Here is a 49443-nt window from a genome sequence, read left to right on the forward strand (position 1 = left end):
ACCACTCGGCACCTCGCTTAGGCTCGGTGTGCCCGTAATCCGCCAGCGTGGTTTAACGGGGCGCCTAAGATCAAAAGCAGATCAAGATCAAGAGCGGCTCGCGTCGCATCGTGGTTACCGTTGAGCTTACAGAGTTATGTAAATACCTATGCTGCGATGAGGCCCTGACAGACAACGAAGATTAAAGCCCCTCCAACTCCGCCATCAAATCGCTCAACCGATCCACCTTCTCGGCACTGATCTCATTGCCTGCCACCCCCTCGATATACTCGGCCAACTCCGCCACGGTGCTGCACTCGAACATCGCCCGCAACGGCACATCGCGTTGCAGTGTCTTCTGCACCCGCGAGGCAATCTGCGTGGCCAGCAGCGAATGCCCGCCCAGTTCGAAGAAGTTGTCCTGCACCCCGACCCGTTCGACCTTCAGCACCTCGGCCCAGATACCCGCCAACGTGGTTTCCAGCTCAGTGCGCGGCGCCACATAGTCCTGATTGTGCAACTGGCCGATCTCCAGGGCCGGCAGGGCCTTGCGGTCGAGCTTGCCGTTGGCATTCAGGGGCAGGCGCTCAAGCCATAGCCAATGCAGTGGCACCATGTATTCCGGCAGTTCGGTACGCAGGCGTTGCTTGACGCGCTCCAGCTGTTCACTCGGTTCCAGCGTGGCGTCGGCGGCCACCAGGTAGCCGACCAGATGTTTGCCATTGGCTCCCTCTTGCACACCCACCGCCGCGTCGCGCACCTGCGGTTGTTCATGCAGGCGCGCTTCGATTTCACCCAGTTCGATGCGGTAGCCGCGAATCTTCACCTGGTGGTCGATACGCCCGACATACTCCAACACCCCATCGCTGCGACGCCGTGCCAGGTCACCGGTACGGTAGAGGCGCTCACCAGGCGCGCCAAAGGGGTTGGGTACAAACACCTGGGCGGTGCGCAGCGGATCGCTGACATAGCCACGACCGACACCGGTGCCGGCGACGCACAACTCGCCCACCGCCCCTTGAGGCACCAGCTCTAAAGCGCCGTCCAGCAGGTACAAGCGGTTGTTGTCGGTCGGCGTACCAATCGGCAGGTAAGTGCCACGGGTCGACGCCAGATCGACGCGGAAGAACGCCACATCATCGGAGCATTCCGCCGGGCCGTAGGCATTCACCAGGCCAATCTGCGGATAACGCAGCAGCCACTGATGGGCCAGCTCAGGTGGCATCGCCTCCCCGGTAGGCAGCATCCAGCGCAGGCCCTCGAGGCTGATACGCTCCTGGGCTAGCATGCCCTGGATCAGCGACGGCACACTCTCCAGCACGGTGATGCCCTGTGCTTGAACGTGGGCCAGCAACCCTTGCGGATCATGGGCGATGGTATTGGGCACAATGTCCACCCGTGCGCCAAACAGCGGCGCGGCGAGGAACTGCCACACAGAAATATCGAAGCTTTGCGACGCGGTCTGGGCAATCACATCGGCATCGCTCAGGTTCAGGTACGGCACCTTGCTCAACTGGTTATTGAGCATGCCACGCTGTTCGACCATCACGCCCTTGGGCAAGCCGGTGGAACCCGAGGTGTAGATCACGTAGGCAAGGTTGTCCGGGCCGCTGTAGACACCGGGGTTTTCGCCACGGGCGGGCACTTCCTCCCACACCAGCAGTTGGCAATCAACCCCTTGCAGCAACTCGACGGCCTGCTCGCGGCACGCCTCGGTGCACACCAGCAGCGGCGTGCGGCTCATGTCGATGATGCGGCTCAGGCGCGGGCCGGGCAGCCCTGGGTCCAGCGGCAGGTAACCGGCACCGGCCTTGAAGCTGCCGATGATCATGCCGAGCAAGTCCAACCCACGTTCAGCCAGCAACGCCACCGGTTGGTCCAGGCCCACACCGGCCGCAAGCAACGCGTGGCCCAGGCCGTTACTGCGGCGGTTCAGTTCGTCGTAGCTCCATTGCTGGCTCAGGCAACTGGCGGCGATGCGCTGCGGATGCTCTGCCACCTGGGCCTCGAACAGCTCGATGTAGCTCGTCTCCAGCGGATAGGCTCGCTCACTCTGGTTACAGCCCGCCACCAGGAATTCACGTTCCTGCTCGCCAATCAGCGCCAGCTCGGCCATGTCGCCATGGAAGCCCTGCACCAGCGCCAGCAACAGGCGCTTGAACTCAGCGAGCATGCCTTGCACGGTGCTTTCGTCGAAGTAACGCTGGTCGTAGGACAGGTGCAAACCGAGGTCATCGCCGGGGTAGCACACCGCCGTCAGCGGGAAGTTGGTGTGGGTACGCCCGGAATCCGAGGTGGCGTTCAGGCTTTGCGCACGGTCCAGCACCGAGACTTCCACTGGCGCGTTCTCAAACACGAACAGGCTGTCGAACAGCGGCTGGCCCTTGGGCAATTCGCTGTGTTCCTGGATCGTCACCAACGGCAGGTATTCGTACTCGCGCAGTTGCATATTGCTGTCGAGCAAGGCGCTCAACCACTGGCGCACGCTGCAGCGCTCGCCGTCCTCGGGCAGTTTCACCCGAAGCGCAATGCTGTTGATAAACAGGCCGACGGTGCGTTGCATCTCGGGCATGTCCACCGGGCGCCCGGCCACGGTGACGCCGAACAGCACGTCGCGATCGCCACTCAAACGCCGCAGCACCAGGGCCCACGCCGCCTGGGCGAACGTGTTGACGGTAAGCTGATGCGCCTGGGCCAGTTCGCGCAGTTGCGCACCGTCGCGGGCATCCAGGCGGGTGTAGCAGTCGCCCACCACCATGCCGCCACTGCCACCGGCGTGTTCGCGCAGGAACGGGCGGTCACTCGGGATAGGCGTAGCGCGCTCGAAGCCTTGCAAGTTTTGCTGCCACCACTGGCGCGCCTCGTTGAGGTCCTGGCGTTGCAGCCAGGCAATGTAGTCGCGATAGCGCGGCGGCGTCGCCAGTTGCGCATCGCGGCCTTCGCCCAGGGCTGTGTAGATATCGAAGAAGTCATTCATCAGCAGCGAACGGCACCAGGCATCGATCAGGATGTGGTGGTTGCTCATCATGAACCAGTAGCGCGCCTCGCCCACGCGAATCAGGCGCAAGTGGAAAGGCGCCTGGTTGAGCAGGTCAAAACCGGCTTCGCGCTCGGCCTTGAGCAAGGCTTGCAGACGCGGCTCCTGCTGATCCTGCGGGTCGGCGCTCCAGTCCAGGTACTCGATCGGCGTACTGCCGGGCTTGTGGATCACTTGCAGCATGTCTTCGCCGACGTTCCAGCAGAACGAGGCACGCAAGGCTTCGTGGCGGGCGATCACCGCTTGCCAGGCCTGGGCAAAACGCTCCGGGTCCAGGGCGCTGTTGATGCGGTAGCGGTCCTGCATGTAATACAGGCCGGTGCCGGGCTCCAGCAGGGTGTGCAGCAGCAAGCCTTCCTGCATCGGGGTCAGCGGGTAGACGTCTTCGATGGCGCTGGCCGGTACCGGCAAGGCGTCCAGTTGCACCTGGGTCAGGCGCGCCAGGGGGAAGTCGGACGGCGTGAGGCCGCCGGCATCGTCCTGCAGGCAATGGGCGATCAGGCTGTGCAATTCACCCAGATAAGCTTCGGCCAGATCGCGAATCACCTGCTGATCATGCCGCTCACGACTGAACGTCCAGCGTAGCACCAGCTCGCCGCCGTAGACCTGGCTGTCGATGCTCAGTTCATTGGGCAACGGCGCATCCGGGTCATGGGCCAGGCCGGCGGATTCCTCCAGCGGGTGGAACAGCGCATCAGTGCCAAAGCTCTGGTCGAACTGACCCAGGTAGTTGAAGGTAATCTGCGCGCTCGGCAATGCGGCCATGCTCTGCTTGCACAGGTCATCGGCCAGGTAACGCAGCACGCCATACCCCAAACCTTTATGGGGCACGCCACGCAGTTGCTCCTTGATCGCCTTGATCGAGTCGCCGTGCTCGGCCAGCGGCGTCAGGCGCAACGGGTAAGCACTGGTGAACCAACCCACGCTGCGGGTCAGGTCGATGTCATCGAACAAGGTTTCGCGGCCATGGCCTTCCAGTTGGATCAGTGCCGAGGCCTGCCCGCTCCAGCGGCACAGCACGCGGGCCAGGGCGGTCAGCAACAGGTCGTTGACCTGGGTGCGATAGGCACTCGGCGCCTGTTGCAGCAACTGCCGGGTGCGCTCGGCATCCAGGCGCACGCTCACCGTTTCGGCATCGCTATTGCGCCGCGCACCTTGGGGACGCTGTACTGGCAAGGCCAAGGCGGGGCCAGCCAATTGCGCTTGCCACAGGCTCAACTCTTCGCGCAGGGATTCACTGTGGGCATAGGCTTGCAAGCGCGCAGCCCAATCACGCAGCGCGCTGGTTTTGGCCGGCAGGCTGACGGACTGGCCTTCACTGAGTTGGCGATAAACGTTTTGCAGGTCTTCCAGCAGGACGCGCCACGACACGCCGTCCACCACCAGGTGATGGATGGCGATCAGCAAGCGCTGCTGGCCTTGCGGCCCGTCCACCAGCAAGGCGCGCAGCAGCGGCCCCTGTGCCAGGTCGAGGCTGCGCTGAGTGTCGGTGAACAACGCCGTGCACGCCTGCATGTCGCGCACCTGCGCCTGCAGCAGCACGCCGCCTTCCGGCACGCCCAGGTGTTCGGCATGCCATTGCGCATCGCGCGGGGTAAAGCTCAAGCGCAGCGCGTCGTGGTGTTCCAGCACCGCCAGCAGCGCTTGCTCCAGGCGATGGGCATCGAGCAGTTGCAGTGGCTTGAGCACCAACGCCTGGTTCCAGTGCTGGCGCGCCGGGATATCGGTGTCGAAGAACCAGTGCTGAATCGGCGTGAGGCCCGAGGGACCGGTCAGCAGCCCTTGCTCGGCGATGACGCGCTCCGAGCGGGTGGCCACGGCAGCCAGGCTCTGAACCGTCTGGTGCTGGAACAGGTCACGGGGGCTGAAATGAATGCCGACCTGGCGCGCCCGGCTCACCACCTGGATCGACAGAATCGAGTCGCCGCCCAGTTCAAAGAAGTTATCGTCGAGGCCCACTTGCTCCACGTTCAGCACCGCGCACCAGATGGCGGCCAGGCTGTGTTCCAGCTCGCTGCGCGGCGCCACGTAGGCTTGGCGATTGGCCTCTGGGTCCGGCTCAGGCAAGGCGCGGCGGTCGAGCTTGCCGTTGGCGGTCAGCGGCATGCTCTGCAGCACGATCAGATGCGCGGGCACCATGTAGTCCGGTAGTTGCGCCTTGAGGTGCGCCTTCAACGCGTCGCGCAAGGCGGCGTGCTCGGCATCGCTGACCAGGTACGCCACCAATTGCTTGCCGCTCGGCGCATCCAGTGCCAGCACCACCGCTTCGCGCACAGCGTCATGTTCGAGCAAGCGCGTTTCGATTTCGCCCAGTTCGATGCGAAAACCGCGGATCTTCACCTGATGGTCGATGCGCCCCAGGTACTCCACCAGGCCATCGGCGCGTTGGCGTACCAGGTCGCCGGTGCGGTACAGGCGCCCGCCCTTGCCAGCAAACGGGTCTGCGACAAAGCGCTCCGCCGTCATCCCCGGCCGCTGGTGATAACCCTGGGCCAGGCCGGCGCCACCGATGTACAGCTCACCGCTGGCGCCCTGGGGCACCAGCGCCAGGTCGGCGTCGAGAATGTAAGCCACGCGCTCGCCGACGATGCTGCCGATCGGTACGCTGCCTGCGCCCTCCTCCAACTGCTCGGGCGCCAGGCTGGCCAGGGGCATCACCACGGTTTCGGTGGGGCCGTAGGCGTTGAAGAACAGCTGGGGCGTGAACGCTGCGCGGATGCGTTGCAGGTGTTCGCCGGTCAAGGCTTCGCCACCGGTGATGCACATGCGCACCGGCAGCGTCTGTTGCTGGGTCGCCAGCCACTGCGCCAACTGGCTGCCGTAGCTCGGGGTGAAACCGAGCACATTGATGCGATGGGTACGGATCAGCGCGCAGATTTCCTCCGCATCCCACTGGCCCTGGGCGCGCAACACCACCCGCGCCCCGCACAGCAGCGGCACCAGCAAACGCTCGGTGGCAGCGTCGAAGTTGATCGAGTAAAAGTGCAGCTCGCAGTCATCCGGGCGCATGTCAAACCGCTCGATCACCGCCTGGCAATGCATGGCGATCTCACCGTGGGACACCACCACGCCTTTGGGCTTGCCCGTGGAACCCGAGGTGTAGATGAGGTACGCCTGGTGTTGCGCCAGACTCACGAACGGCAGCGCTTCGGCGGGGTAATTGGCCAGCACCGGCGAGTCATCCTCCAGGCACCAGCACGCCACCGTCGCCGGCAACTCACCCAGAGCTTCGAACAGCGCCGCATCACTGAGCAGCAGACCGATGTCACTGTCTTCGATCATGTAATGCAGGCGGTCCAGCGGGTATTCCGGGTCCAGCGGCACATAGGCACCGCCGGCCTTGAGGATCGCCAGCAAACCGACGACCATTTCCAGCGAACGCGGCAGCGCCAGACCCACGCGCACCTGCGGGCCCACGCCACGCTCGCGCAGCATCCAGGCCAGGCGGTTGGCGCGCTCATCCAGTTGCGCATACGAGAGGGTCACACCGGCAAAGGTCAGCGCCGGGGCCTCCGGCCGCTGGCTGGCCTGCTGGCTGAACAGTTGATGGATGCACTGGTCGAGGCGATGCTCGCCCTTCTCCACCCCAAGGCTGTCTTGCAAGGCGCGTTGTTCATACGCGCTCAGCAACGGCAATTCGCTGAGGCGCTGGCCGGGATCGGCGACCAACGCTTCGAGCAGGTTGCGCCAATGCTCGGCCATGCGCGCAATACGCGGCTCGTCGAACAGGTCGGTGCTGTAGGTCAGGCAGCAACCCAGGCGATGGTCGAGGTCGGTGACTTCCAGGTTGAGGTCGAACTTGGTCGCCCGCGCATCGTTGGCCAGGTACTCCACGGTCATGCCAGCCAGTTGGCGGCTTTGCTGGAATTCCCAGCGCTGCACGTTGCACATCACCTGGAACAACGGGTTGTACGCCGCGCTGCGCGGCGGTTGCAGGGCTTCCACCAGATGGTCGAACGGCAGGTCCTGATGGGACTGGCCCTCGATCACGGTATGGCGCACCTGCTCGAACAGCTCGCTGACCCGCATCTGCCCGTTGAGCTGGCAACGCAGCACCTGGGTATTGAGGAACGCGCCAATCAAGCCTTCGCTTTCCGGACGGATACGGTTGGCCACTGGCGCGCCGATGCGCAGGTCGGTCTGGCCGCTGTAGCGGTAGAGCAACACTGCCAGGGTCGCGGTCATGGTCATGAACAGCGTGAGGCCGTGCTGGGCGTTGAAGGCACGCACGCGGGCGGCCAGCTCATCGCTCAAATCAAACCGGTACAGCTCGCCCCGATGGCTTTGCACCGGTGGCCGCGGACGGTCGCCGGGCAGTTCCAGCAACGGGTGTTCGTTGCCCAGTTGGGCGGTCCAGTAGTCCAGCTGACGCTGGCGCTCACCGGCTTCCATCCAATGGCGTTGCCACACGCTATAGTCGAGGTACTGCACCGGCAACGCTGGCAGCGGTGAGTCGCGCTCGTCGATAAAGGCTTCGTACAAGGCGCTGAGTTCACGGGCAAAGATGTCCATGGCCCAGCCCTCGGTGACGATATGGTGCAGGGTCAGCACCAGGTAATGTTCCTGCTCGCCGGCCTTGACCAGGCAGGCGCGCAACAGCGGCCCGGTTTCCAGGTTGAACGGCGTGTGCGCCTCGACATCGGCCAGTTGCTGTAAACGCTGCTGGCGCTGCGGCTCATTCAGCGCGGAGAAATCCTGCCAGTCCATGCGCACGCCGGTTTGCGCCGAGACCTTCTGACAGGCCACACCATCGACACTTGGGAAGGTGGTGCGCAGGGTTTCGTGACGCATGATCAAGGCCTGCAAGGCGGCCTCGAAACGCCCCACATCCAGGACCCCGCGCAGGCGCGCCATGCCGCCGACGTTGTAGGCCGGGCTGTCCGGTTCCATCTGCCAGAGGAACCACATGCGCTGCTGGGAATAGGACAAGGGGACCGGCTGGCTGCGGTCGACTTTGGCGATGGCAGTCTGTTGGTTGCGCTGGCCCGCCGCCTGGATCAGCCCGACCTGCTGGGCAAAATCGCCCAGCACGCTGGCTTCGAACAGGGTGCGCAGGGGCAGTTCGACGTCACAGGCCTGGCGGGTGCGGGAGATGATTTGCGTGGCCAGCAACGAGTGCCCGCCGAGTGCGAAAAAGTCATCGCGCAGGCCGATGCGTGGCAGGCCAAGCACCTCGCGCCAGATCGCGGCGATTTGCAGTTGCAAAGGTGTGTGCGGTTCGACGTGTTCGCGGGTTTGCCATACCGGCTCTGGCAAGGCACGCCGGTCGAGCTTGCCGCTGGGGCTCAGGGGCATGGCGTCCAGGCGCATCAGCAGCGCGGGCACCATGTACTCCGGCAACTCGGCGGCCAGGGCGGTTTTGACCCTTTGCTCATCCAGTTCGGTGTCGGCGGTGTAGTAGCCGATCAACTGTGCATCACGCACCAGCACCACGGCCTGGGCAATGCCTACCTGGGCCAGCAGGCGCGCTTCGATTTCTTCCGGCTCCACCCGGAACCCCCGCAGTTTGACCTGCTGATCGAGGCGTCCGAGGTATTCAAGCACGCCGTCGGCGTTCCAGCGCGCACGGTCACCGGTGCGATACAAGCGGGTGCCCGCCGCGCCCAGCGGGTCGGCGACAAAACGTTCGGCCGTCAGCCCGGCACGGCCCAGGTAACCCCGCGCCAGGCCGATACCGCCGATGCACAGTTCGCCCGGCACACCGGCCGGCAACGGGTTGAGCTGCTCGTCCAGTACGCGGCAGATCACATTGCCCAACGGCCGGCCAATCGGCGAGCGCTCGCCATCCGAGGCGGCGCACTGCCAGTGGGTGACGTTGATCGCGGTTTCGGTCGGGCCATAGCGGTTGTGCAATTGCACCGCTGGCAAGCGCGCCAGTACGCGGTTACGCAGTTCGGCGGGCAAGGCTTCGCCGCCGGAGAACAGGCGACGCAGGCTGGTGCATTCGGCCACCAGCGGCTCGTCGATAAACAGCTGCAACAGCGGCGGCACGAAGTGCAGCGTGGTCACCCCATGTTCCTGCACAAGCTGCGCGATGCGGTGCGGGTCGCGATGTTCGCCCGGCCCGGCCAATACCAGGCGGCAGCCGGCAATCAATGGCCAGAAGCATTCCCACACCGACACGTCGAAACTGATCGGCGCCTTTTGCATCAGCACATCGGTTTCGTTCAGTTGATAGGTGGCCTGCATCCACTGCAAACGCTCGGCCAGGGCGCCGTGGGTGTTGCCCACGCCTTTGGGTTGGCCGGTGGAACCGGAGGTGTAGATCACGTAGGCGAGGTTATCGCCGTGCAGGTGCAAGCCTGGCGCCTGGGTCGGCCAGCTGTCGAGGTGCAGGCTGTCCATGGCAATCACGCACACGCCTTCGGCGCTGGGCAGTTGGGGCAGCAACGCGGTCTGGGTGAGCAGCAGTTGCACGCTGCTGTCCTTGAGCATGTAGGCCAGGCGTTCGGCGGGGTAATCCGGGTCCAGCGGCACGTAGGCGCCACCGGCCTTGATGATGGCGAGCAGGCCGATCAGCAGTTGCGGCGAACGCTCGGCGGCGATGGCTACGCACACGTCCGGGCCGACGCCTTTGTCGCGCAGGTAATGGGCCAGGCGGTTGGCCTGGGTGTGCAATTGGGCGAAGGTCAGGCTGCCGTCCTGCCAGACCAGCGCGGTGGCGTCCGACGTTTGTTGGTTGAGCAGCTCGGGCAGCCAGTGCCGGGCCGGCGCGCAAGGGGCTTCGCTCCAGGGTTGCTGTTCGTCAGCCTGCATCAACGGCAGATCGCCGATGGCGTGTTGTGGTTGCGCGCACACAGCGTGAAGTAGATGGATGAAGTGCTCGGCCAGACGCTGGATGGTCGCGCAATCGAACAGCTCGTCGGCGTAGTCGAACGACAGGCTCAAGCGCCCATTGCGGTCTTCTTCGCTGTGCAGTTGCAGGTCGAACTTGGCTTCGCGGCTGTGCCAGGGCAACTCATCGGCCAGCAGGCCCGGCAGGCGGCGCAAGGCACTGAGGTCACGTTGCTGGTGGTTGAACATGACCTGGAACAGGCCCTGTTCGCGGGCCTGGGGGAAGGCTTCCAGCAGTTGTTCGAAGGGCAGGTCCTGATGGGCCTGGGCGGCCAATGTGGTCTCGCGGGTGGCGGCCAACAGCTGGTTGAACGGCAGGCGCCCGTCCAGCTCGGCGCGCAGCACCAGGGTGTTGATAAAGAAGCCGATCAGGCCCTGGGTTTCATGGCGTGGGCGGTTGGCATTGGGCACGCCGATACGGATATCGCGCTGGCCACTGTAGCGATAGAGCAAGGTCTGGAACGTCGCCAACAACAGCATGAACGGCGTTGAGTCATGGGCCTGGGCGGTCTGGCGGATCGCCGCACTGAGGCGCGCATCCAGGCGCTGGCTATGGCGCGAGGCGCTGTGCCGATGCTGGGCGGCGCGCGGGTGATCGGTGGCCAGGTTCAGGGCCGGATGCTCGTCACCCAACTGCGCTTTCCAGTACGTCAGCTGTCGCTGGCCCTCGCCTTCGGCCAGCCATTGGCGCTGCCAGCTGCCGTAGTCGGCGTATTGCAAGGCCAACGGCGGCAGCTCCAGGGACTGGCCTTGGGCGGCAGCGGCGTACAGGCGCGAGAACTCGTCGATCAGGATATTCAGCGACCAACCGTCAGCAATGATGTGGTGCAACGTCACCAATAGCTGGTGGTCTTCATCGCCCAGGCGCACCAGGGTAACCCGTAGCAACGGGCCTTTTTCCAGGTCGAACGGGCTGCGCGCCTGGTCTTCGCGGACCTGTTGCGCACGGGCTTCGCGTTCGGTGTTGGGCAGGTCACTGAGGTCGATGATCGGCAGTTCGAAATCCGCCGTAGCCTCGACACGCTGAAACGCCTGGCCGTCGCGCTCGTAGAAGCGCGTGCGCAGGGCTTCGTGACGCTGGATCAGTTGCTGGAAGCTGTGGCGCAGTGCGTCTTCATCCAGCTCGCCGCGCAAGTGCAAGGCGCCGGGAATGGTGTAGGCGATGCTGTGAGGGTCCAATTGCCAGGTGATCCACAGGCGGTTCTGTGCCAGGGATTGAGGCAGGTCTTCTTGACGTGACAGCACGTGGATTGCGCCTTGGGCCACGCCGCCATCCTGTTGCAGCTGCGCGACGGCCGTGGCGAAGGCGGCGAGGGTCGGCGCTTCGAACAGCAGGCGCAGGCTCAGTTCCAGCCCCAGGCTTTCGCGCAGGCGGGCGACCACTTGGGTCGCGGTGATGGAGTTGCCCCCCAGCAGGAAAAAGTGATCGTCGCCCGCCACATGAGCCAGTTGCAGTTGTTCGCACCAGATCGCCGCGATCTGCTGTTGCAAGTCCGATTCCAGTGCCACTTCGCTCGCCTGCCCCTGCTGCCCGGGGAACTGCGCATAGCTGTCGAGGCTGCCATCGGCATGCCGAATCGCGCAGGCAGCACGCTGCACTTTGCCGCTGGAGGTCTTCGGCAAGGCGCCGGGGTTGAGCAGCACCACCACGCTCGGGGCTTGCTGGCAGGCCTCGGCCACGGCTTGGCGGATCGCTTTGATCAGCGCTTCGGGCGGCAGGATTTTCTGCACGCTGCGGCTGATTTCCGCGGCGATGCCGATGCCTTCCAGGCCCTGGTCATTGACCGCAAACGCGGCGACCCGGCCCTTGCGCACCACTTCCACTTCGCGCTCGATGGTCTGTTCGATGTCCTGGGGGTAAAGGTTGTGGCCGCGCACGATCAGCAGGTCTTTCAGGCGCCCGGTGATGTACACCTCACCGTCGCGGATAAAACCCAGGTCACCGGTGCGCAACCAGGTGCGGCCAGCATGCTGGACGAAGGTCTTGGCGCTGGCTTGCGGGTTGCGCCAGTAGCCGTGGGCGATGCTCGGGCCCGTGGCCCAGAGTTCGCCGACGCACTGGTCGGGCAGCTCGGTGAGGGTGTGCGGGTCGGCGATCAGCACGGCGTGGTCCGGCTGGCTGGTGCCGCAACTCATGATCGCAGGGCCCTGCCCCGGTTCGGCACGGTTGGCGGCCAGCGCCTGTTCGTCCAGGCGCAGGGCGGGAATGCCATGGCCACGGGTGCCGCCGGCGACAAACAGGGTGGCTTCGGCCAGGCCGTAGGAGGCGAAGAAATTATTCGGGGTGAAACCACAGGCCGCGAATTTTTCCGCGAAGCGTTCCAGGGTGTCGAGGCGGATCGGCTCGGAACCCGAATAGGCGACGCGCCAGCGGCTCAAATCCAGGCGTTCCAGGGCCGACTCACTGACCCGTTCGCTGCACAGGCGGTAGGCGAAGTCCGGGCCACCGCTGATAGTGCCGCCGTATTCGCTGATCGCCTCCAGCCAGCGCAAAGGTCGGCCAAGGAAGTAGGCCGGCGACATCAACACGCAGGGCACGCCGCTGAAGATCGGTTGCAGCAGGCCGCCGATCAGGCCCATGTCGTGGTACAGCGGCAACCAGCTGACGATCACGTCATCGGGGTTGAGGTCGATGCCAAAACCACGGCGGATCAGCACTTCGTTGGCCACCAGGTTGCCGTGGCTGACTTGCACGCCCTTGGGCAATGCGGTGGAGCCGGAGGTGTATTGCAGGAACGCGATGTCGTCGGCCTTGAGGTCGGGCTCGACCCACTGGTCGGCCTGCTGCGCCTCCAGGGTATCGACACTCAACACCGTGGGCGCGTTTTCAATCTGCGCCAGGCCCTCGCTGAGGCTGGCAATGGTCAACAGCAGCCGCGGCTCGGCATCGCTGATGATCGACAGCAGGCGCTCCTGGTGATGACGACGCGTAGACTCCGGTGGATAAGCCGGCACCGCGATCACCCCGGCGTACAGGCAACCAAAGAACGCCGCCACATAGTCCGGGCCACTCGGGAACAGCAACACCGCACGCTCGCCCAGGCCAGCGTTGGCTTGCAAGGCGGCGGCGATGGTGCGGGCGCGTTGGTCGAGGTCGCGATAACTGAGCACCACACTGTGCTCGGCACTCTCGGCGAGGAAGCGCAACGCCACCTGGTCCGGCGTCTGCGCAGCACGCTGTTGAAGGGACTGGACCAGGGTGCGGGGAAGTTCGAAGGCGTCCATCATGGGGTTCCTGCCTGAAATCGGCTTACGGGAAATTCGGGAAGTCGGTGGGGTTCAGCCGGCGACGAGCTGCCGCGTCGCACCAATGCGCCAGCGCGCCAAGTGCTCGTCGGCATAGCGACGCACGCAGCGCAGCACGGCGCTTTCGTGCTGCACGAGGAAGAAGTGATGGCCGTCAAACATGTCCAGGGAAAACCCACTGGCGGCGTCGAGTTGCCAGTCGAGCAACTGGTCGGCACGCACGCTGTCTTGCTTGCCACCGAACACATGGATCGGCAGCGCCAGGGGCTGGCGCTCGCCATAGGTGAAACTGCCGCACAGCAGGAAATCAGCGCGCAGGATCGGCAACATCAGTTGCATCAGCTCGGGGTTGGCCAGGGCTTCTTCGGCGGTGCCCTGCAATTCGCGCAGTCGGGCAATCAGTTGGGCATCGGTCTTTTCGACGGCGTACCCGCTCACATCACGACGCGCCGGGCCCGCCGTGCCGGACGCGAACAACGCCAGGGGCGCGGGCAGATTGCGCGCGTTCAGAGCGTGAGCCAATTCAAACGCCAACAGCCCGCCAAGGCTGTGGCCGAACAAGGCATAGGGGCCATCCAGATCACGGCTGATTTCTTCAGCAAGCTGCGCGGCCAAGGCCTTGATATCGCGCTGCAATGGCTCGTCCATGCGCATGCCGCGTCCCGGCAATTCCAGCGGGCACACTTGCAGCCAGTCCGGCAGGACCCGGCGCCAGCGAGCGTAGACCGAGGCGCTGGCGCCTGAGTGGGGCAGGCAAAACAGGCGCAGCCGCAGGGACGTACTCATCCCGCGAGGACTCCGAACTGAAACACGCTGAATGCACGATAAAAACCCATCTGGTCCTCCTGCGGGTGCTGATCCTTGGCCGTTGTACTAACGAACCTGTCACCCATGAGAACGGACGGAGCCTTCAAATAATTAGTCGCCGGGGGCGAGCGAGACGTGGTTCACACCTTTGCCCAAGGCATAAGATTAGTTCGCCTTCTCATTTGACAATCATTATCATTAAGCATAATTTGTTGCCCGATATGTAGGAGGCCTCAGCAGGGATGCCCTCCCCTAACCTATTCGCAGCAAGGTGATTTCCATGACGGAACAAGTATCCACAGGCAGGTGCGATTCACCCCTTCTCCAGGCGTTCGTCGACAATCGACTGATTTTGGTGAAGATCGCGGCCCGTATCACCGGGTGCCGCTCCCGCGCCGAAGACGTGGTGCAGGACGCCTACTTCCGGCTGCAGTCGGCGCCGACCATCACCTCATCGTTCAAGGCCCAACTGAGTTATCTGTTTCAGATCGTGCGCAACCTGGCGATCGATCATTACCGCAAGCAGGCTCTGGAGCTCAAATACTCCGGGACCGAAGAGGAAGGCTTGAATGTGGTTATTCACGGCGCTTCACCGGAAACCTCGCACATCAATTTCAACACCCTGGAAAACATCGCTGACGCCCTGACGCAACTGCCCCAGCGCACCCGCTACGCGTTCGAGATGTACCGCTTGCATGGCGTGCCGCAAAAAGACATCGCCAAGGAGCTTGGGGTGTCTCCGACCTTGGTGAACTTCATGATTCGCGATGCGCTGGTGCATTGCCGCAAGGTGTCGGGCAGTCATAGTGATACGTTTGCGCGGCGGGTTTAATGCAGCGCAGACATATGGGGGTAAGGGCTCCACGGTAACTACGATGCAAAGCGAGCCGCTCTTGATCTTGATCTGCTTGTGATCTTGGGCGCCCCCCCAAATCACTGGCGGATTACGGGCACACCGAGCCTAGGCGAGGTGCCGAGTGGTGGGGCAAGAGCGTTTTGCTTACTTTTGTCTGGGCCGGCATTCCGGCTTTTCAAAAGTGAGCCGCTGTAAAAGCGGAACCCTAAGTAGCCGTTACCGCAGGAATGGATATGTACACGGTCCAACTGTGTTGACTGTCAGGCCGTCTTCGCAGGCAAGCCAGCTCCCACATTGGATCGCGGGGCATCAGTTATATCTGTGTCGACTGTCAGGCCGTCATCGCAGGCAAGCCAGCTCCCACAGTTGATCCCACTGAGCCCGAAAGATTTTATTTACAAAGACCTCAGGGCAGCGGCGTCACATCAATTCGATACGGCTCGAAAATCTTCAACATCTGACCATTATCACGCAGCCCCTTGAGCAACCCGGCAAACGCCGGCCCGGTGATCGGTGCCTTGGGCCGCAGCAACGCGTAGTGGTGATACACCTGGTCAATACGCTCCGACACCAAAAACTGCCCCGCCATGTCTGCGTTGCGCACCATGAAATCACTCAGGTACGAACGGGTAACCAGCGCAATATCCGCACGCCCACGGGCAACCATCAGCAGGTTACTGTCATGGGAATAGGTCAACGTCGCGTTGAAACGCTCGGCCATGTTCTTGGGATCGGGATTGAAGTCGGCAAAGGCATAGTGATACCCGCTGAATACCGCCAGGCGCTTACCGGAGAGGTCGGCGAAGTAGCTCTGGTCGCGCCCGGGTTGACGCTGGGCAACGAATATTTCCGCATCTTCCAGCCCCATATCAACACTGGTATGGGCAATATTCTGCCAACCCCAGGACGGGTTTTCGAAGATGGCCATGTCGACCCGGCCTTGCTCGAAGTCACGAAAACGCCGGGGGATCGAGGTAGGCACCACCACAAACTGGTAGTCGGTTTGCGCAGCGTTCAACGCCTCGACCAATTGCGGCAGCAACCCGGTGTCGGCGCCTTGTTCAGGGCGTACGGTGTAGGGCGGAAAATGCGCCGCGCCGATTCTCACCAACTGCGCGGCACCGGCCTGCGTCCACGCGGCGGTGCCCAGTGCCCATAAAGTAAGTCCTGCAGCCAGCCGCCATGGCGAAAACATCGAGGCACGCACCGTTGAAGAGTTCAATGCCGATAAGCTAGGCGTTTTTACTTGGGGAGACAACTTTCGCCAGCAAATTAATAACTTGCGCCTCAGTCCGACTTCAGCACCATCAACAAAGCCTCTTCGGCCAACTCTTCAAGGGTCAGGCTGCCTTGGGCACGAAACCAGGTGGTGGTCCAGGACAAGGCGCCAGTGAGGAAGCGCCGGGTGATAAACACATCGCCCCGGATGTAGCCAGCGGCCTTGGCCTCGCCCAGTACCTGCAACCAGATCTGCTCATACACGTCACGCAGGGCCAGCACGTGCGCCTGGCCTTCGGCCGACAGCGAGCGCCATTCGTAGACCAGCACCGCCATGGCCTCGCCACTGCCGCCCATGATCGACTGCAACTCGCAGCGGATCAGCGCCAGCACGCGTTCGCGCACCGTGCTCGCCTCCTCCAGTGAAGCGCGCATCATCGCGGTGTTGTAATGGATGGTTTCCTCCATCACCGCACGCAATATCTCATCCTTGCTCTTGAAGTGATGAAAGATGCTGCCGGACTGGATGCCCACGGCGCTGGCCAGATCTCGCACAGTGGTGCGCTCGAACCCCTTGTTGCGAAACAGATGAGCTGCGGTTTGCAGCAACTTGCCGCGGGCGCTCTCGGGGTCGGTCAATTGGCCACCATCGACCATGGTGCGCATCACCCCCAGGGCTTTGTGCTCATCCATGCTGCTCTCCTTCACGTCTACTGTCGTCTTGGCCGGCAATTTAGGCCGTGACTGCCACCCAAGCAAGCGCTTGGGTAAAACTTGTGACTGGAGTTTACAAACCAAGCGCTTGCTTGGTAGTCTCGGCACCAGCCCTTGGAGGAAGGATTTCTCATGAGCAAGACGGTACGTATCGGCTGCGCCAGCGCCTTCTGGGGCGACACTTGCACCGCCGCCGCCCAATTGGTGCAGGGCGGCGCCTTGGATTACCTGGTGTTCGATTACCTGGCGGAAGTCACCATGTCGATCCTCGCCGGTGCCCGCCTGAAAGACCCCCAGGCCGGTTACGCCACGGATTTTGTCGAGGTGCTTACGCCCCTGCTGGCGGATATCCAGCGCCAGGGCATCCGGGTGATCAGCAATGCCGGCGGTATCAACCCCCAGGCCTGCGCCGCCGCCCTGCAGGCGGCCTGCGATAACGCCCACATCCCGCTGAAAATCGCCGTGTTGCTGGGTGATGACCTGCACCCTCAACTCAAACAGCTGCCACCTGTCACCGACCTGTACAACGGCGCCCCGCTGCCGCCCCTGTGCGTGTCCGCCAACGCCTACCTCGGCGCACCGGGCATTGCCCAGGCATTGGGGCTCGGCGCCGATATTGTCATCACCGGCCGGGTGGTCGACAGCGCAGTGGTCAGCGCGGCACTGGTGCATGAATTCAATTGGTCATGGCAGGACTACGATCACCTGGCCCAGGCTGCCCTGGCCGGGCATATCATCGAATGCGGCGCCCAATGCACCGGCGGTAACTTCACCGACTGGCGTGACGTGCCCGACTACGAACACATCGGCTTCCCTATCGTCGAAGTCAGCGCCGACGGCCAGTTCACCGTCAACAAGGTCGAAGGCAGCGGCGGGCTGATCAGCGAACTCAGCGTGGCCGAACAACTGCTGTATGAAATCGGTGACCCGCGCGCCTATGTGCTGCCGGACGTGATCTGCGATTTCAGCCAGGTCAAACTGCAGCAACAAGGCAAACACGCGGTGCGCCTGCACGGCGCCAAGGGCCTGCCACCCACCGACCAGTACAAGGTCAGCGCCACTTACCCCGATGGCTTTCGCTGCACCGCCAGTTGCCTGCTCGCTGGCATCGACGCGGTGGCCAAGGCCGAGCGGGTTAGCCAGGCGCTCATCAACAAGACTTCGGAGCTGTTCAGCCAGCGCGGCTGGGCGCCCTACACCGACGTCGATATCGAACTGCTCGGCAGCGAAGCCACCTACGGCGCCCACGCCCGGCGTGCGGATTGCCGTGAAGTGGTGGTGAAGCTGGCGGTGCGGCACCCGAGCAAGCAGGCGCTGGTGCTGTTCGCCCGCGAGATCGCCCAGGCGGCCACCGGCATGGCACCGGGGCTGACCGGCATTGTTGGCGGGCGGCCGACGGTGTATCCGCTGATTCGGCTGTTTTCGTTCCTGGTCGACAAATCACGGTGTAGCGTCGCCATCGAGTACCAAGGCCAACGTTATGCCGTCGAGCTGCCCGCCTCCGCGCCTCTGCTCACGCCGGCTGTGCCCATCGAGCCGGCCAAGCCGGAGGGCCGTGCCGATGCCAGTGTGCCGCTGGTGAAACTCGCCGTGGCGCGCTCAGGTGACAAGGGCAACCACAGCAATATTGGCGTGATCGCCCGCCACCCCGACTACCTGCCGTGGATCGCCGAAGCCCTGACCCCGGAGGTGATCGTCGACTGGATGGACCACGTGCTCGACCCGATCCATGGCCGCGTCGAACGCTGGTACTTGCCCGGCAGCCACAGCCTGAATTTCCTGCTGGAGAATGCCCTGGGCGGCGGCGGTATCGCCAGCCTGCGCATCGACCCGCAAGGCAAAGCCTTCGCTCAGCAACTGCTGGAAATCCCCATCGCCGTACCGCAGCACATTGCCGACCAACTCACCTAAAGGACCGTTGCCGTGGCCTTCGACTCGATCTTCAAAGCCGACCTGTTCAAGGGGCAAACCGTGATTGTCACCGGAGGCGGCAGTGGCATTGGCCGCTGCACCGCCCATGAGCTGGCGGCCCTTGGTGCCTGCGTGATCCTGGTGGGGCGCAAGCCAGAAAAACTACAGAAGGTCGCGGCGGAAATTGCAGAAGATGGCGGCGTCGCCCATTGGCAGGCCTGTGACATCCGCGATGAAGAGGCGGTGAAGGCACTGGTCACGCAAGTCCTGCACGACCACGGCCCCATCCATGGGCTGGTGAATAACGCTGGCGGCCAATACCCGTCGCCACTGGCCGCGATCAATCAGAAGGGCTTTGAAACCGTACTGCGCACCAACCTGGTGGGCGGTTTCCTGATGGCGCGGGAAGTGTTCAACCAGTCGATGAGCAAGCACGGTGGCGCGATCGTCAACATGCTCGCCGACATGTGGGGCGGCATGCCCGGCATGGGCCACTCCGGCGCGGCGCGCTCCGGCATGGACAACTTCACCAAGACCGCCGCATTTGAGTGGGGCTATGCCGGGGTGCGCGTCAACGCCGTGGCGCCTGGTTGGATTGCCTCCAGCGGCATGGACACCTACGAAGGCGCCTTCAAGGCGGTGATTCCCACCCTGCGTGAGCATGTGCCGCTCAAGCGCATCGGCACCGAGTCGGAAGTCAGCGCGGCCATCGTCTTCCTGCTCAGCCCGGCTGCGGCCTTTATCAGCGGTAGCACCCTGCGCATCGACGGCGCCGCCAGCCTGGGCAGCCGCGCATGGCCGCTGCACAAGGCGCAAGCGCCGAGCGAGCCATTCAACGGGTTCCACCGCGCCTACCTGCCGGATGTGCTCAAGGCGGAGCAATAACGCCATGCCAGTCATTGAAACCATGATCGACCCTAACAGCCCAGCGTTCGCGCAAAACCGTGACGCCATGCTGGCCACCATCGCCCAGTTGCGCCAGCTGGAACACACCCTGCTGGCCAAGGCCCAGGAAGCCAAGCCCAAGTTCGACAAGCGCGGCCAATTGCTGCCCCGTGAGCGCCTCAACCTGCTGCTGGACCCTGGAGCGCCGTTCCTGGAGCTGGCCAGTCTGGCCGGCTACAAACTCCACGACGACAAAGATGGCAGTGCCGCCGGGGGTGGGCTGATCGCCGGCATCGGCTATGTCAGCGGCGTGCGCATGCTGGTGGTGGCCAACAACAGCGCGATCAAGGGCGGCACCATTTCCCCCTCCGGGCTGAAAAAATCCCTGCGCCTGCAACAGATCGCCATGGAGAACAAACTGCCAGTGGTGACCCTCGCCGAAAGCGGCGGCGCCAACCTCAACTACGCCGCCGAGATTTTCGTTGAAGGCGCGCGCAGCTTTGCCAACCAGGCACGCATGTCCGCCATGGGCTTGCCGCAGATCACCGTGGTGCACGGCTCGGCCACGGCCGGTGGTGCGTATCAGCCGGGCCTGTCGGATTACGTGGTGGTGGTGCGCGGCAAGGCCAAGCTGTTCCTCGCCGGGCCACCGTTGCTCAAGGCCGCCACCGGCGAAGTCGCCACCGATGAAGAACTGGGGGGTGCGCAGATGCACGCGCAAACCGCCGGCACCGCTGAGTACCTGGCCCAAGACGATGCCGACGGCGTGCGCATCGTGCGTGAGATTGTGGGCCTGCTGCCCTGGAATGACCGTTTGCCGCACGTGCCACAACGCGCCTATCGAGAACCGCTGTACCCGATTGAGGAACTGTTGGGGCTGATTCCCGATGACCCGAAAAAGCCCTATGACGTGCGCGAAATCCTGGCGCGCCTGGCCGACGGTTCCAACCTGCTGGAATTCAAGGGCGAGTTCGATCCCCACACCGTCTGCGCCCATCTGCATATCCAGGGGCGCGCCGTGGGAGTGATCGGCAATAACGGCCCCATCACGCCGAAGGGCGCGAGCAAGGCCGCGCAGTTTATCCAGCTGTGCGACCAGAGCCGCACGCCGCTGCTGTTTTTGCACAACACCACCGGCTTCATGGTGGGCACCGAGTCGGAACAGCAAGGGGTGATCAAGCACGGCGCGAAGATGATCCAGGCGGTGGCCAATGCCCGTGTGCCTAAACTCACCATCGTGGTCGGTGGTTCCTACGGTGCCGGCAACTACGCAATGTGCGGTCGCGGCCTGGACCCCCGCTTTATCTTCGCCTGGCCCAACAGCCGCACCGCGGTGATGGGCGGCGCACAAGCGGGCAAGGTGCTGCGCATTGTCACCGAGGCCAAGCAACTCAAGGACGGCCTGGTGCCCGACCCCAAGGTGCTCGACATGCTCGAACAGGTCACCGCGCAGAAGCTCGACAGCCAGTCCACCGCCCTCTACGGCAGCGCCAACCTGTGGGACGACGGGCTGATTGACCCACGGGATACCCGCACCTTGCTCGGATTTTTGCTGGATATCTGTCACGAAGCAGAACTGCGGCAACTGCAACCGAATAGCTTTGGTGTGGCGCGTTTCTAATCAGGAGAACAATAAAAATGATCTTCACCCAGGAACACCAGGAACTGCGCCGCACCGTGCGCGCCTTCGTCGACCGCGAGATCAACCCGCACGTAGATGAATGGGAAAAAGCCGGGCGCTTCCCCATTCACGAAATCTTCCGCAAGGCCGGCGACCTCGGCCTGCTGGGCATCTCCAAACCGGAAAAATTCGGCGGCATGGGCCTGGACTACAGCTACTCCATTGTCGCCGCCGAAGAGTTCGGCACCATCCGCTGCGGCGGCATCCCCATGTCCATCGGCGTGCAGACCGATATGTGCACCCCGGCCCTGGCGCGCTTCGGCTCCGATGAACTGCGCGAAGAGTTCCTGCGCCCGGCCATCAGCGGCGAACAAGTGGGCTGCATCGGCGTCTCGGAAACCGGCGCCGGCTCCGACGTGGCCGGGCTCAAGACCCATGCGCGCAAGGATGGTGATGACTACGTGATCAATGGCAGCAAGATGTGGATCACCAATTCGCCCAGCGCTGACTTCATCTGCCTGCTGGCCAACACCTCGGACGACAAGCCGCACATCAACAAATCCCTGATCATGGTGCCGATGAACAGCCCCGGCATCAGCGTCAGCCCGCCGTTGGAAAAACTCGGCATGCACAGCTCCGAGACCGCCCAGGTGTTTTTCGACGGCGTGCGCGTACCGCAACGCAACCGCATCGGCCACGAAGGCGCGGGCTTCATGATGCAGATGTTGCAGTTTCAGGAAGAACGCCTGTTTGGCGCGGCCAATATGATCAAGGGCCTGGAGTACTGCATCGACAGCACCATTGAATACTGCAAAGAGCGCCAGACGTTCGGCAAGGCGTTGATCGACAACCAGGTGATCCACTTCCGCCTGGCGGAACTGGCCACCGAAATCGAATGCCTGCGCGCCTTGGTCTACCAGGCCACCGAGCAGTACATCAAGGGCCAGGACGTCACGCGGCTGGCCTCCATGGCTAAACTCAAGGCCGGGCGCCTGGGCCGTGAGGTCAGCGACAGTTGCCTGCAATATTGGGGCGGCATGGGCTTCATGTGGGACAACCCGGTAGCCCGCGCCTATCGCGACGTGCGCCTGGTCTCGATTGGCGGCGGTGCCGACGAAATCATGCTGGGCATCATCTGCAAACTGATGGGCACCCTGCCCGGTAAAAAGCCATGAACACCTTGCTGCTAGAAGCCCACAACGGCGTGCTGCATATCACCCTCAACCGGCCCGAATGCCGCAATGCAATGAGCCTTGAAATGGTCAATGAGCTGCGTGCGGTACTGGCGCAGTTGGACAGCCAGGTGCGCGCCGTGGTGATCAGCGGCGCGGGCGGGCATTTTTGCGCGGGGGCCGATGTGAAGGATCTGGTCAGCGCGGGGGATCAACTGCAAGCGTTGAACCGCGCATTTGGCACCTTGCTGCAAGAGGTGCAGGCACTGACACCCGTGGTGATCGCGGTGCTGCAAGGCGCGGTGCTGGGCGGTGGGTTCGGGCTGGCGTGCGTGAGTGATATTGCGATTGCAGAGGGCCAGGCGCAGTTCGGCTTGCCCGAGACCCGCCTGGGGTTGTTGCCGGCACAGATTGCGCCGTTTGTGGTCAAGCGTATTGGCCTTACTCACACGCGGCGCCTGGCGCTGACGGCGGCGCGGTTTGATGGGGTGGAGGCTGGGCGGCTGGGAGTGGTGCATTTTGTCGAGCACGACGCCCAGGCATTGGCGCAGCGGGTGGATGAGGTATTGGGGCAGGTGTTGCAGTGTGCGCCGGGGGCGAACGCACGGACTAAAGCGCTGTTGCTGGCCAGTGTGGATGAGCCCCTTGAGGCCGTGCTGGATCGCGGGGCGCAGTGGTTTGCCGAGGCGGTGAGGAGTGAAGAAGGGGTTGAGGGGACGCAGGCGTTTGTGCAGAAGCGAAAGCCGAGTTGGTCTCGATGACGCCATCGCAGGCAAGCCAGCTCCCACAGGGGGAGACATTTCAAATGTGGGAGCTGGCTTGCCTGCGAAGAGGCCCCAACACACGCCACATCCACCAAGGGATAACCCAATGCCCGCATTCACCAAGATCCTGATCGCCAACCGCGGAGAAATCGCCTGCCGCATCCAGCGCACTGCCCAGGCCCTCGGCTACCGCACCGTGGCCGTGTACAGCGACGCGGATACCGACGCCCTGCACGTGCAGATGGCCGACGAAGCCGTACACATCGGCCCGGCGCCCGTACACCAGTCCTACCTGAACACAGAGGCCATCCTCGCCGCCGCCCAACTGACTGGCGCCGACGCCATTCACCCCGGCTACGGCTTCCTCTCGGAAAACCCCGACTTCGCCCGCGCCTGCCAGCAGGCCACGCTCACCTTCATCGGCCCCAGCGCCGAGGCGATCGAACTGATGGGCAGCAAACGCCTGTCCAAACTCGCCATGCTCGACGCCGGCGTACCTTGCATCGCCGGCTATCAAGGCAGTGCCCAGGACGATGCCACCCTGCAACAGGAAGCCGAACGCATCGGCTTCCCGCTGATGGTCAAGGCCAGCGCCGGCGGCGGTGGGCGTGGCATGCGCCTGGTGCACCAGCGCGAACAGCTGCTGGAGCAATTGCGCACCGCACGCTCGGAAGCCATGAATGCGTTCGGCAGCGACGAGTTGATCCTCGAACAGGCGCTGATCGACCCGCGCCACGTGGAAGTGCAACTGTTCGGCGACAGCCATGGCAACCTGATTTACCTCGGCGAACGCGACTGTTCGATCCAGCGCCGCCATCAGAAAGTCATTGAAGAAGCGCCCTGCCCCGTGATGACGCCCAATCTGCGCCAGGCCATGGGCGAAGCCGCGCTCAAGGCCGGGCGGGCGGTGAACTATGTGGGTGCCGGCACCGTGGAGTTTCTGCTCGACCGCAGCGGCCAGTTTTATTTCCTGGAAATGAACACGCGCCTGCAAGTCGAACACCCCGTCACCGAGATGATTACCGGTCTCGACCTGGTGGACTGGCAGTTGCAGATCGCCGCCGGCCAACCGCTGCCACTCACCCAATCACAGGTGACCCTGACCGGCCACGCCATGGAAGTACGCCTGTACGCCGAAGACCCGGCCCAGGGCTTCCTGCCGCAAACCGGTGACGTGTTGCGTTGGGAACCAGCCCCCGGCGTACGCATCGACCATGGATTGCTTGAAGGCCAAACCGTCAGCCCGTTCTACGACCCGATGCTGGGCAAGATCATCGCCCACGGCGCCAGCCGCGAAGAAGCCCGGCGAAAACTGCTGCGGGCCGTGGAAGACAGCGTATTGCTGGGCGTGGCGACCAACCAGCGTTTGCTCATCGACCTGCTCAAGCACCCGGACTTTATCAACGGCGACTTCAGCACGGGCTTGATCGCCGAACACTTCAGCGTCATCCCACAGCACACGGCGACCGCTGAACAGCTCAAGCTGGCCGCCGCGCTGTTTTATCAACACAGCGCCAACCAGCACACCCAAACACTTGCGCGCTGGCGCAATACGGCGAGTGTCCCCGTAACGTACCGTCTGGAGGCCAATGGACAACTCCACAGCGTCAGCGTTGACGACCTGCAACTCACCACCGATGGCCGCCACGCCAGCCTGGTCATCAAGGGGGTCCGCCGCCGCATCGCTTATCACCTGGACGGCAACCGGCTATGGCTACCAGGGCTGACTGTCACAGACCGCACCCAGCAAGTCGCCAGCCGCCAGGCCGACGCCAGCAGCGGCACGGTCCAGGCGCCCATGGACGGCGCCATCGTCGATATACGGGTGTGCGTCGGTGAGACCGTCAGCAAAGGCCAACTGTTGCTGGTGCTCGAAGCGATGAAAATGGAGCACCCGTTGAAGGCCGGCATCGATGGCACCGTCAAGGAGATGCGCGTCATGACGGGCGATCAGGTGCGCAACCGTCAGGTTTTGCTGGAGATCGAATAACGCCCCTAGGCGGAACTACAGGGCCGGGCTACGCTCTATCCCCATCAGGAAGGGACGAGTACGGGAACCTGCACATGCCTCATTGGCTGATTATTGACCTTGAAGCCACAACGGATGACGGCGGCTGGCCCGTGACAGAGATGGAAGTCATCGAGATCGGCGCCAGCCTGGTCAACCGCCAGGGCCGCGAACTGGACCACTTTCAGCGCTTTGTGCGGCCCTTGCGGCGGCCATTGCTGACACCCTTTTGCCGCAAACTCACCCATATCACTCAGGCCAATATCGACATGGCCGCGCCGATCACCGAGGTGTGGCCGCTGTTCGAGCGCTGGCTGGGCCAACATCAGCCACGCCTGGAAGGCTGGGCCAGCTGGGGTGACTATGATCGCGTGCAGCTTGAGCTGGAGTGGCAGCGCCATGGCCTCGCCAGCGCCTTGGGCGACACGCCGCATGTGAACCTCAAGCAACGCTTTGCCAAGGCCCGGCGCCTGGACAAGCCGCTGGGGCTCAATGGTGCGCTGCAATTGGCCGGAATGCAGTTCAATGGCCAGCAGCATCGCGCCCTGGAGGATGCACGCAACACCGCGCGCCTGCTGCCACTGATTTTGCCGGTCTAGGCAGCGCTTGCAGCCTTGGGCATACTGGCCAACCAATTTCCTTTGATGCTGCCCACCTGCACCAACGAAATCCTGTGGCGAGCAAGCTTGCTTGCGCTGGGGTGCGAAGCGCCCCCAAAAAACGGGGACTGCTACGCAGTCAACGGGAGCAAGCTCCCTCGCCACAGAAGCCCGCGCCTGCAGTGATGAGCGTAAGCATCCATCTTTTCCGAGGATCCACCCATGTTCAAAGTCAACGAGTACTTCGACGGCACCGTCAAGTCGATCGCTTTCGGCACCGCAGAAGGGCCGGCGACCATCGGCGTGATGGCTCCCGGTGAATACGAATTCGGCACCGCCCAACGTGAAATCATGCACGTTGTCTCCGGCGCCCTGACCGTGAAGCTGCCCGACAGCAGCGACTGGGAAACCTTCGCTGCCGGTAGCCAGTTCAACGTACCGGCCAACAGCAAGTTTCAACTCAAAGTGACGGTCGATACCGCTTACTTGTGCGAATACCGTGGCTAAATCTTTAATTTCGCAAAAAATACTTCCCTAACCTGGTTCAGCATGCCGAGCTGGGCGGGAGCAGGTTCTGCCGAGAGTATCCTTTGCGATCGTTCATGTTCGCACTCAGTCGCGCGACTGGGCGCAATGAAATCCTGAAACGCGGTACCCACTCCAAGAACGACAAATAGCCGGAAAATATCCGGCTATTTTCGAATATCCTGGCTGGACAACTCTTTAACCAAACCTACTAACTTATGCAGCTCGCCATCAACGAACTTCATGGCGGGAAGGCACAAAATTAGGATTGGCTCGCTCCTCATAAAAAATGGTGGCCGCGTGAGTAGCTGGACGCAGTTCCACCTTTGATATGTCATAGAAACAGACGGGATTGTTTTGATTAAATCCTTTTATGGCCAGAAATTTCGCACGTGCGGCACTTTCGGTCACGTCATCTCTCGGCAACTCTACGATAAATTCCATCATTCACTCTCCTGATATCCATCGCCCAGTTGAGATAACAGGGCTACCGGGATATTCCCACTTGGCTTGGAGTGCTTAAACTGTCAGATTTGACAGGTTTCTAGATTCATTCGTCATAGTGCCGGGCATTTTGATGACTACTGATAAGGGGTGTGGCGAACAGATTGATTGGGGCTGAGCACTCCCGTCAGGCACGCCCCTGCTGATCAACCGCTGGGAGTGATCTGTAACAGAGACATATTCCCACTGCACAACATACTTTCCTATAAGGATTAGGGGGGGCCAAGAGCGTCGATCTTGCTCTCCTGCTGCGAGACGGGCTTTTTTATTCCAGCACCGTTACCGGCATGCCGACTTCCAGGCGCCCAATACCATCGTTGACCAGGTTCTGGCCGAACATCGCGCCCTTTTCAGTCTTGCGGTAGGTTTCCAGCGTCGCGAAAGGCTCGCGGTCGGGGCTGCGCTCACCGGTCTGGGGGTCGACTGTGGTGAGGATGCACCGCGAGCACGGCTTGACCACCCGAAACTCCACGTCGCCGATGCGCAAGCGCTTCCAGCCGTCTTCGGCGAAAGCTTCGGCACCTTCGATAACCAGGTTGGGACGAAAGCGCAGCATCTGCATCGGGCGGCCGATTTTTTCACACAAGTCGTCGAGGGAGCCCTGGCCGATCAACAGCAACGGGTAGCCGTCAGCGAAGCCGACCTTGTCGTCATCCTTGCCATACCCGGCTTCGGTGGTGCGCGCACGTTCCAGGGGCAGTTGCACCAGGCGCGTCGGCTTGCCAATGAATGCGCTGACCCAGGCCGCGGCCTCATCGCCAGCATCCGGCACACGCAGGGTGTCGCGCCAGATGGTCACACCACGCAGTTCGCTGGCGCTGCCCGGCAATTCCACATCCAATGGCGCGTAGCCCGGCGAACTCAGGGTCAGGCCCCCGCTGCTGTTCCACAACGCCGAGAGCTGGCTCATCTTCGCCACGGCCCGCTGCGTCAGGAACCGCCCGCTGGCTTCATCCACCAGCATCCAGCGTCGATCCCCGTCCAACCCGAGTTTATCCAGGCCAATCTGCTGCAAGGCTTCAGCCTTGCCGGACTTCAAGGGGTAACGGTACAACGCGCTGAGACGCAGCATGGGCCTGCCTTCCTAGGAAACAAAGTGTCATCCTAAAGTCAGGCGGGCATTTCGTCCAACATCAGTCGCTGGCGTACCACGTCCACCAGCTTGTCCGGCTGGAATTTGGAGAGGAAATTGTCGCAGCCGACCTTCTTGACCATCGAGTCATTGAAGCTGCCCGACAGCGAAGTGTGCATCACCACGTACAGACCACGCAGGCGCGGGTCGTTGCGGATTTCGGTAGTGAGACGGTAGCCATCCATCTCGGGCATTTCGGCGTCGGTGAAGATCATCAGCAGTTTGTCGGTCATCACCTGGCCGCTGTCGGCCCAGGCCTTGAGCATGTTCAGTGCCTTGAGGCCGTCGCTGGCGACGTGCATCTTCACGCCCAACTGGCCCAGGGTGTCACGCAGCTGCGACAACGCCACGTTGGAATCATCCACCAGCAGCACTTCGCGGCCACGGGCACGCTCCAGCACCGGGTCTTCAAGTTTGTCCCGGGAGACCTTGGCGTTGTAGGGCACGATCTCGGCGAGGACTTTTTCCACGTCGATGATTTCCACCAGTTGCTCATCGACCTTGCTGATGGCGGTGAGGTAGTGCTGGCGACCGGCGCTGGTCGGCGGCGGCAGGATGGCTTCCCAGTTCATGTTGACGATGCGGTCGACGCCGCCCACCAGGAACGCCTGCACCGAGCGATTATATTCGGTGACGATAATGGTGCTGTTGGGTCCCGGCACCAAAGGACGCATGCCGATGGCCTGGGACAGGTCGATCACCGGCAGGGTCTGGCCACGCAGGTTGACCACCCCGCACACGAACGGGTGGCGCTGGGGCATCAGGGTCAGCTTGGGCAACTGCAGCACTTCCTGCACTTTGAACACGTTGATCGCGAACAACTGCCGTCCGAAGAGGCGGAACATGAGAATTTCCAGGCGATTCTCACCCACCAATTGCGTGCGTTGATCTACCGTGTCGAGAATGCCGGCCATTAAAAACTCCTGGTGTACACGCCGCAGGCGCGTGAAAGGGTGTGCAGCTGTATAAGCACGTTATCGGCGGCAAGCGCCGGACCTTGACCCCAATAAAATGCCATGCAAATTCATTGATGTCACACTGACATCATGCTTTACTTCGTGCGCCCTTGATGCTCTTTCAAACCGCCTTGCGCGACAGTCGAATTGACGTGCAGTTCCACCACATAGGGGATTCCCCTATGCGCAATCAGGCCCAACCTGATATTCGCGATATCTAATAGCCATTAATGTGACGCCATTCTCATTGCATGAATGGAGTCAGGCTTTTGTTTGCCAACCCAAGCCCTTGGTCTACGGGCCTTTCAGGCACTCACGTATCGGCAACTGAAGTTGCGTCATCCCGCCTAACAGCGGCTAAAGGCGGCATTCGTGAGCTTTTCAATAAACGTCCTACTGGATTATCGGAAGCAACCTACACGCCCCAGTCGTATTTCAGCGCTAGTTTTAAGCCATTCACCCGGTGCGACATCTCATCACCCGACCTTAAGTTGTGGAGACTTGCATGATGAATAGCGCGAACGAATGGCAAACCGCGCTTCCCGAGTTTTTGCTGGAAGCCGAAATGCTGCTGGCCAAGTCCGAGGAATGCCTGAACCACCTGCATTTGATCCGCAATGACAGCGACGCCATCGACTGCATGAAAAACAGCCTGGCCAAACTGGCAGAAAAAGCCGATGGCCTGGCCTTGCAGGCGATCAGCGAGTTCTCCCGGCACATTCAATATCTGATCGCCAATGCCGTGAGCCCCGTGCAACTGCATGACCAGGCCCTGGATGCGTTGCACGACTGCCTGAGGTTACTGGCTTGGCAACTGGAGCTGATTGACATCCGTACCGGGGAACTGGGCCTGGATGACAGTGAGCAAACTTCGCTGATTGCCACGGTGACCTTGCAGATTCCGCAAAAAGACTACAGCCATCAGCAGCGTCTACAGCAGAGGTCTTAAATCAAGGAGAGGTCGTATTTAATACCCGTGTTATCTAAAAGCGACCGTTTAAGGCAGAGATGAAACACTTCTAGAGGCTAAAGAAATATCAATTAGCCAGCACCTTAAAAATTGTACAAATCAGTCTAACTAATACAACTCAAGAGCGCTGACCTGACGGTCAGGGCATTGATGTGGTTAATATATCGACCGAGGAATATGCCAGGCGACCAACGGTAATAGTGGTGGTACCATGCCCCGCTCGAAATGAAGCAACTTCATTATGGATAACCACGATCCGGCACCGCACTCTCGACAGAGCCCAGTCAACCGCCGTGACCGGTCTTCGCGCAGTGAACCCTCATTGGCTCCATCCGCTATGTACGCCAGCCTCAAGTCACTCATCGCAAGGTTCGTGTTCCGCCGCCATGCGCGCTCCCTCATCCTTGCCCTGTGCCTGTGCTCACTGCTGGTCAGCCTGTGGGTTTACCTGCAAGGCGCGCCGCTGCCGTTAGTGATTGTGTTGCTCAACCTGGTCACGTTGGCAGTGGTCGCCCTGCACCAGTGGCGCTCGCGCAAAGCCATCAAGTTCCAACCCCAGGAGCTGGCCGACCGCCTGCTGCAAGTCCAGGAAAACGAACGCCACCGCCTCAGCCGCGAGCTGCACGATGACATCGGCCAATTGCTGACCGCCGCCAAGTTGCAGAGCGAATGGTTGCAGCGTCGACTGCCCCAAGACCTGCAAACTCATTGCTCGGTGCTATGCAACACGCTCAATGAAACCCTGGCCAAGGTGCGCGACGTGTCCGCCATTCTCAACCCTCGCCAACTGGCAAGCCTGGGGCTGGAAGCCAGCCTGCGCGCGCACCTGCTCAAGGCCCTGGAAAATACCCAGGTGTGCTGGAGCCTGGAGTGCCAGCAACGCCTCACCGGCATTCCCGAAGAAATGGCCGTGGCGGCCTTTCGCATCACCCAGGAAGCGGTCACCAACATGCTGCGCCATGCGAAGGCACACAACCTGCTGGTGCGCCTGCAACGCTTGCCGGAAGGGCTGTCCCTGACGATATGCGATGACGGCCAGGGCTTCGCACCTGCCGCCGACCCCGGCAAGGAAGGCCAACGGGGCATGGCCGGCATGTGCGAACGGGCCCACCAGTTGGGCGGCACCGTGTCCGTCAGCAGCCAGCCGGGCAACGGCACATGCATCCACGCACTTTTCCCCTGGGCCCCCCGCGCCCTCGAACGGGCCAGTGCCCATAAGGTTCTCCGGTGACCTGCAATCTGCTCCTGGTCGATGACCATGCCTTGATCCGCGCCGGCGTGCGTGCACTGATCCTGGATATCCCCGGCTACGCCGTCGTTGGAGAGGCCAGCGATGGCGCGCAACTGCTTGAGAAATTCTGCGCCCTGCAGCCCGACATTGTGCTGCTGGACCTGTCGATGAAACACACCGGGGGCCTGGATGCCTTGCAGCAACTCAAGCGCGCCTACCCCAAGTGCAAAGTGCTGATCCTGTCGATGCACACCGATCCCGAGATGATCATGCGCGCCCTTGAGTCTGGTGCCCACGGCTACCTGCTCAAGGACACCACCGCCAACGAGCTGGAACATGCCCTGCAGGCGCTGCGTAACAACGAACGCTACCTGAGCCCCGCCATCGCCCACACAGTGATCAACCAGGCGCTGATCCGTAGCCAGAGCTCCAGCGCGCCTGTCGCCCACAGCCACAACCTGACGGCGCGACAACTGGAAATCCTGCGCTTGATCGTGCGCGGCAAATCCACCCGGGAAATTGCCCACGGCCTGGGCCTGAGTATCAAGACCGTCGAAGCCCACCGCTCGCAGATCATGAAGCGCTTGCAGATTTTTGACGTGGCGGGCCTGGTGCTATTTGCCGTGCGTGAGCAGATCATCAGCCTGGACGACTAACGGCGAACCCAGCGGCAAGTGCACGCGCAAGGCCTTGGGCAGCGCCTCGAAGTGCAGGTCGTCGCCTTCCAGCGGCTCGCCGTCGAGGTTGATGTACAAGCCTTGTGCGACCTTGATCTTCACCCAGGGCAGGCGTGCGCGCACGAACATGGTGTCCAGGCCCCAGCCGTTGTTCATCAACTCACGCAACGTGCCGACCACCTCTTGAGGCGCCGGCAAGATGCTGACATCCAACAGCCCGTCGTCAGCCAATGCACCCGGGCACAGCACATGCCCGCCACCGGCCTGGCGACCGTTGCCGATGCCCAGCGCGAGCAACTCGCCTTTCCAGTGGAAATCCGGGCCTTCCAATTCACCGTAGGCGGCTTTCAATTCACTGAAGCGGGTTAAACCGGTAAAAAGGTACGCGGCACCGCCCAGGACCTTCTTCAGGTCTTCGGACGTGTTGGCCGTGACCTGGCTGCCAAAACCACCGGTGGCCATGTTCAAGAAGATTTGCCCACCCACCTGGCCAAGGTCGATCGCCCTGGGCTGTACGTCCAGCAAGGCCAGGGCGCCAGCCGGCTCCAACGGCACGCCGGCGGCCTTGGCGAAATCATTGGCGGTGCCCAGGGGCATCAGCACCAGGCTGGCGTCGGTGTTGGCCTGGGCCATGGCTTCGGCCACATCTCGCAAGGTGCCGTCGCCACCGCCGGCAATGATATGGGTGTACCCCTCGGCCAGAGCTTCATTGACCAGTCGCCGAGCATCGCCGCCCTCCCAGGTCACCCGCACGGCCAATTCCCAACCCTGCTCACGCCGGGCCAGCACGGCGGCGCGCACATCCTCGTTGAGGGCTTGTTTGCCGTGGAGGATCAACAGGGCTTTGGGGGCGGTCATTTGGGAGAATCTCCTGGGTCAAGGTGCTTGAAGGATGTTGACCTTTGGGGAACAGGAAAAGTCTGTGGCTGGAGAAAATTGATTGAAGTACACAGATCAAAAGGTGGGAGCTGGCTTGCCTGCGATGGCGGCGGTTCAATCGACAAAGACCTCAAATCTGCCACCCAACGGTAACCACGATGCGAAGCGAGCCGCTCTTGATCTTGATCTTGCTCTGCTTTTGATCTCAGGCGCCCCGTTAAACCACGCTGGCCGAACGCAGGCTTGAATTCGTGGGTAACCCGGCAGGACGCCGGGTTAGCCGCCCCGCGCCATGGATGGCGCGTGGCGGCGGCCCACGGATTCAAGACTGTGTTCGGGCACACCGAGCCTAAGCGAGGTGCCGAGTGGTGGGGCAAGAGCGCTTTGCTTACTTTCGCGCTTTTCGAAAGTGAGCCGCCGTCAGGGCAGAACCCTAAGTGGCCGTTACCGCAGGAATGGATATGTACTCGCTATAACAGCGTCGCCTGTCAGGCCGCCTTCGCGAGCAAGCCCGCTCCCACAGTTGGATTGTGGGGTGTCAGGCAGAGAAGTGTCGGCTGATAGGCCGTCATCGCAGGCAAGCCAGCTCCCACAGTTAGATCGGGGGGTGTCAGGTAGAGAGGTGTCGGCTGGTAGGCCGTCATCGCAGGCAAGCCAGCTCCCACAGTTGATCGCTGCGGCGGCCAAGCCGCGTCGAGAATCAGCCCTTGTGCAACTTACTCATCAACTGCGCCTCAGCCTGGGTCAGCCCACATGACTGGGTCAACTCATCCACCGTAGCCCCCATGCCGACCAGCTTGGCCGCCTGGGCAAACGACAGGTTCGACGGATCACGCTGCTCCAACTGCACCAACCTGTCAGGCAACGGCGCGAGAATCGCGCGCAGTTCATGCACTTCATCCCCAACCCGCACCGCACTTTGCTGGAAGTGATCAACACGCTTGACCAGTTCCAGAATGCGCCGGTCGCGCACCGCATCGCGCTCGGCCTGTTGCAAGGCCAACTCCCGCTGCTGGCGCAGATAGCGCAGCACAAACGCCAAGGTCCCGGCCCACAACAGGGCCAGGACAATCACCGCTGCCTCAAGGAACAATCAGATGCTCTCCAGTTCCGACCATTCTTCTTCGCTCATCATCTTGTCCAGCTCAACCAGAATCAGCAGTTCGCCGTTCTTGTTGCACACGCCCTGGATGAACTTGGCCGACTCTTCGTTACCCACGTTCGGTGCAGTTTCCACTTCCGATTGGCGCAGGTAAACCACCTCGGCCACGCTGTCGACCAGGATGCCGACCACTTGCTTGTCGGCTTCGATGATCACGATACGGGTGTTGTCACTAACTTCAACCGTGTCCAGGCCGAACCGCTGACGGGTGTCGATCACCGTCACCACGTTGCCTCGCAGGTTGATGATGCCCAGCACGTAGCTTGGCGCGCCTGGAACCGGGGCGATCTCGGTGTAGCGCAACACTTCCTGCACGCGCATCACGTTGATGCCGTAGGTTTCGTTGTCCAGCTTGAAGGTCACCCATTGCAGGATCGGATCATCCAAACCTTGTGCGGACGCTGACTTGTTCATTCATCTGACCCCTTCAAATGCCGCTATCGACGGCGTGTGTGCAAGTGGGCCGCGCAACCGCACGGCCCTTATTGTTCAATCAACTGCGTTTGTTCTGTGGCATGGCCTTCACCGCACCGCTGGCGATCAACTCGGCCAGTTCGGCGACATCCAGCAACGCGCACATGTGTTCAATCACCGTACCCGCCAGCCACGGCCGCTGGCCGCGGTGGCTGCGCCATTTGATTTCATTGGGGTCCAGGCGCAACGAGCGGCTGACTTGATGCACCGCCAGCCCCCACTCGTAGCCCTGCACCGAGATCACGTATTGCAGGCCCTGGCGAAAATCATCGCGGTAGCGGTCGGGCATCACCCAGCGCGCCGTGTCCAGCACCTTGAGGTTGCCAGCCTGGCTGGGCAGGATGCCGAGGAACCACTCCGGCTGCCCGAACAGCGGCGTCAGCTCCTGGCCTTCCAGGGAATAGATCGAGCCCAGGCACACCAGCGGCACCGCCAGGGTCAACCCGGCGACGTCGAACAGCAGGCACTCGAACGGCTCGGCAGCCCATGAGGGCCGACCGTCGCCCGTCACCGGCGGCGGCGTGATGCTGGGCGGTAGGTGCACGTCCACCAGCGGTTCGACCACCGGGGGGGCCACCACTGCCGGGGCGCTCGGCACCACCAGGGGCACCTCCACCACCTGCGCATCCCGCGCCTGTTCTTCCATCACCGCCTGCTGGAATTCATCCAGCGGGCTTTCGGGTTCGACAGCAGGCTCAAGTACCAGAATCGGTTCTGGCAGTTCCTCGGCCGTCGCATCCTGCAGCAAGGCATCCAGGTAGGATTCCAGAGCCAGTTGCGGGCGGGTCTTGAATTCGACAGGACGGTTCATCACGCCACCTGCGCCACAAGCTGTTGCGACAGCAGGTGCTTGAGCAACGCACGGTAGGCCAGCACGCCACGGCTCTTGCCGTCGAACTGCGACGGTGTGAGCCCGGCACGGCTGGCGTCACGCAGGCGCGTGTCCACCGGGATGTAGCCATTCCAGATGGTGTCCGGGTAGGCATCGCGCAATACGCGCAAGGTGCCGAGGGACGCCTGGGTGCGACGGTCGAACAAGGTCGGCACGATACTGAACGGCAGCGCCTGCTTGCGCGAACGGTTGATCATCGCCAGGGTGCTGACCATGCGTTCCAGGCCCTTGACCGCCAGGTGCTCGGTCTGCACCGGGATCACCAATTGCTGGCTGGCCGCCAACGCATTGACCATCAGCACGCCGAGCAACGGCGGGCTGTCGATGATCGCGTAATCGAAGTCCTGCCACAGCTGCGCCAGGGTCTTGGCGATCACCAGGCCCAGGCCGCTCTGGCCTGGCGACTGGCGCTCCAGGGTGGCCAGGGCGGTGCTCGACGGCAGCAGGGAAATGCTTTCGTTGCTGGTGGGCAACAGCAGTTGCCCAGGCAGATCCGCCGGCACGCTGCCCTTGTGTAAAAACAAGTCATAGCAGCTGTGTTCCAGCGCATCCGGGTCGTAGCCGAAATAGCTGGTCATGGAACCGTGGGGGTCCAGGTCGACCACGACCACACGCTTGCCCGCTTCGGCCAGCAAGCCGGCCAAGGCGATGGAAGTGGTGGTCTTGCCGACCCCACCCTTTTGATTGGCAACTGCCCAGACTCTCATTCGGTTGGTTCCTCCCGGCGGGCACAGGCGCGACCGAGACATTGCATACGGTTATTGAGCCAGCGACGGAGAATTGACGTTACTCGGTCGGACCGGCGGCTTGACAACGGGCGGTGCAGTTTGTGTGCCAGCACGCTTCAACGCCGCATCCGGGGTGGCATTGGCGGTGCCAGTACCGGTCAGGCTGCGACGCACATCCAGGTTACGCGAGACCACCAGCACCACCCGGCGGTTACGGGCGCGGCCTTCCACCGTGGCGTTATTGGCCACCGGCTGGAATTCACCATAGCCCACCGACGCCAGGCGCTGGGGGTTCACGCCCTGCATGGCCAACATGCGCACGATGCTCGATGCGCGGGCCGAGGACAGTTCCCAGTTGGTCGGGTACTGCGCAGTGCTGATAGGGAAATTGTCGGTGAAGCCTTCTACGTGGATCGGGTTTTCAAACGGTTTGAGGATCGCCGCCACCTTGTCGATGATCGTGAACGCCTGGTCACTGGGCAACGCATCGGCACTGGCGAACAACAGACTGGAGTTCAGCTCGATCTCCACCCACAACTCATTGCCGCGCACGGTCATCTGGTTGGAACTGATCAGGTCGCCAAAAGCGGCACTGATATCGTCGGCGATGCTTTTGAGCGGGTCGCTGGTGCCTTGGATGCCGGCGGCGGTTTCCTCACTGTCATTGACCAGGGGCTTGGCCGGGGTCACGGTCTTGGGCCGCTCTTCGCCGATGGGGATCGGCTTGAGCGCCCGCTCGGCATCGTTGAACACACCGACCAGCGCCTGGGAAATAATCTTGTACTTGCCTTCGTTGATCGACGAGATCGAGTACATCACCACGAAAAACGCGAACAGCAAGGTGATGAAGTCCGCGTAGGACACCAGCCAGCGTTCGTGGTTGACGTGCTCTTCAGGCTCGCGACGGCGACGGCTCACAGGCAAATACCTCCCTGACCGCTATTGGCCGCTTTACTGTGGCGAGCGAGCTTGCTCGCGCTGGGGCGCGAAGCGGCCCCCATCCAGGCAACGCGTTTGTTCAGACAGATTGCGGTGCCTGGTTTTGGGGCTGCTTCGCAGCCCAGCGCGAGCAAGCTCGCTCGCCACATAAAGCTCACTGGCCACAGCTCAATGTGCATACCCATCAATCCATGAAGCCCTGAAGCTTCAATTCGATGGAGCGCGGGTTTTCGCCCTCGGCAATCGACAGGATGCCTTCGAGCAACATCTCGCGATAACGCGACTGGCGCATGGCAATCGACTTGAGCTTGCTGGCCACCGGCAGCAACACCAGGTTGGCACTGGCCACGCCGTAGATGGTCGCGACAAACGCCACGGCAATGCCGCTGCCCAGTTGCGAGGGGTCGGCCAGGTTGCCCATCACGTGGATCAGGCCCATTACCGCGCCGATGATGCCGATGGTCGGCGCGTAGCCGCCCATGCTTTCAAAGACTTTGGCCGCATTGATGTCACGGCTTTCCTGGGTGTAGAAATCCACTTCGAGGATGCTGCGGATCGCTTCCGGTTCGGCGCCATCGACCAACAGTTGCAGGCCTTTGCGCGCGTAGCTGTCAGGTTCGGCATCGGCCACGCCTTCCAGGCCCAACAGGCCTTCCTTGCGGGCGGTGAGGCTCCAATTGACCACGCGGTCGATGCCGCCTGCCAGGTCGACCCGTGGCGGGAAAATGATCCACACCAGAATCTGCATGGCACGCTTGAACGAGCTCAGGGGCGACTGCAACAACGCCGCGCCCACGGTGCCACCGATCACGATCAGCGCTGCCGGGCCGTTGGCCAAGGCGCCGAGGTGGCCGCCCTCCAGGTAGTTGCCACCAATGATGGCGACAAATGCCATGGTGATACCGATCAGGCTCAAGACATCCATCAGAGGCAGGCCTCCACCAGGTGCTTGCCGATGTCGTCCAGGCTGTAGACCGCATCGGCCAGGTCAGCCTTGACGATCGCCATGGGCATGCCATAGATCACGCAACTGGCTTCATCCTGGGCCCAGATGGCGCTACCGCCCTGTTTGAGCAGGCGCGCACCTTCACGGCCATCGGCGCCCATGCCGGTGAGCACCACCGCCAGAACTTTGTCGCCGTAGGACTTGGCTGCAGAACCGAAGGTGATGTCCACGCACGGCTTATAGTTCAGGCGCTCATCGCCCGGCAGGATTTTGATCGCGCCACGCCCATCCACCATCATCTGCTTGCCGCCCGGCGCCAGCAGTGCCAGGCCAGGACGCAGGATGTCGCCATCCTCGGCTTCCTTGACGGTGATACGGCACAGCTTGTCCAGGCGCTCGGCGAAGGCTTTGGTGAACGCCGCCGGCATGTGTTGCACCAGCACAATCGGCGCCGGGAAGTTGGCCGGCAGTTGAGTCAATACCCGCTGCAAGGCCACCGGGCCGCCGGTGGAGGTGCCGATGGCGACCAGCTTGTAAGCCTTGCGCTTGGGCGCGGGCGAATGCGCACTCGGCGCTGCGGCGGCACGTACCGGCGCGACCGCAGGCCGGGCCACAGGCGCAGGCGCCGGGCGCGCAAACGACGAGGTAGGCGCCGCTGCTGCGGGCGCAGGCGTGGGAGCTGGCGCGGGCGTGCTGAACAGGCTGCGACGGTTACTGCGGGAAATGCTGTGCACCTTCTCGCACAGCATCTGCTTGACCTTGTCGGGGTTGCGCGAGATGTCTTCGAAGTTCTTCGGCAAAAAATCCACCGCGCCGGCATCCAAGGCGTCGAGGGTCACCCGCGCGCCTTCGTGAGTCAGCGACGAGAACATCAATACCGGTGTGGGGCAGCGTTGCATGATGTGGCGCACGGCCGTGATGCCATCCATCATCGGCATCTCGTAGTCCATGGTGATCACGTCCGGCTTCAAGGCAATGGCTTGATCGATCGCCTCTTTGCCGTTGGTGGCCGTGCCGACCACCTGGATCGTTGGATCAGCGGAAAGAATTTCCGAGACGCGGCGGCGGAAGAAACCCGAATCGTCCACCACCAGGACCTTGACTGCCATAAACACTCCGTTAGGCGGGGCGGGCATGACCGCCCTGCCCCACCAGAATCAAATACGCCGTGCGGCGTAACGCTTGAGCATGCTCGGAACATCGAGAATCAGTGCGATGCGACCGTCACCGGTAATGGTTGCGCCCGACATGCCCGGGGTGCCCTGCAGCATCTTGCCCAAAGGCTTGATCACCACCTCTTCCTGGCCCACCAGTTGGTCGACCACAAAGCCGATGCGCTGGGTGCCCACGGACAGAATCACCACATGGCCTTCGCGCTGTTCTTCATGGGCGGCCGAGGCCACCAGCCAGCGCTTGAGGTAGAACAGCGGCAACGCTTTGTCGCGCACGATCACCACTTCCTGGCCGTCCACCACGTTGGTGCGCGACAGGTCGAGGTGGAAGATCTCGTTGACGTTGACCAGCGGGAAGGCGAACGCCTGGTTGCCCAGCATCACCATCAGGGTCGGCATGATCGCCAGGGTCAACGGCACCTTGATGACGATCTTGGAGCCCTGGCCCTTGGTGGAGTAGATATTGATCGAGCCGTTGAGCTGGCTGATCTTGGTCTTCACCACGTCCATGCCCACGCCACGCCCGGACACGTCGGAGATCTCGGTTTTGGTCGAAAAGCCCGGGGCGAAGATCAGGTTGTAGCACTCGGTGTCGGTCAGACGGTCGGCGGCGTCCTTGTCCATCACGCCGCGCTTGACCGCGATATTGCGCAAAATGGTCGGGTCCATGCCTTTGCCGTCATCGGTAATCGACAGCAGGATATGGTCGCCCTCTTGCTCCGCCGCCAAAATCACCTTGCCGTTGCGGGACTTGCCGGCGGCTTCGCGTTCTTCCGGGGTTTCTACACCGTGGTCGACCGCGTTGCGCACCAAGTGGACCAGCGGGTCGGCCAGAGCCTCGACGAGGTTTTTGTCGAGGTCGGTTTCTTCGCCCACCAACTCCAGGTTGATTTCTTTCTTGAGCTGGCGCGCCAGGTCGCGAACCAGGCGCGGGAAACGGCCGAAGACTTTCTTGATCGGCTGCATCCGCGTTTTCATCACCGCGGTTTGCAGGTCGGCGGTGACCACGTCGAGGTTCGACACGGCCTTCTGCATGGCTTCGTCGCCGCTGTTCAGGCCCAGGCGCACCAGGCGGTTACGCACCAGCACCAGTTCGCCCACCATATTCATGATGTCGTCCAGGCGCGCGGTATCCACGCGCACGGTGGTTTCGGCTTCGCTGGCGGGTTTTTCCGCAGCAGCCGGCGCGGCTGCACGCGCAGGGGCCGGCGCGGCGGCAGGTGCTGGCTTGGCAGCCGGCGCAGGTTTGGCAGCAACCGGTGCCGCAGTGGCAGCGGCTGGCGCTGTAACCTGGGCGGCAGCGGCCGGGGCCACTTCGCTGAACTTGCCTTTTCCGTGCAGCTCGTCGAGCAGGGCTTCGAATTCGTGATCGGAGATCAGCCCGTCGCCGGCCGGTGCGGCAGTGGCCGCTGGCGCAGCGGCGGCAGTAGCCGCCACCTCGGGCAGGGCTTCAGCCACAAAGGTGCCTTTGCCATGCAGTTGGTCGAGCAGTGCCTCGAACTCGTCGTCGGTGATGTCGGTGCTGGCGTTGGCAGCGGGTGCTTCTGGCGCAGCGGCAGGCGGGGCCACGGCATCTGCTGCGAACTGGCCTTTGCCGTGCAACTGGTCGAGCAACGACTCGAATTCGGCGTCGGTAATGTCTTCACTGCTCGGCGTCGCGGCGGGCTGCACCGGCGCTTCAGCTTCGGCCTTGACCGCGCTGAGGGAGTTGAGCAGTTGTTCGAACTCGCTGTCGGTCACGTCCGGCTCGACTTGCGCCACCGGCTCCGGCGCAGCCTCGACCACCGGCGCAGCCGCGGTGTCGGCAGGTTCGGCCAAGCGCGCCAGGGCAGCCAGCAGTTCCGGCGTGGCGGCAGTGATCGGTGCACGTTCACGCACCTGGCTGAACATGCCGTTGACCGCATCCAGTGCTTCGAGAATCACGTCCATCAATTCCGAGTCGACGTGACGCTCACCCTTGCGCAGGATGTCGAAGACGTTCTCGGCGATGTGGCAGCACTCCACCAGCTCATGGAGCTGGAGGAAGCCGGCGCCCCCTTTTACAGTGTGAAAACCGCGAAAAATTGCATTGAGCAGGTTCGCATCATCCGGTCGGCTTTCCAGCTCGACCAGTTGTTCGGACAGTTGCTCTAGAATTTCGCCGGCCTCTACAAGGAAATCCTGAAGGATTTCTTCATCGGCGCCGAAGCTCATGTGGGTGCTCCTTAGAAGCCTAAACTGGATAACAGGTCATCTACGTCATCCTGACCTGACACAACGTCTTCACGTTTATCGGCATGAATCTGCGGACCTTCACCCTTGGCGAGATGTTTTTGTGGATCTTTTTCCGAGAGGATCGCTTCGCGGTCATGTTCGATGCCGGCAAAACGATCGACCTGACCGGCCATCAGCACCAATTTGAGCAAGTTGCTTTCCACTTCGGTGACCAACTGGGTCACGCGCTTGATCACCTGGCCGGTGAGGTCCTGGTAATCCTGGGCCAGCAGGATGTCGTTGAGGTTGCTGGCCACCGTGCGGTTTTCCTGTTCGCTGCGCGACAGGAACCCGTCGACGCGACGCGCCAATTCACGAAACTCTTCAGCGCCCACTTCGCGGCGCATGAAGCGGCCCCAGTCCTGGCTCAAGGCCTGGGCTTCGGTGGCCATGCCGTTGACCAGGGGCGTGGCGTTTTCCACCAGGTCCATGGTGCGGTTGGCCGCTGCCTCAGTCAGCCTGACCACATAGGACAGGCGCTCAGTGGCATCAGTGATCTGGGAAATTTCTTCGGCCTGGGGCATGCGCGGGTCAATCTGGAAATTGACGATTGCGCTGTGCAGCTCGCGTGTGAGCTTGCCCACTTCCTGGTACAGGCCGCGGTCACGGGTCTGGTTAAGCTCATGGATCAACTGCACCGCATCGGCGAACTGGCCTTTTTCCAGGCTGTCGACCAACTGGTGAGCATGTTTTTTCAGGGTCGACTCAAAGTCGCCCTGTGACGTTTCGTTATGCTCCATAGCTCCCCCGCGATGGCATTAGCCGTGGATGCGTTCGAAGATTTTCTCGATCTTCTCTTTCAAGGCCAGTGCCGTGAATGGCTTGACCACGTAACCGTTGACCCCGGCTTGGGCGGCTTCGATGATCTGTTCGCGCTTGGCTTCGGCGGTCACCATCAGCACAGGCAGGCTGCGCAGTTTTTCATCGGCGCGCACATGGCGCAGCAGGTCGATACCGGTCATGCCCGGCATGTTCCAGTCGGTCACCAGAAAGTCGATGCTCCCGCTGTTGAGAATCGGAATGGCCGTCAGGCCGTCATCCGCCTCGACCGTGTTGGTGAACCCAAGGTCACGCAACAGGTTTTTAATGATCCGCCGCATCGTTGAGAAGTCATCAACGATGAGGATTTTCATGTTCTTGTCCAATTCGACCTCCAAGCAGTCTTAAACGCGCCCAGCACCTGGACGCGCCATTTCAATCAACAGGCGTTACACAAAAAGGACTGCCCAGGGCACCACGGCACACACCCGCGAAACCTTGCGATCTCACGGCAGCGTCTGCAGTGCCCCCACACTGCCTGTCAGCGCGCGCGCCACTCGGCCAATCGCCCCCGCAAGCGGGCTGCGCACTGGCTATGCAACTGGCTGACACGCGATTCGCTGACCCCCAGGACCTCACCGATTTCCTTGAGGTTCAGCTCTTCGTCGTAGTACAGCGCCAGCACCAGCCGCTCACGCTCTGGCAAATTGGCGATTGCATCGGCCAACGCGCCCTGGAAACGTTCATCTTCCAGGTCGCGCGACGGCTCCGTATGCGCGCTCGCGCCGTCCTCGTGCAGCCCTTCGTGTTCGCCGTCCTGTAAAAGGTCGTCGAAACTGAACAGGCGGCTGCCCAAGGTATCGTTCAAAATCCCGTAGTAATCGTCGAGACTCAATTGGAGTTCGGCCGCAACTTCATGATCTTTAGCGTCACGACCGGTTTTTGCTTCAATTGCACGAATTGCATCGCTGACCATGCGCGTATTGCGGTGTACCGAACGCGGCGCCCAATCGCCTTTACGCACTTCATCGAGCATCGCGCCACGGATACGGATACCCGCATACGTTTCGAAACTGGCACCCTTGCTGGCGTCGTATTTGGTCGAGACTTCAAGCAGGCCGATCATGCCGGCCTGGATCAAGTCTTCGACCTGCACACTCGCGGGCAGGCGCGCCAACAGGTGATAGGCAATGCGCTTGACCAACGGCGCATAGCGCTCGATCAATTCGCCCTGGCTGTCACGTGCCGACTTTTTGTAAAGGTTGTAGCCGCTGGATGTCATAGCACCGGTCCTGCGCTCGTCTGATGCACCAAACGCTCGACGAAAAACTCCAGATGCCCCCGCGGGTTGGCGGGCAACGGCCAGGTATCGACCTTCTGGGCAATGGCCTTGAACGCCAGTGCGCATTTCGAACGAGGGAACGCTTCGTAGACCGCACGCTGCTTTTGCACGGCCTTGCGCACACACTCGTCATAGGGAACTGCGCCGACGTATTGTAAAGCCACATCGAGGAAGCGATCCGTGACCTTGGTCAACTTGGCGAACAGGTTGCGCCCTTCCTGCGGGCTCTGGGCCATGTTGGCCAGAACGCGGAAGCGGTTCATGCCGTAGTCACGGTTAAGCAGTTTGATCAGCGCGTAGGCATCGGTGATCGAGGTGGGCTCGTCGCACACCACCAACAGCACTTCCTGCGCTGCGCGCACGAAGCTGACCACCGACTCGCCGATCCCGGCGGCGGTGTCGATCACCAGCACGTCGAGGTTGTCGCCGATGTCGCTGAACGCCTGGATCAGCCCGGCATGCTGCGCGGGGCTCAGGTGCACCATGCTCTGGGTGCCCGAGGCCGCCGGCACGATGCGAATGCCTCCGGGGCCCTGGAGCAGCACGTCGCGCAGCTCACAGCGGCCCTCGATCACATCGGCCAGGGTATGTTTGGGTGTCAGCCCCAGCAGAACGTCCACGTTCGCCAAGCCCAGGTCAGCATCCAGCAGCATGACGCGACGGCCAAGCTCTGCCAGGGCCAGGGACAAATTCACTGACACGTTAGTTTTGCCGACGCCACCTTTGCCGCCGGTCACCGCGATCACCTGTACGGGATGCATGCTGCCCATTTTATTTCTTTACCTTGTCTTGCTTAGACGCAGGCTACATGGCTTGGCCGCGTGAATCGCTTGCAGACCATCGATGTAGGTACATTTCACGGTGTTCATCCTGCCTCAACCCACCCGTTTAGCCGGGTGGTGGTAAAGGTCGGCGAACATATCGGCCATCGCTTCCTCGCTAGGCTCGTCTTGCATTTGCACACTCACGGCACGGCTGACCAACTGATGACGGCGCGGCAGATGCAGATCATCCGGGATCCGCGGCCCGTCGGTGAGGTAGGCAACCGGTAATTCATGGCTGATGGCCAGGCTCAACACCTCGCCCAGGCTCGCTGTTTCGTCGAGCTTGGTGAGGATGCAACCGGCCAGGCCGCAACGCTTGTAACTGTGATAAGCAGCGGTAAGAACCTGTTTCTGGCTGGTGGTTGCAAGCACCAGGTAATTTTTTGACTTGATGCCTCGCCCGGCCAGGCTCTCGAGCTGCATGCGCAGCGCCGGATCACTGGCTTGCAGGCCGGCGGTATCGATCAGCACCACGCGCTTGCGCAGCAACGGGTCGAGGGCATTGGCCAGGGACTGACCCGGGTCGACATGGGTCACCGGCACGTTGAGGATGCGGCCCAGGGTCTTGAGCTGCTCCTGAGCGCCGATACGGTAACTGTCCATGCTCACCAGGGCGATATTCTGCGCGCCATATTTAAGCACGTAACGGGCCGCCAGCTTTGCCAGGGTGGTGGTCTTGCCCATGCCGGCGGGGCCGACCATGGCGATTACACCGCCCTCTTCCAGGGGTTCGATTTCCGGCGTGGCAATCATGCGCGCCAAGTGCGCCAGCAGCATGCGCCAGGCCTGGCGGGGTTCTTCGACTTCGGCGGTCAAGGCCAGCAGGTCGCGGGACAACGGGCCGGACAGGCCGATGCGTTGCAGGCGACGCCAGAGGTTGGCTTGCTGCGGCTTGCTGCCTTGCAGTTGGGTCCAGGCCAGCGAGCCGAGCTGCACTTCGAGCAATTCACGCAGGCCGTTGAGTTCAAAACGCATCGAGTCAATCACGCGCTGGTCAACTGCGGCAGCCGGGGCAGGCGCTGCAGGACGCGGCGGTTCGACAAAGGTGGGTTCAACCAGCGGCTCGGCGGCGGTCAGCGGCAGGCCGGCAAACAACTGGCGATTGGTGCTGGCATCGCTGTCACCGCGCATGCTCAGTTCAGCCTGGGCCGACACAATGCGCGAGGCGGTCTTGCGCAGCTCGTCTTCGAGCTCCATGTTCGGCACGCGCGGGGCCAGCGCCTGCGGCGTGTAATCCAGGGCAGCCGTCAGCTCGACACCGCCGGCGATACGACGGTTACCGATAATCGCGGCATCGGCGCCCAGCTCATCACGGACCAGTTTCATGGCCTGACGCATATCGGCGGCGAAAAAACGCTTAACTTGCATAACCCACTACCTCAGCCATTGGGCCCAACTGTCGCGACAATAGTCACTTGCTTATTGTCAGGAATTTCCTGGTAAGCCAACACGTGCAAATTCGGTACAGCCAGGCGTCCGAACCGCGACAACATCGCGCGAACCGGGCCGGCCACCAGCAGGATCACCGGGTTGCCCTGCATTTCCTGGCGCTGTGCGGCGTCGATCAACGAACGCTGCAGCTTTTCAGCCATGCTTGGCTCCAGTAAAACGCCCTCTTCCTGGCCTTGCCCTGCCTTCTGAATACTATTGAGCAATATTTGTTCCAACCTGGGCTCCAGGGTGATCACAGGCAGCTCCGACTCAGTCCCTACAATGCTTTGCACGATTGCGCGGGACACGCCGACACGCACCGCCGCCACCAGAGCGGCAGTATCTTGACTCTTGGCGGCATTGTTGGCGATGGCCTCGGCAATGCTGCGAATGTCGCGCACGGGCACCTGTTCGGCCAACAGCGCTTGCAACACCTTGAGCAACTGCGACAGTGAAAGCACGCCAGGCACCAGTTCTTCGGCCAGTTTTGGCGACGATTTGGCCAGCAAGCCCATCAATTGCTGGACTTCCTCGTGGCCGATCAACTCGTGGGAGTGCTTGTAGAGAATCTGGTTGAGGTGCGTGGCGACCACGGTGCTGGCATCCACCACGGTGTAACCGAGTGACTGCGCCTGGCTGCGCTGGCTGACTTCGATCCACACCGCTTCCAGGCCGAAAGCCGGATCTTTGGCGGTAATACCGTTGAGCGTACCGAACACTTGGCCGGGGTTGATCGCCAGTTCGCGGTCCGGGTAGATCTCGGCTTCGGCCAGGATTACCCCCATCAGGGTCAGGCGATAGGCGCTGGGGGCCAGGTCGAGGTTGTCACGGATATGCACAGTGGGCATCAAGAAACCCAGGTCCTGGGACAGTTTCTTGCGCACACCCTTGATCCGCGCCAGCAGTTGCCCACCCTGGTTGCGGTCGACCAGCGGGATCAGGCGGTAGCCGACTTCCAGGCCGATCATGTCGATGGGCGTGACGTCGTCCCAGCCCAACTCCTTGGTTTCCTGGGCGCGGGCCGGGGATGGCAGCAGCTCCTGTTGACGGGCGATTTCCTGTTGAGCCTGGACCTTGACCTGGTTCTGCTTTTTCCAGAACAGGTACGCCGCACCACCCGCCAGGGCCGCCATGCTCAGGAACGAGAAGTGCGGCATGCCCGGCACAATGCCCATGATCGCCATGATGCCCGCCGCCACGGCCAGGGCCTTGGGCGAAGCGAACATCTGCCGGCTGATCTGCTTGCCCATGTCTTCGGAGCCCGAAGCACGGGTAACCATGATGGCCGCCGCTGTGGATAACAACAGTGATGGCAATTGCGCCACTAAACCGTCACCGATGGTCAGCAAGGCGTACACCTTGCCGGCATCGCCGAATGTCATGCCGTGCTGAAACATACCGACGGCCACGCCGCCGATCAGGTTGATGAACAGAATCAACAGGCCGGCGATGGCGTCGCCGCGCACAAATTTGCTGGCGCCGTCCATGGAGCCGTAGAACTCGGCTTCCTGAGCAACTTCGGCCCGGCGCGACTTGGCCTGGTTCTGGTCGATCAGGCCGGCGTTGAGGTCGGCATCGATGGCCATCTGCTTGCCGGGCATGGCGTCGAGGGTAAACCGCGCGCTCACCTCGGAAATCCGCCCGGCGCCCTTGGTCACCACGACGAAGTTGATGATCATCAGGATCGCGAACACCACGATACCGACCACGTAGTTACCGCCGATGACCACCTCACCGAAGGCCTGGATCACCTTGCCGGCGGCGGCGTGGCCGTCCTGGCCGTGGAGCATCACCACCCGCGTGGAAGCGACGTTCAATGCCAGACGCAGCAGGGTCGCCACCAGCAGAATCGTCGGGAACACCGCGAAGTCCAGCGGACGCAGGGCGTATACACACACCAGCAGCACCACGACCGACAGGGCAATGTTGAAGGTAAAGAACACATCGAGCAGAAACGGCGGCATCGGCAACATCATCATTGCCAACATCACCAGCAACAACAACGGCACACCCAGATTGCCCCGCGACAGGTCAGTCAGGGTGCCACGGGCCGTGTTGAGCATTTGAGAGCGATCTACCACCGGTATTCCTCGGGTCCTTGAAGCAAAGTTTTGACGCTGGAGGGCGACTTGGAGGCGGGGTTGCAAGAAGCCTTCCAACTTTGGTTTTGGAGTGATCGTCGGGTGGTAACTCATTCAAGTGTGGGAGCTGGCTTGCCTGCGATTGCGGTGTGTCAGTCACTGAGGTATTGGCTGTGAGTCAGCTATCGCAGGCAAGCCAGCTCCCACATTTGGATTTGTGTGCATCGTGTATATCGAGGAAATTTCCGACAAGGATTTGGGGTTGCCCCTAGGAAATGTGATCTCTAGTCTCCGTACACCGCTGCAAACGCAGCGGTCGGGCGTCGCGGCCCGGATTACCTAGGAGCAAAAGCACCATCTTCCTTTCAGTAAAAGGAGCTTCACAGTGATCAAACCCGCCCCAAATTCCCCCATCCGGCTGTTTACCGTAGCCGACGGCATCAGCAGCGAAGACCTGCTGGTCAACCTCAGCGAAACCCTCGCCTCGGCCAATGCCTTGAGCTGTGACTTGGCCTTTGACCTGGAAGGTTCGAAACGAGAGGAATTGCTCGGCGTTGCGCAGTTGATCGAACTGGCGCAGTTATTGGCAGACCGCCTGCACGTCGGCGGAGGGATGACGAACACCGCAAGCAGCGGATAATACGGTCCAAGTGTGGGAGCTGGCTTGCCTGCGATTGCGGTGTATCAGCCACTGGGATATTGGCTGTGAGTCAGCCATCGCAGGCAAGCCACACACTTGGATTGATACACGTCCGTTGCTACGGAGGAGTTTCCAGCGATTCAGGTTCTAAAGGGGCCGTATATTCTCAGCCTGTGGGCCTTTTGGACCTTGTGTGACGTCAAACTCTACTTTTTGGTTTTCTTCCAAAGATCGAAACCCGCTCGACGCAATTGCCGAGTAATGAGCGAACACGTCCGCACTCCCATCATCCGGGGTAATAAAACCAAACCCTTTCTCCGCGTTAAACCATTTCACAGTACCCGTTGCCATTGCCGCTCTCCTTACCCTTACTCAGAACCCAACCCACCCCGATGATGCACCCTGACGGGCAGCGCATAGATGCCCTTGGGCCGATGGACCATTTCAAAGCTTAGACGCTTCCCCACCGACAGCGCCGTCCGGCGCCAATCCTTGCGATTGATAAATACCTCTTCTGTCCCGTCATCCAATTCAATCAGCCAATCGCCCCTGATCCAGTCATAGGATTTGACAGTTCCTGTAGTCACGCTCAATCCCGCTCTCCCCTGCATCTCGTTGACTACATACGCGCAGTGTCTGGTTCAGACATAAAACAACGGGCAACCTCCTTTGGCTACTGTCAGAGTTGACAGGTAGACGCGAGCTGCCGATGGGTGCTATCGGCAGTGCAGCAGGCGGATCATGCTTGCGGTGGCTTCTTGCGCTTGCGGGGTTTTCGCGGCTTGGGAGGCGTGGGTGGGGCGTCACCGCGTTGAGCGCCCGCCGACTGAACGGCAACCTCGTTGCCATCGCGATCCCGGGCAATAAAGCCGATGCCTTTGACCGCATCAAACCACCTGACCGTACCCCTATCCATCACCGCCTCCCGAGCCGCGCATGGCTGCGCGCCTCATCGCTGTATCAAACAGTGAAGGCGGCGTAATGGCTACTGTCAAAGTTGACAGGTAAAAGGCCCACCACTGTAGGAGCGAGCTTGCTCGCGAAGGTGGGTAACGATAACGCGGGGAGTCAGGACGAACGCGGTGACGGTGAGTTTTTCGCGAGCAAGCTCGCTCCTATGTATGGACTCGCCCCCACTTTCAACCCGTTTTTCAAACATTGGTACCCGGTTGCATCTATGTATCAGGCCTATCCGAGGAAGCTCCAAACAGCTTCTGGCCAACATTGGATCAGCTCGCGATCTGCCCATTACAAAAAGGCCTCAAGGGCCGGTAG

Annotated in this window: 37 protein-coding genes; 13 read left to right on the forward strand and 24 right to left on the reverse strand. The window is 62.0% G+C overall.

Annotation, left to right across the window (positions count from 1 at the left end):
• Positions 1–181 precede the first annotated feature (181 nt).
• Both GIV35_RS19265 and GIV35_RS19270 read right to left on the reverse strand, forming a co-directional pair.
• Entirely contained in the window at positions 182–13078 is a 12897-nt protein-coding gene (locus GIV35_RS19265; RefSeq protein ID WP_236265240.1) for a non-ribosomal peptide synthetase, read from the reverse strand.
• A gap of 51 nt (positions 13079–13129) precedes the next feature.
• On the reverse strand, positions 13130–13882 hold the full coding sequence (locus GIV35_RS19270) for a thioesterase II family protein (RefSeq protein ID WP_105227551.1): 753 nt from the start codon (positions 13880–13882) through the stop codon (positions 13130–13132).
• Positions 13883–14183: 301 nt separating this feature from the next.
• Here GIV35_RS19270 and GIV35_RS19275 point away from each other — a divergent pair, with 301 nt between their 5' ends.
• The gene (locus GIV35_RS19275) at positions 14184–14735 is read left to right on the forward strand and encodes an RNA polymerase factor sigma-70 (protein WP_032904207.1); all 552 of its coding nucleotides are present in this window, start codon (positions 14184–14186) and stop codon (positions 14733–14735) included.
• A 430-nt stretch (positions 14736–15165) separates the two neighbouring features.
• Here the strand turns inward: GIV35_RS19275 and GIV35_RS19280 are convergent, their stop codons facing one another.
• Together GIV35_RS19280 and GIV35_RS19285 are read right to left on the reverse strand one after the other, a co-directional pair.
• Complete coding sequence (locus GIV35_RS19280; protein WP_236265242.1) at positions 15166–15954, reverse strand: substrate-binding periplasmic protein; 789 nt, start codon at positions 15952–15954, stop codon at positions 15166–15168.
• A gap of 92 nt (positions 15955–16046) precedes the next feature.
• A complete protein-coding gene (locus GIV35_RS19285; protein ID WP_034126813.1) occupies positions 16047–16670 on the reverse strand; it encodes a TetR/AcrR family transcriptional regulator in 624 nt (207 codons plus the stop codon).
• A 153-nt stretch (positions 16671–16823) separates the two neighbouring features.
• Here GIV35_RS19285 and GIV35_RS19290 point away from each other — a divergent pair, with 153 nt between their 5' ends.
• The 8 genes from GIV35_RS19290 to ppnP all read left to right on the forward strand — a co-directional run bounded on the left by GIV35_RS19290 (position 16824) and on the right by ppnP (position 26158).
• The gene (locus tag GIV35_RS19290; RefSeq protein ID WP_223023171.1) at positions 16824–18602 is read left to right on the forward strand and encodes an acyclic terpene utilization AtuA family protein; all 1779 of its coding nucleotides are present in this window, start codon (positions 16824–16826) and stop codon (positions 18600–18602) included.
• Between the two features lie 12 nt (positions 18603–18614).
• Complete coding sequence (locus GIV35_RS19295) at positions 18615–19487, forward strand: SDR family oxidoreductase (RefSeq protein ID WP_105227564.1); 873 nt, start codon at positions 18615–18617, stop codon at positions 19485–19487.
• A gap of 4 nt (positions 19488–19491) precedes the next feature.
• Complete coding sequence (gene atuC, locus GIV35_RS19300; protein WP_200647968.1) at positions 19492–21108, forward strand: geranyl-CoA carboxylase subunit beta; 1617 nt, start codon at positions 19492–19494, stop codon at positions 21106–21108.
• A 17-nt stretch (positions 21109–21125) separates the two neighbouring features.
• Positions 21126–22283 (forward strand): citronellyl-CoA dehydrogenase, encoded by a 1158-nt coding sequence (atuD, locus tag GIV35_RS19305; RefSeq protein WP_105227568.1) that lies wholly within the window; start codon positions 21126–21128, stop codon positions 22281–22283.
• Complete coding sequence (locus GIV35_RS19310) at positions 22280–23041, forward strand: enoyl-CoA hydratase/isomerase family protein (protein ID WP_060765051.1); 762 nt, start codon at positions 22280–22282, stop codon at positions 23039–23041. Before atuD ends, GIV35_RS19310 begins: the two co-directional genes overlap by 4 nt.
• A 109-nt stretch (positions 23042–23150) precedes the next feature.
• Complete coding sequence (locus GIV35_RS19315) at positions 23151–25034, forward strand: acetyl/propionyl/methylcrotonyl-CoA carboxylase subunit alpha (RefSeq protein WP_236304439.1); 1884 nt, start codon at positions 23151–23153, stop codon at positions 25032–25034.
• 74 nt (positions 25035–25108) lie between these two features.
• The gene (locus GIV35_RS19320) at positions 25109–25651 is read left to right on the forward strand and encodes an exonuclease domain-containing protein (protein WP_019818536.1); all 543 of its coding nucleotides are present in this window, start codon (positions 25109–25111) and stop codon (positions 25649–25651) included.
• A gap of 222 nt (positions 25652–25873) precedes the next feature.
• Entirely contained in the window at positions 25874–26158 is a 285-nt protein-coding gene (gene ppnP / locus GIV35_RS19325; RefSeq protein ID WP_105227574.1) for a pyrimidine/purine nucleoside phosphorylase, read from the forward strand.
• Between the two features lie 249 nt (positions 26159–26407).
• Here ppnP and GIV35_RS19330 read toward each other — a convergent pair whose 3' ends face one another.
• The 3 genes from GIV35_RS19330 to GIV35_RS19340 form a co-directional block, all read right to left on the reverse strand.
• Entirely contained in the window at positions 26408–26623 is a 216-nt protein-coding gene (locus GIV35_RS19330; protein ID WP_158688695.1) for a hypothetical protein, read from the reverse strand.
• A gap of 322 nt (positions 26624–26945) precedes the next feature.
• Positions 26946–27752: an MOSC domain-containing protein gene (locus GIV35_RS19335; protein WP_105227576.1), complete on the reverse strand. Its 807-nt coding sequence runs from the start codon at positions 27750–27752 to the stop codon at positions 26946–26948.
• 38 nt (positions 27753–27790) lie between these two features.
• Positions 27791–28726: a chemotaxis protein CheV gene (locus GIV35_RS19340; RefSeq protein WP_034126805.1), complete on the reverse strand. Its 936-nt coding sequence runs from the start codon at positions 28724–28726 to the stop codon at positions 27791–27793.
• A 547-nt stretch (positions 28727–29273) separates the two neighbouring features.
• Here GIV35_RS19340 and GIV35_RS19345 point away from each other — a divergent pair.
• From GIV35_RS19345 to GIV35_RS19355, 3 genes are all read left to right on the forward strand, one after another.
• Positions 29274–29717, forward strand: a complete 444-nt coding sequence (locus GIV35_RS19345) for a hypothetical protein (RefSeq protein WP_236264905.1) — start codon at positions 29274–29276, stop codon at positions 29715–29717.
• Positions 29718–30075: 358 nt separating this feature from the next.
• The gene (locus tag GIV35_RS19350) at positions 30076–30969 is read left to right on the forward strand and encodes a sensor histidine kinase (RefSeq protein WP_236264909.1); all 894 of its coding nucleotides are present in this window, start codon (positions 30076–30078) and stop codon (positions 30967–30969) included.
• Positions 30966–31625, forward strand: coding sequence for a response regulator transcription factor (locus GIV35_RS19355; protein WP_105227578.1), 660 nt, complete (start codon positions 30966–30968; stop codon positions 31623–31625). The genes GIV35_RS19350 and GIV35_RS19355 overlap by 4 nt, the downstream gene beginning before the upstream one ends.
• On the opposite strand, the gene yegS is transcribed toward GIV35_RS19355, so the two are convergent.
• The 15 genes from yegS to flhA all read right to left on the reverse strand — a co-directional run bounded on the left by yegS (position 31584) and on the right by flhA (position 47510).
• Entirely contained in the window at positions 31584–32504 is a 921-nt protein-coding gene (gene yegS / locus GIV35_RS19360) for a lipid kinase YegS (RefSeq protein ID WP_236264904.1), read from the reverse strand. The genes GIV35_RS19355 and yegS overlap by 42 nt on opposite strands.
• Positions 32505–33225: 721 nt before the next feature.
• Positions 33226–33618, reverse strand: coding sequence for a DUF2802 domain-containing protein (locus tag GIV35_RS19365; RefSeq protein ID WP_032895968.1), 393 nt, complete (start codon positions 33616–33618; stop codon positions 33226–33228).
• Positions 33619–34101, reverse strand: a complete 483-nt coding sequence (locus tag GIV35_RS19370; RefSeq protein WP_003192896.1) for a chemotaxis protein CheW — start codon at positions 34099–34101, stop codon at positions 33619–33621. It lies immediately after the preceding gene.
• A 79-nt stretch (positions 34102–34180) separates the two neighbouring features.
• On the reverse strand, positions 34181–34972 hold the full coding sequence (locus GIV35_RS19375) for a CheW domain-containing protein (protein WP_223023165.1): 792 nt from the start codon (positions 34970–34972) through the stop codon (positions 34181–34183).
• A complete protein-coding gene (locus tag GIV35_RS19380; RefSeq protein WP_014719332.1) occupies positions 34972–35760 on the reverse strand; it encodes a ParA family protein in 789 nt (262 codons plus the stop codon). Before GIV35_RS19380 ends, GIV35_RS19375 begins: the two co-directional genes overlap by 1 nt.
• Before the next feature lie 51 nt (positions 35761–35811).
• Positions 35812–36699, reverse strand: coding sequence for a flagellar motor protein MotD (gene motD / locus GIV35_RS19385; RefSeq protein ID WP_105227584.1), 888 nt, complete (start codon positions 36697–36699; stop codon positions 35812–35814).
• A 205-nt stretch (positions 36700–36904) separates the two neighbouring features.
• Positions 36905–37645 carry a flagellar motor protein gene (locus GIV35_RS19390; protein ID WP_003192902.1) on the reverse strand — a complete coding sequence of 247 codons (741 nt, stop codon included), beginning with the start codon at positions 37643–37645 and terminating at the stop codon, positions 36905–36907.
• Positions 37645–38775 carry a protein-glutamate methylesterase/protein-glutamine glutaminase gene (locus tag GIV35_RS19395; RefSeq protein ID WP_047711494.1) on the reverse strand — a complete coding sequence of 377 codons (1131 nt, stop codon included), beginning with the start codon at positions 38773–38775 and terminating at the stop codon, positions 37645–37647. Before GIV35_RS19395 ends, GIV35_RS19390 begins: the two co-directional genes overlap by 1 nt.
• Positions 38776–38823: 48 nt before the next feature.
• Positions 38824–41031 (reverse strand): chemotaxis protein CheA, encoded by a 2208-nt coding sequence (locus GIV35_RS19400; protein WP_202692208.1) that lies wholly within the window; start codon positions 41029–41031, stop codon positions 38824–38826.
• Between the two features lie 11 nt (positions 41032–41042).
• Positions 41043–41831, reverse strand: coding sequence for a protein phosphatase CheZ (locus tag GIV35_RS19405; protein ID WP_003192906.1), 789 nt, complete (start codon positions 41829–41831; stop codon positions 41043–41045).
• An 18-nt stretch (positions 41832–41849) separates the two neighbouring features.
• A complete protein-coding gene (locus GIV35_RS19410; RefSeq protein WP_003192908.1) occupies positions 41850–42224 on the reverse strand; it encodes a chemotaxis response regulator CheY in 375 nt (124 codons plus the stop codon).
• A 167-nt stretch (positions 42225–42391) separates the two neighbouring features.
• Positions 42392–43132, reverse strand: a complete 741-nt coding sequence (gene fliA, locus GIV35_RS19415) for an RNA polymerase sigma factor FliA (RefSeq protein WP_003192909.1) — start codon at positions 43130–43132, stop codon at positions 42392–42394.
• Positions 43129–43962, reverse strand: a complete 834-nt coding sequence (gene fleN / locus GIV35_RS19420; RefSeq protein ID WP_003192912.1) for a flagellar synthesis regulator FleN — start codon at positions 43960–43962, stop codon at positions 43129–43131. Before fleN ends, fliA begins: the two co-directional genes overlap by 4 nt.
• A gap of 105 nt (positions 43963–44067) precedes the next feature.
• Positions 44068–45384 carry a flagellar biosynthesis protein FlhF gene (gene flhF / locus GIV35_RS19425; protein WP_003192914.1) on the reverse strand — a complete coding sequence of 439 codons (1317 nt, stop codon included), beginning with the start codon at positions 45382–45384 and terminating at the stop codon, positions 44068–44070.
• Positions 45385–45395: 11 nt separating this feature from the next.
• Entirely contained in the window at positions 45396–47510 is a 2115-nt protein-coding gene (flhA, locus tag GIV35_RS19430; protein WP_198716714.1) for a flagellar biosynthesis protein FlhA, read from the reverse strand.
• Positions 47511–47913: 403 nt separating this feature from the next.
• On the opposite strand from flhA, the gene GIV35_RS19435 reads away from it, so the two are divergent.
• Complete coding sequence (locus tag GIV35_RS19435) at positions 47914–48168, forward strand: DUF6124 family protein (RefSeq protein WP_213152865.1); 255 nt, start codon at positions 47914–47916, stop codon at positions 48166–48168.
• A 147-nt stretch (positions 48169–48315) separates the two neighbouring features.
• Here the strand turns inward: GIV35_RS19435 and cspE are convergent, their stop codons facing one another.
• Entirely contained in the window at positions 48316–48519 is a 204-nt protein-coding gene (gene cspE / locus GIV35_RS19440; protein WP_073527096.1) for a transcription antiterminator/RNA stability regulator CspE, read from the reverse strand.
• A gap of 17 nt (positions 48520–48536) precedes the next feature.
• Positions 48537–48755 carry a cold-shock protein gene (locus GIV35_RS19445; protein WP_236264908.1) on the reverse strand — a complete coding sequence of 73 codons (219 nt, stop codon included), beginning with the start codon at positions 48753–48755 and terminating at the stop codon, positions 48537–48539.
• Positions 48756–49443: the final 688 nt, after the last annotated feature.

This window comes from Pseudomonas sp. PA-1-6B (genome assembly GCF_021609545.1).
GTDB lineage: Bacteria > Pseudomonadota > Gammaproteobacteria > Pseudomonadales > Pseudomonadaceae > Aquipseudomonas > Aquipseudomonas fluorescens_BV.

What these genes read in the sequence shown, in the direction of transcription:
- GIV35_RS19265 (WP_236265240.1), bottom strand. Translation starts at nt 13,078, where the DNA reads ATGATGGACGCCTTCGAACTTCCCCGCACCCTGGTCCAGTCCCTTCAA.
- GIV35_RS19270 (WP_105227551.1), bottom strand. Translation starts at nt 13,882, where the DNA reads ATGAGTACGTCCCTGCGGCTGCGCCTGTTTTGCCTGCCCCACTCAGGC.
- GIV35_RS19275 (WP_032904207.1), top strand. Translation starts at nt 14,184, where the DNA reads ATGACGGAACAAGTATCCACAGGCAGGTGCGATTCACCCCTTCTCCAG.
- GIV35_RS19280 (WP_236265242.1), bottom strand. Translation starts at nt 15,954, where the DNA reads ATGTTTTCGCCATGGCGGCTGGCTGCAGGACTTACTTTATGGGCACTG.
- GIV35_RS19285 (WP_034126813.1), bottom strand. Translation starts at nt 16,670, where the DNA reads ATGGATGAGCACAAAGCCCTGGGGGTGATGCGCACCATGGTCGATGGT.
- GIV35_RS19290 (WP_223023171.1), top strand. Translation starts at nt 16,824, where the DNA reads ATGAGCAAGACGGTACGTATCGGCTGCGCCAGCGCCTTCTGGGGCGAC.
- atuC (WP_200647968.1), top strand. Translation starts at nt 19,492, where the DNA reads ATGCCAGTCATTGAAACCATGATCGACCCTAACAGCCCAGCGTTCGCG.
- atuD (WP_105227568.1), top strand. Translation starts at nt 21,126, where the DNA reads ATGATCTTCACCCAGGAACACCAGGAACTGCGCCGCACCGTGCGCGCC.
- GIV35_RS19310 (WP_060765051.1), top strand. Translation starts at nt 22,280, where the DNA reads ATGAACACCTTGCTGCTAGAAGCCCACAACGGCGTGCTGCATATCACC.
- GIV35_RS19315 (WP_236304439.1), top strand. Translation starts at nt 23,151, where the DNA reads ATGCCCGCATTCACCAAGATCCTGATCGCCAACCGCGGAGAAATCGCC.
- GIV35_RS19320 (WP_019818536.1), top strand. Translation starts at nt 25,109, where the DNA reads ATGCCTCATTGGCTGATTATTGACCTTGAAGCCACAACGGATGACGGC.
- ppnP (WP_105227574.1), top strand. Translation starts at nt 25,874, where the DNA reads ATGTTCAAAGTCAACGAGTACTTCGACGGCACCGTCAAGTCGATCGCT.
- GIV35_RS19330 (WP_158688695.1), bottom strand. Translation starts at nt 26,623, where the DNA reads ATGATGGAATTTATCGTAGAGTTGCCGAGAGATGACGTGACCGAAAGT.
- GIV35_RS19335 (WP_105227576.1), bottom strand. Translation starts at nt 27,752, where the DNA reads ATGCTGCGTCTCAGCGCGTTGTACCGTTACCCCTTGAAGTCCGGCAAG.
- GIV35_RS19340 (WP_034126805.1), bottom strand. Translation starts at nt 28,726, where the DNA reads ATGGCCGGCATTCTCGACACGGTAGATCAACGCACGCAATTGGTGGGT.
- GIV35_RS19345 (WP_236264905.1), top strand. Translation starts at nt 29,274, where the DNA reads ATGATGAATAGCGCGAACGAATGGCAAACCGCGCTTCCCGAGTTTTTG.
- GIV35_RS19350 (WP_236264909.1), top strand. Translation starts at nt 30,076, where the DNA reads ATGTACGCCAGCCTCAAGTCACTCATCGCAAGGTTCGTGTTCCGCCGC.
- yegS (WP_236264904.1), bottom strand. Translation starts at nt 32,504, where the DNA reads ATGACCGCCCCCAAAGCCCTGTTGATCCTCCACGGCAAACAAGCCCTC.
- GIV35_RS19370 (WP_003192896.1), bottom strand. Translation starts at nt 34,101, where the DNA reads ATGAACAAGTCAGCGTCCGCACAAGGTTTGGATGATCCGATCCTGCAA.
- GIV35_RS19375 (WP_223023165.1), bottom strand. Translation starts at nt 34,972, where the DNA reads ATGAACCGTCCTGTCGAATTCAAGACCCGCCCGCAACTGGCTCTGGAA.
- GIV35_RS19380 (WP_014719332.1), bottom strand. Translation starts at nt 35,760, where the DNA reads ATGAGAGTCTGGGCAGTTGCCAATCAAAAGGGTGGGGTCGGCAAGACC.
- GIV35_RS19390 (WP_003192902.1), bottom strand. Translation starts at nt 37,645, where the DNA reads ATGGATGTCTTGAGCCTGATCGGTATCACCATGGCATTTGTCGCCATC.
- GIV35_RS19395 (WP_047711494.1), bottom strand. Translation starts at nt 38,775, where the DNA reads ATGGCAGTCAAGGTCCTGGTGGTGGACGATTCGGGTTTCTTCCGCCGC.
- GIV35_RS19400 (WP_202692208.1), bottom strand. Translation starts at nt 41,031, where the DNA reads ATGAGCTTCGGCGCCGATGAAGAAATCCTTCAGGATTTCCTTGTAGAG.
- GIV35_RS19405 (WP_003192906.1), bottom strand. Translation starts at nt 41,831, where the DNA reads ATGGAGCATAACGAAACGTCACAGGGCGACTTTGAGTCGACCCTGAAA.
- GIV35_RS19410 (WP_003192908.1), bottom strand. Translation starts at nt 42,224, where the DNA reads ATGAAAATCCTCATCGTTGATGACTTCTCAACGATGCGGCGGATCATT.
- fliA (WP_003192909.1), bottom strand. Translation starts at nt 43,132, where the DNA reads ATGACATCCAGCGGCTACAACCTTTACAAAAAGTCGGCACGTGACAGC.
- fleN (WP_003192912.1), bottom strand. Translation starts at nt 43,962, where the DNA reads ATGGGCAGCATGCATCCCGTACAGGTGATCGCGGTGACCGGCGGCAAA.
- flhF (WP_003192914.1), bottom strand. Translation starts at nt 45,384, where the DNA reads ATGCAAGTTAAGCGTTTTTTCGCCGCCGATATGCGTCAGGCCATGAAA.
- flhA (WP_198716714.1), bottom strand. Translation starts at nt 47,510, where the DNA reads ATGCTCAACACGGCCCGTGGCACCCTGACTGACCTGTCGCGGGGCAAT.
- cspE (WP_073527096.1), bottom strand. Translation starts at nt 48,519, where the DNA reads ATGGCAACGGGTACTGTGAAATGGTTTAACGCGGAGAAAGGGTTTGGT.